Raw genomic sequence first — 57,261 nt, 5'->3', positions numbered from 1 at the left:
CGTATGCGCCGCGACAGCGGGATTCGACGAATCGAACGCGACGGTATCGCGCGTATAGAGTCGTTGATAATTCGCAGCCGCCATGATCCAGGGGGACGCGCGCGTCTGCGTAGCCATCGGTGCGGCCTGCGGTGCGAAGCCACCTCGCGCCGCGCCCGGCGCGAAGCGCAGTATGGCGCCGAAGCAGAACGCACCCGCGACGAAGGCCACGGCGAGCCAAGGCGCCATCATGCCAAACCGCGAGCGTATCGGCGCGGCGAACGCCTCACGTACCTCGGGTTGCGGCACAGGTGCATCGACGGAACGACTGACGTCACGCGCGACGACGTCCGAAGACGCGACGTACGCCTGCGCGATTTCGGCGACCTTGTGCACCAGGCTCTGCGGAACCGACGGCCATTCCTGCTGCTCGAATGCACGCTGGTACGGCAACACCGATGCTTCGAGCCATGCAACGCGTGTGGCGATATCGGGCGACGTTCCGATCGCCCTCTCGACTTCCTCGCGCTGGTGTGACGTGAGCTCTCCATCCACGTATGCCATGAGCAGGATGTCGTCTATTTTCATGCCCCCTGATCCTCACTATTCGCGTTGCTTTTCACACGTCGGTCTTGTCGATCGATGAACAGGGAACCGATCGTCTGGCGGGCTCGCGAAAGCCGGCTCATGATCGTGCCGATGGGTACGCCGAGCGCGTCGGCCGCTTCGCTATAGCTGAGCCCCTCTACACCGACCAGCAGCATGACCACGCGCTGGGCTTCGGGCAACTGCTGCACTGCCCTGACGATCTGTTCATCCAGGGCCTGTTGCTCCAGCGTCGGTGCAGCGGGATCGGAGACGGTTTCGAGGAAGTCGTCGTCCCAGTCCATGCCCGAGCGCCTGCGCACGCTGCGTGCGCGGAGTTCGTTGAGCCAGGTGGACTGGACGATCGAGAACATCCAGCTCAGCGGCGCGGTGCCCGGTCGCAATTGATGCGCGCGCTCGAGCGCGCGAAGGCACGCGCACTGCACGAGATCTTCAGCGTCGTGGCGATCACCCGAGATCCGTAGCGCGAATGCCCACAGACGCGGGAGCATCGAAGGCAGCATGGCGGACAGTTCGGCTGCGGTCATCTACGTCGATCCTCCTGCGGTGCGACCAAGGCGACGTTGAGAAACTGCAGCATCTGACATGTGTCCATGGGTTTAGGCGAAATTGAGCGGGCGATACCCCCTGGTAAACAGTTGGTCGGCGAAGTTATTCCATCGCCGTCGTGTGTTGAACGAACAGCCCGATCCCGGCTCGTTGCGGCCGGGGAGCGCGTTCAGGAAAAGCCGGCGTGCTCGGCGCTCCGCGTCATTCCTGCATGCGGACCGGAACACCCGAATGCCGGCTTTATTCCGACGACGCGATGCGGGACGACTGTCACCGCTGCCGCCCGCCAATAACGAATTTGGCCGAAACCCCTGCGAAATCAGGGCGATTCGGAAACCGTGGGAATGGATTCGCTTTGCGGCGCCGACGCGGGCCGAAGCAGCGGCACCATCAGCGTGATGCCGGTGGCAACCAGAAACAGCATGAAATAGGAAGCGAAGTAACCGTCCGTCCGGTCGCGGAGATAGCCGAAGGCGAGCGGCCCCAATGCGGCCACCAGATAGCCGATGAAGAGCATGAACACGCTCCACGCGTTGGTCTCGGCGGGCGAATGGGTATGGTCAAGCGGCAAGGTCATCGCGAGCGTGAAGCACATGCCTTGTCCGATCGCGATCAGGACGATGCACGACGCCGGATAGGCGGTCGGCGCAAATGCCAGCCCGCCGATGCCTGCCGCCGTGATGGCCGACGCGAGGCCGAGCCAGCCGCGCCGATCGGTGGAGCGGCCGGCCTTCATGCCCATTCCGAAGCTGCTGAGCGCGAACACGCAGGTGAAGAGGCCCAATACCAGACCGGGCGACAGCGTCTCGATATGCAGTTCGACACTCGACGACGCGAGCCATGCAAAGCATGCGTACACGATGAACTGGCTCGCGCCGAAGTAAGCCGCGACCCGCCACGCCCGGATGTTGCCCCACGGAAGACCGACCGCCGCCGGCACTTGCGCAGGCTGCCGAGGTTGCGCTTCGGCGGCCTTCGCCTCCTGGAAGCGCCGGGCCAGCCGGCGCCAGCTCAGGATCGCGGTGATGCAAAGCACGCTCCACAATGCGACGGCCACGCGCCAGCCGCCGAAACTCAGCGCGATGTAACCCGACGCGCTCGCCGCGACCGTCGCGCCGACGCTGAGTCCCGCGCTGTAGATCCCCATGAAGAACGTCGCGTCGCGCGCGAAGTGCTTCTTCACCCAGCCGCCGATCAGCGAACCCGAAATCGCGATGCCGATTCCGGCAAAGACGGTGCACAGAAGCAGTACGCCGGCGGAGCCGGCCAGCGCGCGGGCGACCATCGCGACACACAGCAGGGCCAGCGCGGCCACGACCGCGTTGTCCGTACCCAATCTGCGCGCGACACCCGGCGCGGCGAGCGCGAAGACACCCATGCAGACGTCCGGAATCGCGGTCAGCAGGGACGCCTGCGTGTAGCTCAGGCCGAAGCTCTGCTGGATCGATTCGAGCACCGGCCCGATCGAAACGATGGGCGGGCGCAATGCAATCGAGAGTATCAACAGCGCGATGGCCGCGGCTGCCTTTCGGGTATCGGTGGAATCGGTGGAATCGGTGGAATCGGTGGAATCGGTGGATCGAGACATGACTGTTCCTGGCTTCACGGTGCGCGCGTTGCGGCGACATCGGAACGCGACGGCGATCGCGGCAGGCGATCGCCGTCGAAACCTGCTTGCTCAGCGCAGCGTGCGGAATGCGGCGCGCACTTCGCTTGCGAGCAGTTGCGGCTCTTCCCACGCGGCGAAATGACCGCCCTTGTCGACCTCGTTGAAGTAGATGAGGTTGTGGTAAGCCCGCTCGGTCCAGCTGCGCGGCGCCTGATAGATCTCGCCGGGGAAGATCGTCACGGCAGCCGGCATCGAAATGTCCACCGCGTTGAAGTTGTTGGAATGATCTTCCCAGTAGATCTGCGCGGCGGAGGTCGCGCTGTTCGTCAGCCAGTAGAGGGAGATATCGTCGAGGATTTCGTCGCGGGTGAGCGAACGTTCCGGCACGCCGCCGCTATAGGTCCATTGCGAGATCTTGTCGTACATCCACGCAGCCTGGCCGGCGGGCGAATCGGCCAACGCATAACCCACGGTTTGCGGACGCGTGACCATCATCGCGGAATAGCCGCAATTGTCCTTGTAGAAGACGTTGAGCGAATCGTATGCGGCCTTTTCCTTCGGCGACAGCCTGCCCGGCGCGGGTTCGCCGAGCGCGAGCAAGGTCGCGATGTCCGGCGGCACGGTGGCCGGCATGTTGACATGGATGCCGATCAGCCCTTTCACCTTCTGCATCGCCATGCGGTGCGAAATCACCGAACCGCAATCGCCGCCTTGCGATACGAAGCGCGTGTAGCCGAGTCGGGCCATCAGTTCGCCCCATGCACGGGCGATGTGATCCGAGCCCCAGCCGGTCGTTTTCGGCTGCCCGGAGAAGCCGAAGCCGGGCAGCGACGGAATCACGATGTCGAACGCGTCGTTCGCACTGGCGCCGTACGCGGTCGGATCGGTCAGCGGGCCGATGACCTTGATCAGCTCGAAAATCGAACCCGGCCATCCATGCGTCATGATCAACGGTAGCGCGTTCTGGTGGCGGGAACGCACGTGAATGAACTGGATGTCGAGGCCGTCGATCTCGGTCATGTACATCGGCAACGCGTTCAGCTTTGCCTCGCCTTTGCGCCAGTCGTAGTCGGAACCCCAATACTGGAGAAGCGCCTGCATTCTCGCGAGCCGCACGCCTTGCGATTCGTCGTTGACGGTCTCCTTGCCGGGCCAGCGCGTCGCCGCGATGCGGCGCCGCAGATCGACGAGGGCGGCCTCGGGCACGCTGGCCTTGAACGGACGAATGGCCGTGTTGCCGGTTGCGGCGAACACCGACCCGGGAATCAGCCCCATGGCACCGACGGCGGCGGTAGCGGCGGTAGCGGCAAGCACGTGGCGTCGACGGGGAGAAAACGGTGTGGATGACATGATGGGTATCCTGGCGCGAGAAGAAGGCCGCATGTCGCGATCGATACGCGACACGCGGGAGTGCCTGCCGGAAGCGCGCACCACGCCGGGCGTGCCGATCACGCAAACGGCGTCGTGCGCGGGTCCGGCAGCAGGCGAGTCAAACGACGGTGACGACGACGTCGATGTTGTTGCGCGTGGCCTTCGAATACGGGCAGGTCTGGTGCGCCGCGTCGACCAGCGCTTGCGCGACGGCGGTGTCGACGCCCGGCACGCTGACGTTCAGTCGTGCCTGCAGGAAGTAGGCACCGTCGTTCATGGCCAGATCGATCTCCGCATCGACATGCGTGTCGCGCGGCAGCGCAATCTTCAGCCGTTGCGCGGCCAGGCCCATCGCGCCGATGAAGCATGCCGACCAGCCTGCGGCCAGCAACTGCTCTGGATTCGTGCCGGGCGCGGCCGAACCGGGACCGGACAGCTTGACGTCCAGGCGGCCGTCCGAGCTGTGGGCCGCGCCATCGCGACCGCCGGTGGTGCGGGTCTTGCCGGTGTACAGGACTTTCGTTTCTTGGCTCATGATCGGTGTCGTATTGAACTGGGTGGGTGACAGTGGTGGTGAATGGCGATGCTTGAAACCGGCGTTGCGTCGGTAGCCGGGATTCAGCCGCCTCGATAGAGCTTGTCGAGCGCCGCGAGCTGGCCGTCTTTCTGTGCCCGCACCAGTTCCTCGCGCACTTCGGCACGCGTCTTCGTCTTCGGCGCGACCGACGCCCACTGGCGCGCTTGCTGTGCGCCCTGGACATTGGCGCTCGTGTCGACGGGGATGCCTGCGTAAGCAGAAGCAGCGGTTGCAACTGCGGCACAAGCCGCAAAAGCCAAAGCGATCGTCTTTGCTTGCATGTCGTTCTCCTGGAGCAATTCAAGGGTCGAGAATCCGTCCGGGCGCTCGGTGGCGGCTTCATCCTGCGATGTCTGCCCGAGTGCCTCGATCGGATCCAGTCGTTGAGATGCATTAAATCCAGGCCACGTATCCGGCATGTGTCTTGATAACGGGGCTATTGCAATGCCATGTATCTATTCCGGTCTCGTACACATTAAGAAACAAATCTGCCGTTCCGTTTTCGCTAACGCTCCAAAATGAAGATCGCTTTTCCGACAGAATGGCGCTCCAATGAAATGACGCTGCAATGGCGAGCCCGCTCATTTGCCTCGTTGCCACAGGAAGACCCAAGGAGAAATCACCGATGACCAGATACGCAATCGGAACGCTGGTGTTGATCGGCGTCATGGCCTCGGCCGGCGCGCGCGCTGAAACGATCAAGCCGATCAAGGCGTCGAAGTCCGAGCTGGCCGGTGCGATATTCGCTCGCGCCGATGTCGTGAAAAAAGACGAAAGTGGCGACCGGAGCGCCGACGTCGTGACGTTCACGTCGACCGATACGGCTTACCAGACCGGCGTCTATCGATCCGGGCCTTCGCGTGAAGAAATCAAGGGGCCGCAAGGATTGCCGTACAACGAGTTCCTGTACTTTCTGTCGGGCAGCGTAAAGCTGACGTCGTCGGACGGTTCGGTGATGGTCGTGAAGACCGGCGAAGCCGTCACGCTTCCCAAGGGATGGACGGGGCATTTCGACACGCCGGGCTATACCAAGCTCTACGTGACCTACAGCCCCGACGACGCCAAAAAGCAGTCCGACATATCGGGTCATCCGAAAATGGCGGAATAGCGATCCGTTCTCGCGTGTTCTGTGATGCAGACACCTCTTCCGCAGGAGCGAGACGATGCAGAACCAGCAACAGGAAATCGACAACGATCAATCGACCGTGCCGGCATTCGTCCGCGGGCTCGGCGGTACGGAACACCTGTTCTGGTTGCTCGATCAGAATCGGCCGACGCATTTCGCCATGGTCGCGGAGATCGATCGCCGTTTTCCGCCGACAGCATGGCATGCGGCTTTTCGCGCGCTCCAGCGGAGGCATCCGCTGTTGTCGACCTATATCGCCGCGGACGCGCAGATGAATTCCGGCTTCCATGGCACACCTGATGCCGTGGTGCCATTGCGCGTGATCGAGCAGAGCGGAACTTCGTGGCACGCGGAAGCGGCCCGCGAAATCGCGACGCGCTTCGACTGGTCGACAGCGCCGCTGTTGCGCGCGACCGTGCTGCAAGGCGACGGCGACTCGGCGCTGATCCTGGTCGCGCATCATTCCGTAGTCGACGGCATGGGCAGCGCGTATCTGATCGAAGATCTGCTGCGATTGCTGTCGGGCGAGTCGCTGGCGCCGTTGCCGCTGGTGCCGTCGCTGGAGGCCGTGCTCGACGCCGACCTGAACCGGACCGCCGTCTTGCCCGACGCACTGCCGGCGCCCGCGCCCAAGCCGTTTCGCCCGGACGCCGCGGACGTGCCGCGTGTCGACGCCGTCGAGCTTTCGGCTGAATCGACGCGCCGGCTCATCGCCCGCGCGCGTGTCGAGCAAACCACCGTGCACGGCGCCGTTGCCGCGGCCGTTCACGAAGCAGGCCGGCGTCTGTCGAGCGAATGGGCCGAGCGCGCGTTGCGCACCGTCACGCCGATCGACGTGCGCCATCTTGCCGATGAAATCGGCATCGCCAACGGCGCGTACATCACGCAGACCATCACGGTCGACGACTACCCGCGCGGTACCGATCTATGGACCGTCGCCCGCAAGATCAAACAGGATCTCGCACCTTTTCAAACGCGCGCGAGCGTCGCGGCGGAACTAAAAACGCTCGATGCCGCGATGTCCGCGCGGCCGAACGTTCAACACGCGGCCGGATTCCTGTCGGCCGTGCTGGCCTTCGACGTTCTGCTGTCGAATCTGGGCAATCAGCCCATTGCCGCCGCTTACGACAGCTTGTCGCTCAAAGCGCTATGGGGCCCGCTGGTGACTTCGGGCTTCGCCGACGACCAGGTCATCGGCGTGTGCACGATCGACGGCATACTGCGGCTCACGCACACGAGCCATGGCGCGATCCCCGGGCTGCTCGGCGAAGTCCGGGCGATTCTCGACGAAGCCGTGACGGCACCGTCACGCTGAAGACGAGGCCAAATGAAGATTTTTTCGCGTGAAAAGATCTTCACCCGTTGATCCGCACGGTTTGTCCGGCGAGTGGGGGGTGACTTTTCCCGTGCCTTCAGACGGCCACGAGCGAGGCTCTCTTCCGGTGTTCGACGATCGACAGCAGCAGCGCGGCCAGGCCACACGCGGCGATGAGCAGCAGCAGCGTCGTCTTGCCCATGCTGACCAGCACCAGTCCGCCGACAGCGGGGAATCCGAACACGCCGACGAAATAGGACGCCACGAACCAGGTCAGCACCGCGTGCCGGTGCCGCGCATCGGTACTGTTGACGGCTTGCGCCTGAACGATCGGATAGATGAGGCCATACCCGGTCCCGAGCAGCACGGCGCTGACCGAATGAAGCATCGTGTTGTGCGGCACGGCGAAGGTCACGGCGACGCTCAGTATCATGAAGCCGAGGAGGATCTGCGTGGTCGCGCTGACACGTAGCTGAATCACGATCGCACCGAGCAGCCAGCGCGTGACGACAACCGTTGCCGAATAGAGGCCGAAGAACGTGCCCGCCTTCACCCCCGTTTCCTGCGCCATCGACATCTGGAACGTCATCAGCCCCGAGAAGACGCTGGAGCCGAGCGCGATGATCGCGATCGGGTAGATCGCATGCGTACGGGCAATCGCACGCATCTCGCGCAACCACCGTTCCCGTGCCGGCGGCACGACGGGGAGCGGCGCAGGCGACAGGCGCCCGAAGCATTCCAGCATCAACGCAGCCATCGCGCACAATCCGCCGACGGTGCAGAACACCGCGCCCGTCGTCCAGTGCCAATTGCGAATCGCGAGCGCGGCGACTGCCGGCCCGCCCCCGACTCCGGCCATCTGAAACGAGCCGAACCGCAGGAACCAGCGCTCGCGCTCGGTATCGGTGGTCCGCTCCGCCAGCATCATCGGCGCCGCAAGGTAGAACCCGCCCCAACCGACGCCGACCAGCAATCCCGGCACGACGCTCAACGAGCCGGTGCGCCCGATCACGGCAAAGCCGGCGACGCCCGCACCGACGACCAGCGCAGCCAGCGCGGTCGTCCGCGCCGCCCCGATTCCGTGCGCAAGCCACGCGACCAGCGGCAGGCCGATCAGCGTACCGACCATGGCTTCGGCCAGTGCCGCCCCCGTATCGACGTCGTTGCCTCCTGCCGAACGAAAATGCATCGACAGAAGAAATGTCGCGCCGTATCCGCATGCAGTCAGCAGCGCGCCGAGTAGCCCGAACGACGCGACGCGCGGGGACATCGTGCGTGGATAGGCCATCATGGCTCCTCTTGTTCAAAAATCCGGCCCATTCGAGCTGCCAGCGCCGCAGCGACGCGTCGGCGTGGCGTTACGCGCGGCCGCGCGCGTCGAGTTCGACTGGCCGCCCGCATGAGCACATACCCATCGATTCGTGCCCATCGCGACAAGGTCGGCGGCCGGTCGCAATATGATCCACACAATCTGCCGCCGGGGAAACGAACCGTTCCGATGATGCACCGCATACGTTCGTATGTTCAATCCCGCACGGCAACCACTGCGCGATGGCGACCACACGGCTCCGTCGCTTGGCATCGCTCGTCAGAAAGCGGCGATTCCGTAGCCGGGCACATCGACATCGTGCGCACGGTCGTCATGCGCGCTTCGTCGGCGAAGTCCCGGCCGGCGCCACGAAGAAAGACCTCGCTGATGGCGAGGAACGCCTGGATCCGTTCACTTATCGACATTTGCCTTCATCCTCGAGCGGTATGGGGTTTCCCGGGCAACGCGCCGGAGCGCCGCCGCGAAACGGAACTGCGAGCGCACGCCGCGTCGCAGTGAAGACACGGTATCGAAATCGAATGCGCAAGACTACTCGTACGAAGGGATGATCGGGACCATCGATGGTTTGGCCCCCGGACCATATCGAGGGTGACGCAGTGAGCCAAGCAGTGGCGGCAAGACTGATACGGCACCCCCCGATTTTGTATCGCACCGTATCAAGAGCCGCTCCCGAAACATCAGCATGCACGAATCCCGGGTAGCGGAAACATGGCGGATACGTTGGCGAGTTCTACTGCCGACATGCGGAAGACATGCGACATACGACGCTGATTCGGATGTCCGACGGTCGATCCGATCACTTGACTTCAGGAGCGCTCACATGAAAGCCACTCGAATCCTTGCTGCCGCGGTGCTTGCCGTCGTTCCCCTCGTGTCTTTCGCCGATGCCGGGCCCAGCCTCACGCGCGCCGCCGTGCGCGCCGATCTCGTGCGACTCGAACAGGCCGGCTACAACCCGGCTCGCAGCGAACCGCGCTATCCGGACGACATCGCCACCGCGCTGCAGATCGCACGCTCGGACCAGAACAGCCCGTCGAAATCCCAAGGCGACAATACCGCCGATGCGACTTCGCCCGACCGGCATCGCGACACGACGCACGCGCGCACGGCATGACGGCCCGGCGCCTCCAGCGAGGCTATTGCACGCCTGCTGGATTCCTTTCCGCTGTCGCCGCTTGCACGCGGCGCAGTGGCAAGCGCGGGACTTCACGTCGGCCCGGGCATTAGGCGATGAACATACGAATGTATGTGGATCGTGATTCGCACGAGTCTTCGGCGTAACTTGACGGTTACTGCGAGCCGATGCAGGAAGCGCCTCTTTTTGCAAGCCACTGGATCGACCATGAAAATATTCGTCACCTTCGACAGCGCCGGGGTGAAACTCGCCGGCCACCTCTATCTTCAGCCTGCCGAAGCCGGGATTTTGCGTCCCGCAATCGTCGTCGGCCATCCTGGCGCCGGCGTCAAGGAACAGGCTGCAGGCTTGTACGCGCGGCGTCTGGCCCAGCAAGGGTTTATCGCGCTTGCTTTCGACGCCGCACACCAGGGCGAGAGCGGGGGCGAGCCGCGCGGACTCGAAGATCCCGCCCACCGCGTCGAGGACTTCAAGGCCGCCGTCTCATTCCTCACGACACGCGACGACGTCGATCCGAGCCGCATCGGTGCGCTGGGCATCTGCGCATCTGGCGGCTATGTCGTTCCCGCCGCCGCCACCGACCATCGCATCAAGGCCGTGGCGACGGTCAGCGCCGCGGACATCAATCTGCAGTTTCGCTTCGGCGCGGATGGTCGGCAGGATCCCGCGATCTTCCAGCGCATGCTCGATGCCGCCGCAGCGGCGCGCACTGCCGAGGTCAACGGCGAAGGCGTGGGTGGGTTTCCGATTTTCCCGGCTGAAGAGCCGGCACGTACGGGCAACCTGCATCTGTTCGAAGGCTGGGAGTACTACTGCTCGCCGCGCGCGCATCACCCGCGCTCGGCCAGGTTCTTCACCTGGAACAGTGTGGATCGCATCGCACACTTCGACGCATTCCGGTTCATCGACCTGATCGCACCGCGTCCGTTGCTGATGATCGTCGGCACCGAGGCCGTGACGTCGTGGATGTCGACGGACGCCTTCGCCAATGCGCAGGAACCCAAGGAACTGTTCTGGGTTGAAGGCGCCACCCATGTCGCCCTGTACGACAAGGCGCCGTACGTCGATGCCGCCGTATCGAAGCTCGGCGATTTCTTCGGTGCGAAGCTGGGTGCGCCAGCAACGGCCTCTGCCTAGGGCCCGTTCACGCTGATAACAGGCTTGCGCACGGGGCGCAACGCGAGACCTGCCAGCGCCCCAACGATACACAGCACGCCTACATAAATTTCCGGCGCCTGCGGATTCGATTTCAGCATCACCGAGACGAACACCGGCGTAAGACCGCCGAACACGGCATACGCGACGTTGTACGAAAACGAGATGCCCGAAAAACGCACGATCGGCGGAAACGCGTTGACCATCGCAACCGGAATCGCCGCAACCGCACCGACGAAGAAGCCGGATACCGCGTAGAGCGGCAGCAGCGACGACGGATTCGTGGAGAGTTGCGTGACCATCAGAAAATACGATGCGCCGAGCAGCAGGCAGCCAAAGAAGATCGTGCGACCGGCGCCGATCCGCCCCGCCACCGAACCGGCGATCACGCATCCGATCGTCAGGCAGAGCGTGGCCGCCGAATTCGCCTGTAGCGCGAGCGCGGGCGCGATATGAAAGCGTTTTGCCACGAGCGTCGGCGTCATCAGGATCACGACGACAATCGCCGCGGTCAGCGTCCACGTCAGTATCATCGAGACGAGCACTGCCCGGCGGTGATCGCGCAGCACGGCTTTCAACGGCACTTCGCCGGCCAGCAAACGGCTCTGCTTCATTTCGATGAAGACGGGCGTTTCATTGAGCCAGCGCCGCAGAAACGCGGACAAGATCCCGAACAGGCCACCGATGACAAAAGGCATCCGCCACGCATAGGCACTGATTGCAGCGGGCGAATAATGATGGTTGATCGCCGATGCGATCAGCGAGCCGAGCAGGATGCCGAACGTAAGACCGCCCGTCAGCAGACCGCAGGCATAGCCGACATGACGCGACGGCACATGTTCGGAGACGAATACCCAGGCCCCGGGCACCTCGCCGCCCACCGCGGCGCCTTGCAACACCCGGCACAGCAGGAGCAGGACGGGTGCCGCCACCCCAAGTGACTCATAGGTCGGCAACAGCCCCATCATCAGCGTGGGCAAGGCCATCAGCATCACGCTCATCGTGAACATGCGCTTGCGGCCGACGAGATCGCCGAAGTGCGCCATGACCACGCCTCCGAGCGGCCGCGCGAGATAGCCTGCCGCGAACACGCCGAATGTCTGCACCTGGCGCAGCCAGTCCGGAATCGACTGCGGGAAGAACAGATGACCGATCACCGCCGCAAAAAACACATAAATCACGAAATCGTAAAACTCCAGTGCCCCGCCTAGCGCGGCGAGTACCAGCGTTCGGTGATCACTGCCTGCCAGCGGACGATGCGGTACAACCGGAATCCGAGGCGAGTCCATGGAATTCATCTGGAAGAGGTCTGGTTCAGTGGCGGCGCGCCAACCCGATGACGTGCTACTTGTTCACAACACCTGACCGGTTCATGTCATTCCATGGCGCGCCGATTTATCGACGCGGCCGACGTTGCGCATCGATGAAGACGGGCCTCTTCGGCCGCCATCATCTCCCCATGCCGTCATGCGACGGCGAGCGGCAACGTCACTCTCGCTTCGAGGCCTCCGGTACTGCGATTGTTCAACTGCAATTCCCCTTGCATCGCCTGCGTCAGACGGCGCGCGATCGCCAGCCCCAACCCCGATCCCGACGCGCGCGCCGCTGTCTGCGGCGCACGATACCAGGGCGCGAACACCGCCTCCAGCTCCGCCGGCAAAATGCCGGGCCCCGAATCCACCACGCTGAGCATCACACGTCTTGCCTCGACCCGGACACACAGGCGGACGTCGCCGCCGTAACGCAGCGCATTGTCGATCAGATTGACGAGCACGCGACGCAGCGCGTGCGGGCAAGTGACCAGCGGACGGCCCACCCGCCCGTCGAGGCCGACGGTCAGGCCCGCGTCGCGATAGTTGCCGACCAGCGCGCCGAGCAACTCGTCCGCGTCGACGCGCCGCGGCGGCTCCGCCACGCTGCATTGAAGTCGTGCGCAGGCAAGGCTCGCTTCGACCAGTTCCCCCATCTCGGCAAGGTCGCGCTCCATCGCGTCACGCAACGCGCCATCGTCCAGCATCCCGCTACGCAGCATCATCCGCGTCAATGGCGTGCGCAGATCATGCGCGTACGCGGCCAGCACATGCAGCAATTCCGTCACGCGTTCCGCTTGCTGGCGATGCGCGTCGTTGATCGCGCGCGTCAGCCTTGCGATCGAGGGGCCGCCGCGCTCGACCAGTGCATCGGGCAGCGCCTCGACGCCATGATTCTCGATTGCCGCGGCGAGCTGCCGGATTCTCGTGTCCAGCCTCCGCGTGCGCAGCCACAGCACCGCTGCCAGCGCAAACAGGATACCGGCCGCACTTGCAAGCAGCAGACTGCCGCCGGCCACGGGAGGCAACGCGTTCGGCAGCATGGCACGAGCGTCATGCATGCGCTCCGCGACGAGCAGCACGCCGGCCGCGACGACAAGACGGACGGGCCACACGATGAACTCGCGCACATACGGGAACCCTACGCGGGCGACGTTGCGGATGCGACGCGCAATGCGGAACTCGGACAAGGCCCCGCACGATAAGGTAGGAAGGTTCGCCATCTTCGTTCTCCTGTCGCCGCCACGGCGGACGGTACAGGAACGATGAGAACACGCAGGTGGGGGCTCGCACCATCAAACAAGCGGCCATCCACCCCCTACGAAGGTTTAGGTCGGCGCGGCGGCAAACCGCGGCGGGTCAGCCGTAGCCGAGCGCGCGGGCGAGCCACGTCTGAAGCTCCTGCGCGTCGATCGGCTTCTCGAGCAGACACAGCGCGGCGCTGGCCCGCACGCGCTCGCGCTCGCGGGCAGTGGCGAATGCCGTGACGAACACGGTCGGAATGGTCAGGCCGCGGGCTTCGATCCGGGCCAGCACCTCGAGGCCGTCCATCTCCGGCATCTGGATGTCGCAGATCAGGCAGCCTGTTCGCGACGCCACGTCCGAAGCCAGGAACGCCGGGCCGGACGCAAACTCGTGCGCCTCCCCGCCGAGCGAACGCACGAAGCTTCTCGCGGCGGCGCGCACGAACGGGTCGTCGTCGACAATCGATACGAGATCGGTGGCTGAGAGTGAAAAAGGCATCCCTGCTTATGGCGAGTGAGCTGACCGGACCGTCCCGACTACGGCTGCCCGAGTTGCCAGCATACCGCCACGCCGCCGCACCGTCACCATATCTACGTATGGGGTAGGTTTTCCCTCGATAACGGTGCCGCCGCTAACATGAGGGCTGCCCGATGCCGAGCGCACTCATCTTGCGCACCAGTTCCGCGACCGAGCGACACTTCATCTTGCGCATCGCCTGACCGCGATGGATCTTGGCCGTGATCTCGGCAATGCCCATGTTCGCCGCGACCTGCTTGTTCATCAAGCCCGCCGCGACGTGTTGCAGCACCTCGCATTCTCGCGGCGTCAGCGATTCCCAACATGCGCGCAGATCGAGCAGCGAGTGATCGGCCTCCAGTCGTTTCGCATCGCGATCGAGCGCTGCGATCACCGCATCGATCATTTCCTGATCGTGAAACGGCTTCGTCAGGAAATCCATCGCACCGGCTTTCATTGCTTTCACCGTCATCGCGATATCACCGTGCGCCGAGATGAAGATGATCGGCATCTGCGGACCGCCGTTCTCGACCAGCGACTTCTGGAATGCAATCCCGCTCTGCCCGCGCAGCCTGACGTCGAGCACGAGGCACGACGGTCCGGCGCCCTTCGGCGCCGCGAGAAATGCTTCGGTCGACGCAAATGCGCGAACGTCCAGGTCAATCGATCGCAGCAGGCTGATCAGCGCGGCACGAATGAACTCGTCGTCGTCGACGACGTAGACGACACGACCGTTCCGATCCGCAGATGAAGGATCCGAATAAGGCATTCTGGTTTCGGGCATCGAAGTATTCACTGGTGAATTTGCAGGGATGGCCGCGTGGCGGCTCAAAGACATCTCGAAGAACCGGTCGGTCCGCCGCGCCGCGCGCCGGCGGACGACCCGGTCATGGATCGGCCCGCGGCAGCATGATGATTGCGCGCGTACCGGTGCCGTCGCGGGTCGACAACGTCAACGTCCCGCCGTGTGCATCGACGATGGAATGCGAGATGGCGAGGCCCATGCCCATCCCGTTCTCCTTGGTCGTAAAGAGCGGTTCGAGCAGCCGGTCTGCAATATCCGGCGCAATACCGCTGCCGAGATCCTCTACAGTCACGCGTGCGCTGTCAACGCCGTCCGCTTCGCAAGCAAGCGACAGGCAACGCACCGTCGCGAGCCCCGCCATCGCTTCAGCACCGTTCGTGAGCAGATTGATCACGACCTGCTGGAGCTGGATCCGGTCGCCATGAACATAGACGGGGCTGTCCTGGACGCGCAGATCCAACACGACATCGAGCGCGTCGAGTTGCCGCGCGACGAGCACCGCTGCCTCTTGGACGGCCTCGTTGAGATCGACCGTCGCGAACTGCGGCTCGGCCTTGCACGCCTTTGCGCGCAAGGCCTGGATGATGCTCTTGGCTCGCGCCGCCCCCCGGTTGATATGCACGAGCATTTCCCGCGCCTCGCCCACGTCCGGCGGCTCCCGGCTCAGCCAACGCAATGCCGCGCTCGCCGACGTATCGACGGCGGCAATCGGCTGCGAGACTTCATGAACGATCGACGCGACGAGCTCGCCCATCGCTTCCAGGCGGCTGGCGCGCTCGAGGCTGGCAAGTGCGGCCCGCAGCTGTTCCTCGGCATGTGCGCGCTGACGGTTCTGCTCGACCAGTTCCTCGTAGAGCCGTGCATTCTCGAGCGCGAACGCGGCCTGCGACGCGATCACTTCCACCAGGGCTGCGTTGGCCGCGGTAAACATTCGCGCCGCCAGATTGTTTTCCAGGTACAGAACACCGACGAGCGTCGCATAACGCATCAGCGGCACGCACATCACCGACCGGGGGCGCTTGCGCCGAACGTACGCATCCTGTGCGTGGGCCGGCGATTCGGACGCATCGTCGAGCACCGCGCCCTCCTGCGTACGCGCCACCGCCTGCACGAGAGACACGGGCAGCACGTCCGCCGTGAAAGGCTCGGCCGCCTGCGTCACGACGATCGTACCGTCGACCACGTCCGCGCGCGCCGGCACATGCCATGCACCCTCGCGCAGCACCGCGAGCGCGCCGTATTCGGCCCCGGCACTTTCGAGCGTCGTGCGCAACAGCGTCTCCACGAGGCGCGCCGGGACGATGTCGCTCGCCAGCGCATTCGAGATGCGCAGCACCGCCCGGACGTCCAGTTCGTGCAAACGATTCCCGGTGAGAATGCCCGCCCCATCGAAACCCCCGGCATGCGCGGCCTGCCGTTGCCGCACCTCGGCCAGCGCCTCCGAGCGCTGCCCGGCGCCCCGCACATCGGGTAAACGGGCTTGAGCAGCAGTCTCATCGCGGCGACGGCGCCGTTCGCATCGCCGCAGATCGGCGACGAGCGCCGCGGCGGTGCCGTAGCGTTGCTCCGGGGCTTTTTCGAGCAGCTTCATGACGATCCGCGAGATCTGCTCGGGTACGTGCCCGGCACGCTCGTGAGGCGCCCGCGCCGAATGCATGGCGTGCGCATGCACGAGTGCGGCGGCATCGATCGCGTCAAACGGCGGCACCCCGACCAGTCGCTCGTAGAGAATGCACCCGAGCGAGTAGAGGTCGGCCCGAGCGTCGACACTTGTGTTCATGCCTGCGCCGAGTTCGGGCGCCATGTAGACGAAATTCGCGACGTTCCAATCGAGCTCGGCGTCGCGCAACGGGTAGATCGCACCGGGGCAGACGGCATGGCCGAAGCCCGTCAGGAACGCACGGCCGTCGTCATCCACCAGGAAGCGATGCGGCGCAAGTGCGCGATGCACGACCCCGGCCGCATGCATTGCGCCCACCGTCGTCGCAAGCGCAATCGCGAGCCGCAGGAACGCGGCCGGCCCTTCCTGCGGTGCACCGGCAACGGACAGCGGCTCCCCACCCGGATCGGCCAGGACGAGCACGGCTCCGCCGCCGTGCGACACGATTGCTTGCGGAACCGCGGACCAGCCATCGCGCAGCACCGCGCGCAACGCATATTCGCGTTGCATCGCCGCGGCGACCGACGGTGCCGCCGCACCGTGTCCGGTGATCAGGACGGACGGCGCATTGTCGTCGATCGCACGTTGCAGCCGTGGCGGCCCTGGGCAAAGCTCAATCAAGCGTCGTGTCGAAAGTTCGATCATGCGGATGCAGTAAGGAAACGGTGGCAGGCATGAACCCGGACGCCGCTGGCACGGCGGCGCGGTACGCGACATGTCGGTACCTGTGCGCCGGCTCGGAGCGGGATACCCGGCCGCATCCGTTCGGCCGGACACGCAGCCGCGGCGCATGCCATGGCCGGTTCCCCAACGTCGACTCCACTCGGTCGTTGCCGCCCCCCACCGATCGCAACGACCTTCTGCCGGCACCACTGAAAACACGTGAGCCGCCCGATTATTCCAGCCCGAATTCGCCAACGCAACAACGGGCCCCGGTTCGGCACGACCCGGGGTCACGCGCCTCCGGCGCCGGCCCCGACAGTCGAGCCCACCCGTTCGAATCGGTCCGCTTCCGGCGGTGCATCGTCCGAATCGACTGTCGTCCCCGTTTCGTCGCTTCGACGACACGTACAGCCGTTGTTGTCAGATCGGAACCGGCGTGAAAGCGGACCGAGATTTCACCGACGGAGACGTTCCCTCTCCCGGGCTCAGCACCTGTCGCGCCAAACGCAAAAACGAGCGCGGCGCCCAATTCCTCCCGAACGGCCGGCAGCACACGCGAGCAGCACGACCGACCGGTGGCGCGCCGGCCGTCGAAGCCGGCTCGCGCCCCGCGACGACGGGCGATTTCGTATCCGAATGTATCCCGCCGATGGACGGATACACGGCATTGCAAAATGCCGCGCCCCGGACACATGCGAGATACCTTCCCGGCGCCCAATACACACACGACGGAATCTGGCGACGAACCATCACGCGGCTGGCTCATGCGTGCTCCCGACTTCATCAGATGCCGTGCGTAATTTCCGATCGATCTATTTTAAGGATTCCGACATGAATACATTCAAGATCACCTTCGCGTTCGCCGCGCTCGCGATGACGGCCTCGGTCTATGCGGCAACCCCCGCGGATTCGATCACGGGAAATCACGATGCCCAGGCCACCAATCAGTGGGCACCGGTCGCCATGGCGCCGATGGCGAAGACGCGTACGGAAGTACGCCAGGAACTCGAGCGGGCGCGGCAGAGCGGCGAGCTCGACGCACTGAGGAAGCTGTATTCCGGCCATTGAACACCGGCCTCTTTATCAGGTCTGGCCCTGGCGGTGCAATGTCGGCACGCCCGCAGCGCCCTGACCGCCCCTGCATACGGTCCCGTTCCAATGTTCATTTGTTTCGATCCGCACGGCCGCCCGACGGACGAGTGATTCGAGTGCAGCGCGGCCGGCCGCCCGGCGAATCGTCTGGCCTGGATTCCATCCAGACGTTCGCCGTGTCGCGCCCGCGCGCCGATTCCACGCATCCTGCACGACAGGTGCAACCTGCTGCCCGAATCATTGGCCGCCAGCCCTGCATCGAGGCAACCGGTCACCCGATGGCGACCCGCCCCGTCGATATTCGAGCATGCCGCGCAGTTGCGCCGCCGTCGGCGATCCATCCCGCCACGCGAACTCCGCCGTCCCGCAATCGTGCCCGTCGATGACGGGAACCGCTGTCGAGTCACGACGCTGCGCTTGCAAGCCGTCGTCCATATCGAGCCTTCGATTGTCTCTCCATGTATCCGGACGCGTCGCAGGTACATGACGTTGCATTCACCCCGTCCGACGAAATAAGCCCGATACGTTGCGACGTTCCAATACGTCGGTACAGAAATCGCACGGTTGCCCGGATCGTAACGACCCACGTCGTCGGTCCAACCGCCGCATCTGAACATTCTTTTCCCAAGGGATCCATTCCGCGCGTGCCGCAGGTCGACGCGTCGCGTGATGCGCAGCCGGGATCCCGTGCCGGACTCGAGTAGCCCATGAAGCAAACCGAACTTTCAATGATGCTTCCCGACATGCTGCCACGCCTTCGGTCGTTCGCCATGCGCATAACCGGGAATCGGTACGATGCAGAAGAACTCGTTCAGCGTGCCTGCGTTCGCGCGCTCGAGCGGGCTCATCAACTGCGCTCCGATACGTCGCCATTGAGTTGGGTCTTCTCGATCATCCATTCGATATGGCTCAATGAATTGCGCCAACGCAATCATCGCGACCGCCTGCTGCTCGACTGGAACGACGCCTTGATGGAAACGGTCGCCGATCCGCGCTCCACGTCCGAAACCGGCCTGGCCGTCCGGCAGATCATCGATGCCGTGGCACGGTTACCGGAACCCCAACGCATCGCGTTGCTGCTGGTCAGCATCGACGGGTTCAGCTATCAGGAAGCAGCCGATACGCTCGATATACCCGTCGGCACGATCATGAGCCGAATATCCCGCGCGCGCAAAGCGATCCGCGTGGCGTTCGACGAGCCCCGCGAATCGCGCATGCCGACGGAAAATTGCGTCGACACCGAAACCTGCGGCTGACATTCGAACGACGCTGGAATAAACGGGATGCCTTGCGTGTTCAGTGTAGACAACCGCGTCCGCTGCGGCGGAAGTATCCGGGCACGCGCCACGCATGCCGGTGCTCGCCACGGACGCGTTCATTCCCACAACCCACGCGAAACACATGTCATCGCTTTCCAGAATGCTGCTCGTCTATGACGGGACCGATGAGGCAAAGGCCGCACTCGTGCGGTGTGCGGCGCTGTCGCGCGCATTGTCGGCGGAGGTCGACGTCGTGGCCGTTGTCGACCCCGTGACCGCGAATGCGCAGGCGGCCGGAATGCTCGGCGATCTCGCCCACCACCGCATCGAGGAATTCGCGCGTCACGAGCTTCAACGGGCGATCGGCGCACTGGCGGACGATGGTATCGCCGCGCGCGGCTACGTGCGGTTCGGACGCCCGGCCGACGCCATCGCGGCACATGCGGTGACGACCCGTCCGGACCTGGTCGTCGTCGGGCATTGCGCCCGCAGCGGATTCGCGCGCTGGTGGCGCGAGCGTCCCGTTCACTTCGATCTGGCCGAACGTCTTCACGGTGCGGCACTGATCGTCGTGACGGTCCCGTCGCCTTAGGCCCGGCTCGCACCACACCCGCGAATGCATGACCGATTCGCGCGTACCGCTAGATCGTATCGGGTGCAGACCCGCCGTCGCATGGTTGAACGGTCGCGGCGAGAATCATCCGCTGACGGTTGGAGGGCAGGCAGATATCGCTCGCACGCGGACGGAACACGGGATCGCCGCGCCGTATTGCACGTCCGGTCAGTACGCAGACCGACGGGACGCGCGCGCGGCTCCTGCACCAGATTTGCTCGGTATACCGCCCCGAACACGAGTCGCTCCATGACACGCTGATCATGGATAGCGAAAGGCATTCCGTCACCGCTATGCTGGAAAGCGGTTCGGTCCGCGCGAGCACCTCGGGTTCGTCGCATTGACGCACACCGAAGCGTCGCGACTTGTATCGCGCGCGCTGCGCTCGCAAGCAGACATCGCGTTGTTCCAGCGAAGGATCGAGGACATTGATCAAAGTGCGAACCACGATGTCCGCTTCAGGCACTGTCGCCATCGCCACTTCTCCCAGCCAATCGGATCGGTCATGTGAAAGCGAGCGCACGCAGGTCACCGATACCATGCCATCCGGCCCGGCAGTGCGCCCGCCCGGCGCTCAGGCTCCGCCTTGCGGTCGCAGCGTGATCCGGCTGTTCACCGACGTAACGCCGCGAGCCTTTCTGGCCGCCTCGACCGCCAGATGGTCCTGGTCTTCGCTTTCCACCTGGCCTGCCAGCGTCACCCGCCCCGTCGAAGCGTTACCGAATACCGTGATCGGCTTCCCTTCCAGTCCTTTGGTGTGAGCCAGCACTTTCTGAACCGAGCGCGAGAATGTGCGATTGGCTGCACGCACGGCCTTTTTCGTCGTGCCGGCGGACTGGGCCGACGTAGTCGCCGTGGTCGAGGTCGCCGCGACATCAGCGCCCGCCGTATCGGGCCGTTCATCGGCAAATGCCTGCAGATGCAAGCAGGCAGTCAGGACGACGGCCAGGCCGCCGCTTGCAACGATTCGTCGGAGTTTCATGATGGGTTCCTTGGATTTCGGGTATCGAGAAGCACGCACGTTCCGGTCGTCTGCATCGTCACGACGCACACGCATCACATATCCGCCACATCGCGATCCGACTCGACGACCTGCCGCTCGAGCCGTCGTCAATGCGATTCGTGTACCGGTGGGACGAGCATAAGTCGCGGTGCCGACCCGATCCATTGAATCTGCAGCTAGCCGGATGACGCGTCGGGATAAGTCGCCCCATACGTTCGTATAGGCACCCGATCCGTTACCGAATGCGCACGCCATCCCGCCACGCCCGTTGATCGCCCGCTCGCGATGGAACCCGTGTGCGTCACATCGAAAAGAGCGGCAACGTCACCGTTGCCCGAGTACCGCCTTCCGAGCGCGGCGTCAGCTCCAGTTGACCGTGGTGCGCATCCACGATGGACTTGCAGATGAAAAGGCCCATGCCCATGCCATGCGGCTTGGTCGTGAACAGCGGTTCGAAGATGCGCTCCGCCAACTGCGGATCGAGGCCGTCGCCGCAATCGTCGACGCGGATGCGCAGGAGGTTGGAGGCCGATTCGCATGTCAGCACGAGCACTCGTTCATCCTCTGGAATGCCAAGCATGGCTTCCGCGCCGTTCATCAGCAAGCTGATGACGGTCTGCTGCAATTGCACGCGTTCGCCGCGCATCGGCATCGGGGACGAGAACCCTTCGACGCGCAGGCTCACCTTCATCGCGTCCAGCGTGCTTTCCACGAATTCGGCCGCCTCGCGGAGCGCATCGGCGAGATCGAACACGGTGAAGACGGGCGCTGCGTGCCGCGCCCTCGCGCGCAGCGCGCTGATGATGGTTCGCGCACGCACGGCGCATGCACAGATGTGGGCGAGCATCTCGCGGGCGGCATCGATATTCGGGGCACTGCGGTCGAGCCACTTCAGCCCGGCGCGCGCCGATGTGTCTATTGCCGTGACGGGTTGGGCGACTTCATGCACGATCGACGCCGCCAGCTCCCCATAGGCTTTCAGCCGATCGACGCGATCCATCTGGGACAGCGTGTCGTGCATCCGTGCTTCGGTGCTGCCCAGGCGGGCGTGCAGCGCGGCCAGCTCGTCGCGAAGACGAATGTTCTCCAGCGCGAACCCGGCATGCAGTGCAATGATCTCGACCAACGCGGCGTTCGCCGGCGTGAAGACGCCTGGCGCGTCACCGTGTTCCAGATACAACGCGCCGGTCAATGCGCCGTTGCACCGGATCGGCACGCAGATCACGGCGCGCGGCTTGCGACGGCGCACATAGTCGTCCATGCGCCATTGATCGGCGGCACGGGCGTCGTGCAGCACCAGTCCATTGCGCAGATGGACGGCAGCCGCCAGGATGGAGGCCGGAAGCCGATCGATCGGCAGCCGTTCCACGTCGACGTTCGGCGCACCCGATGCCGTCGCCTCGGCGGCACCCTCCCAGCCGCCGTCGCGCATGACCGCAATCAGTCCCCAGGTCGCCGCCGCGCCCTGCATCGCGGCCTCGAGCAATTTTCCAATGCGCGCCGCCGGTGCGACCTCGTTCGCCGTCGCACGGGAAACATGTCGCAACGCGTGCATGTCCAGATCGAGCAGCGATTGAGACGCACCTCCGCCGAAGACCGGGATCATTTCAGGATTGCTCGCGTCGGAAGGCGATTTCCAGATACTCCGCGCAGCGAAAGCGCTGCAGGGATCGTCGAGTTCGTTGTTCATTCGTCTATCTCCTGCTTACCGGACAGCGGCCCAAGACAACCTGGAATCGGCGTTTCATGTAGTGAGTACTCCACAAACGAATGGTAGCAGCACTTTCCGGAAATAAAAACTGCAAGCGGTGAAAGACTGGCTCGCCCGAGTGACCGGACGGTAGACAACATCAAAAGTAAGTCTTTGAATTTATGGCGATTTTATGTTTTGTTGCAGTCACGAAGAGAGTTCCGTAGAATCCATAGTTCATGTAGCGTTCCCTGTACGAAAGTCGAGGAAGCCTGCTATTGGAAGTTTTTTGAGGCGGCAAAGGCCAGGTTGTCGGCCGCCATAGGAGCAGTATGGCCCAGGCAGCAAAAAGCAAGCCGGTGCGTGGAACCGGCGTCCGGGAAGCAGCGGCGCAGGAAACCCGCGACAAGATCCTTCGTGCAGCGACGAAGGTCTTCGCGCGCTACGGCTACGAAGGTGGCAGCGTGGAAAGGATTTCCAGGCTGGCGAAGTCCTATGACCGGATGATCTACTACTACTACGGGAGCAAGGAGGGCCTGTTCGTCGCGGTGCTCGAAGGCATCTATCGGCGGATGGACGAGTCGGAACTCAAGCTGACGCCCGATCCTGCGGATCCCGTGGAAGCGCTCAAATCCGTGATTCGTTTCAAGCTGGACTATTATTGGCGCAATCCCGATTTCATCACGCTGCTCAACACGGAGAACCTGCACAAGGGCAAGCACGTGTCCAAGCTGGAGCGTCGGGGCGAATACTCGTCGCATGCGGTGCAGACCATCGCGAAGATTCTCGCCAGCGGCGTCGAACAAGGCCTGTTTCGTGACGACCTGAATGCGCGCGACGTGTTCCTGCTGATCATCTCGACGGCGTATTTTTATACGTCGAACCGTTACACGTTGTCCGTGTTCCTCGGGGAGGAACTGGATGCGCCGCATGCCGTGCGTCATTGGGAGTCGTTCGTGATCGACAGCGTGCTGCGGGTTGTCCGCAAGGATGCGTCGGCGGGCGGCTGAGCGCGCGCCGGTGCCAATATCGACCATCGTGACCATGAAGATGCACGCACCCTTGCGATGAACTATCTTCGCGCCAACACCATCGACGAAGTGCTCGGCCGGCTCGCGGAGCACCCGCGGCCGCGCATCGTCTGCGGAGCAACCGATGCCTTTGCGGATATCGGGCTGGTGCCCGCCAGATCGGCATGGGTGGATATCAGCCGCATCGACGCATTGCGCGGCATCGAGCAGCGCGACGGCATTGCCCGTATCGGCGCGGCGAGCACCTGGGAGGCCATCGCCCGGACAGCCTGGTTGCCCGCGGCGCTCACGGAAGCTGCCGCTTCCGTCGGGCCCCGGCAAATTCGCGTCCAGGGCAGCATCGGCGGGAACGTGTGCCATGCCTCCGCGGTGGCGGACGGCATCCCGCCGCTGCTGGCACTCGACGCACGCGTCGAACTGGCGAGCACGCGGGGCGTGCGCCGTTTGCCATTGGCCGAGTTCTTGGCCGGCAGCCGCAGGACCGCGCTGCACGCGGACGAACTGCTGGTTGCCGTGCTGTTTGCGCTGCCGCGCGCGCCGGATCGGACGTCGTTCGTCAAATGCACGAATCGCGACGGCGCAGCGATCGCCGTCGTGTCGGCCGCCGCGCATCTGCGCGTGTCCGCGGGCGGCACGGTAGAAGCGGCGGCCATTGCCGTGGGCGGCGCATCCGACGTTGCACGGCGGATGCCGATGCTCGAGGCGGCGCTGTCGGGCCGGCGGCGCGAAGAGCTGGCCGGCGTGATCGAAGCGGCGCCGCTTGCGGAGCTGTCCCCGCTCGACGACTGCCGTGCGACGGCATTGCATCGCATTCATCTCGCGCGGCTGGCCGTGGCGCGCGCTTTCAGAAGCTGCATCGAGGAGAACGCACGTGGCGCATCCCTTGCTTGACGAGCTCGCCGACGTTCGCGAAATCACCGCAAGCGACAGCGCGCCGGTTTCGCCGCCACTCGACTGGTTCGAACTCAACGGCACGCGGCTGCGCCTGCCGCCGGACCAGTCGCAGCGGCTGGTCGACTACCTGCGCGCGGACTTGCGGCAGTTCGGGACCAAGGAAGGCTGCCGCCAGGGCGATTGCGGAAGCTGCACCGTGATCGTCGATGGCGACGCACGTTATGCCTGCCTGATTCCGTTGGGGCAGGTCGCGGGGCGCCGCGTCGTCACCGTCGAAGGGCTGGCCGACGGCACCCGATGCGGCAGCCGCCTGCAGCAGACCTTTCTCGCGCATCAGGCGGTGCAATGCGGATTTTGCACGCCGGGCATGCTGACGGCCGCGGCGGCGGCCATCGACGCCGGCCGCGTGACCGACCGCGCCAGTGCGCGGGCCGCCATCGATGGCGTGCTGTGCCGATGCACGGGCTACCGGAAGATCGTCGACGCCGTGACGGAGGTCGGGTGCGGTGCTGCCACGCGGCGCTGTACGGTTGCCCCGTCCGAAGGGCCGTCCGTCGGCGTACCGCTGACGCGCCTCGACGGGCCCGAAAAGGTCGATGGAAGCCAGCGTTTCGGCGCTGACGACTATCCGGCCGACAGCCTGTTCCTGCGCGCGGTCCGTTGCCCTCATCACCGCGCTCGTTTCGCGTTCGGCGACCTCGACGCATTTGTCGCAGCCCATCCGGGCGTGCGGCGCGTGCTGACCCACGCCGACGTGCCCGGCATGAATCTGCACGGTGTCGCCACGCCGTACGCGGACCAGCCCGTCCTTCCGGAAACGGAGACGCGACACCATCTCGAGGCGGTTGCACTGGTGGTCGGCGAGCGCGATGCCATCGCGGCGCTCGACCTGAGCCGCTTCCCCGTCACATGGGAACCGCTGAGCCCGGTGCTCGCGATCGTCGACGCCGTGCTGGACGACAGCCCGCAACTGCACGCCGATCGTCCCGGCAATGTGCTGATCGAGGGGCTCGTGCGCCGCGGCGACGCGGAACGTGCGATGCAGGGCGCCCCGTACGTCGTCAGCGCAACGTTCGAATCCAGTTTCGTCGAGCATGCGTACCTCGAGCCCGAGGCCGGCTGGGCACGACGCGTGGGCGACACCATTGAAATCCATTCGTCCACGCAGGCACCCCATCCGCATCGCGGCGATCTCGCCCGCATTCTCGCCGTCCCGCCGGAGCAGGTGCGCGTCGTGGCAACCGCGGTCGGCGGCGGCTTCGGCGGCAAGCTCGACATGACGGTCCAGCCGTTGCTCGCGATCGCGGCCTGGCATCTCGACAGGCCGGTTGCGATGGTGTTCTCGCGCGAGGAATCGATGGCCACGTCGACCAAGCGCCATCCCGGTCGAATGACGTCCAGCATGGCTGCCGATGCCGATGGCCGACTGTGTGCCGTGACGTTCGACGGCGACTTCAATACCGGCGCGTACGCTTCGTGGGGCACCGCCGTCGCCAATCGCGTGCCGGTGCATGCTGGCGGCCCGTACGTCATTCCCCACTACACGGCGCACTCGCGTGCGATTCATACGCACGTCACGCCCGCGGGCGCGTTCCGCGGCTTTGGCGTCCCGCAAACGACGATGTCGCAGGAACAACTCGTCGACGAGCTGGCGCTCAAGACGGGCATCGATCCGCTCGAGTTTCGTGCAATGAACGCGCTGCGGCCCGGGGACCTGCTGCCGACGGGGCAAATCCTGGACGATAGCGTGGGCCTCGTCGCGTGCCTCGATGCGCTGCGGCCGGCCTGGCGTGAAGCGCAAGCCCGTGTCGCCGCGCTGAATGGCGCATCGCCGGGCCCCCTTCGCCACGGCGTCGGCCTGGCCGCGTTCTTCTATGGTTGCGGCAACACCGCGTTGCCGAATCCGTCGACCGTCCGCTTCGGTATTCGTCCCGACGGCACGATCGTGTTGCATCAGGGTGCGGTGGATGCCGGTCAGGGTTCGAACACGGTCATTCCGCAAATCGCGGCCGATGCGCTAGGCGTGCCGGTCGATCGCCTGCGGATCGTCGGTCCGGACACCGCGCTGACGCCGGATTGCGGCCGTACTTCGGCGTCACGCCAGACCATGGTCACCGGTCGGGCTGCCTTTCTCGCCGGCACGACGCTGCGCCACCGGCTGCTCGCGCTGGCAGCCGCGGCGCCCGATGCACGGATTTCGTCCGATACGCGCGGGATCGCCGTCGACGGCGTCGCACTGGATCTCCGGACCCTGCCCGTCGATGCGCACGGCTACGTCGTCGCGGCAGAGGAAAGCTTCGATCCGCCGACGACATCGCTCGATGCGGCGGGGCAAGGCATCGCCTACGCGGCCTACGCGTTCGGCGCGCAAATTGCGGAAGTCGTGGTGGACTGCGAGAGCGGGCGCGTTCGGGTACTCAAGGTCGTGGCGGCACACGACGTCGGCAGGATGGTCAATCCGACGCTGCTCGAAGGGCAGATCGAAGGCGCGGTGGCACAAGGCGTCGGCATGGCGCTGATGGAGAAATATCACCCCGGGCAATACAACAATCTGCACGACTACATGATTCCGACGGTGCACGACATGCCGGAGGTGCAGTCGATTTTCGTCGAAGCACCGACGACCGTCGGCCCCTACGGAGCAAAAGGCATCGGCGAGCCGGCGCTGGTCCCGACGGCCGCGGCCATCCTGAATGCGATCCATGACGCGATCGGCGTGCGCATCCGCGAAGCCCCCGCGTCACCGGACGTCGTCCGTCGGGCGCTGGCGGCCCGACGCTCGCCCGCGCGGCTTTGACAAGGCCGTTTCTACTCCCGGACAGCACGATGACGTCAACGAGAAATGTCGAGCAGGTGTCGCAACCCGCGGTATCCGGCCCGTCCTGGTATGCGGAACTCGGTCCTGCGGGCAGGCGCACGTTCAACGCGTCGTTCGCCGGGTGGGTAACCGATGCATTCGATTTCATGGTGTTCAGCTTCGTGCTGGCTTCGCTGATCGACCTCTGGGGGCTCGATCGCGGCAAGGCAGGCCTGCTGGGCACCGTGACGCTGATTTTCTCGTCGATCGGCGGATGGATCGCCGGCATCCTGGCGGATCGATACGGGCGGGTCAAGGTCCTGCAAGGGACCATCCTGTGGTTCTCGGTCTGTACGCTCGCGATTGGCTTCGCAGGGAATTTCGAGCAGATCTTCGTCCTGCGCGCGTTGCAAGGGCTCGGCTTCGGCGGCGAATGGGCCGTCGGCGCCGTGCTGATCGGCGAGATCGTCTCGCCCGCCCATCGCGGCAAGGTGGTCGGCCTGGTGCAGAGCGGCTGGGCCGTCGGGTGGGGTATCGCGGCGATTCTCTACAGCATCGCGTTTTCCGTGCTGCCCGAGACGCTCGCCTGGCGCAGCCTTTTCTGGGTGGGGATCCTGCCCGCGTTGCTCGTCCTGTACATCCGCAGGAATGTGCCGGAACCCGACGTGTTCGCGCACGCGGCCGCCACCCGGCAACAAGGCGCCGGCCGGCCCTCGGCATGGGTCATCTTCTCCCGTTCGCAGTTGCGGCGCACGGTACTGGCCGCACTGCTCTGCACCGGCATCCAGGGCGGCTTCTATGCGATGTCCATCTGGCTGCCGACCTTCCTCAAGATCGAGCGGCATCTTTCCGTGCTCAACACGGGCGCTTATCTGTTCGTGATCATCGTGGGGTCGTTTTGCGGCTACGTCGTCGGCGCGTACCTTTCCGACTATTGGGGGCGGCGCCGCAACTTCATGTTGTTTTCGGCGCTGTCGCTCGTATCGGTATGCCTGTACCTGACGCTTCCGCTGTCCAACGCGCAGATGCTCTGGCTCGGGTTTCCCCTGGGATTTTCCTCGTGCGGCATCTTCAGCGGGGTCGGTGCGTACCTGACGGAATTGTTTCCGTCGGGCTTCCGCGCGAATGCCCAGAGCTTCACCTATAACTTCGGCCGCGGAATCGGCGCCTTGTTTCCGAGTCTGGTCGGGATGTTGAGCCACTCGATCGGGCTGGCGATGGCCATCGCGATCTTTTCAGGGGCGGCCTATGGCGTGGTGCTGCTGGCGGTTCTCCTGTTACCGGAGACCAAAGCCCGATCGCTTTGAATGTTCTTCGTCGAATATTCGCCCCCCGCTGTCACTAGCCGACGTACACCTGCCACGCCTCGCCGGCGGCAAAGCCCATCGACTCGTACACGTGGTGCCCCGCCGGCGTGCAATGCAGAAACGCGGTATGCGCGCCTTTGGCGACCGCGGCGTTCAATACCGCCTGGGTCGCCGCTCGCGCGTAGCCTCGTCGCCGATACGCGGGAACGGTCGACACATTGAATACCCCAACCTGATCGTTGCGCAGGACACCGAATGATGTCGCAACCGGAATGCCGGCCCATTCCACCAGAAAGCCCATCATCCCGTCCGACTCCAGAACCGCCGGTGCGCTCAGCCGTCGAAACACCGGGCCCGGCGCCTCGTAGCCCGCGGCAAGCGTGCTGTTGTACCGTTCGCTGTCCGCTGCCTCCACCTGACGCACGACCACACGGCCATCGCCGGCTGCCGGTGCAGCGGCGCCATCCAGCCGCTTCGTCATGAACGGCAGCGCGACGCATTGCGTCAGACCGTATTCGCCCGCGATTCGTCGAATTGCCGCGGCTTGCGTGCCGACGGCGCGTGTCTGGATACTCCACGGCAATTCGCAATCCCTGAACGATTCGGCAAAGCGCCTGATCTCCTCGACGTCGGGCTCGCGCGTCATGCCGATCACCGCATTGAGTACGGGCACGGGCGCGCCACTGTAGATCGACTTCGTTCCGTGCACGCCCGTCGTCACGGAACCCACGTCCTGCAAGCGGCAAAACGCATCGATCGATTCGTGCCACGCGGCGACGGAAGCATCCAGCGTATCGGTGTATGAGCGCATTTCGTTCCTGGAACAGTGTCGATGGCAGATCTATCGACAACACGCGAATCACGGATTTATTCCGCGTCCGCATCGCAGGGCGGGTCGCCGCTTCGGAGATTCCGCGATTCGCTTCCATCGCGAAGGGAGCCGGTTATGGGAACCGCCGATGGGAGCCAGCCATGGGAACCGTCTTCGAAACGACGACGGCACGCGCCGCGCGCTACGCGCGCCGCCGATACGTCCCCGGCGTACTCCCCGTCCAGTGCCGGAACGCGCGATGAAACGCGCTCGGATCGTCGAAGCCGATGTCGGCGCCGATCGCCGCGATCGTGTCGGGCGTATCGGTCAGCCGCTGGATCGCGATGTCGCGCCGCAGTTCGTCCTTGAGCACCTGGAACGTCGTCCCTTCGGCCGCGAGATGGCGGCTCAGCGTGCGCACCGAACAATGCAGGTGCTCGGCCGCCTGGTCGATCACGGGCAGGTCGGGCAGCGCCGCCGACAGGTACTGCCGCACGCGATGGCACACGAGCTGTTCGCTGAACGATTCGAAGATCCAGTCGCCGGGCGCGCGAGAGAGAAACTTGCCCAGGTTGCGCTTGCTCTGCCGGATCGGCGCGCCGAGGTAATCCGCGCTGAAGCGCATCAGCGTGCGCTCGCGGTCGAACTGCACGGAGCCGGTGAAGAAGTACAGGTGATCGACCGCGTGGCGCGGCCGCGGGCACGCGAACTCGATCTGCAGCAGCGGAATTTTCTGCCCGATCAGCCACGAGCACACGCCGTGCACCAGCTTGAGCATCAGCTCCTGGCCGAGCGCACCGATCGGCCCGATGGCGTCGTTCGGGCGCAGCAGCACCTGCGCGACGAGATCGTCGCGCTTCGATTCGACGAAGAAGTCGTCGAGCAGAATATGGAAGAATTGGCCGAAACGATGCAGCGCCGTTTCGAGGTTGCGCGCATCGAGCAGGCTCAGGCACAGATACTTCAGCGTGCCGCCGCGCAGCGGACGCGAGAAAATGCCGGGCATCTCGTCGTCGAGATCGATCGCGAGCGTGCGGTACAGCGTCGAGAACTGCTCCTCCGTCACGCGCGCGTGCGGCTCGCCGAGCAGCTCGATCGGAATGCCGGCGCCGCGCAGGTAGCGCTCGACCACGTCGCGCTGCACGCCCGCGCTCGCGAGAAAGCCGTTGACGAGCGAGATCGGCACCGTCGCGCTCGGCGACGGCAGCGCACGCCCGGGCCGGGCGGAAAGTGAATCTGAGCCGGTCATCACGTCCCCGTCGATCGAACCGACCGCATTGTACTTGAGCGGGCCGCGCGCCACCTTCCGGGTCTTCGGTGCACCGGGCCGCGCAGCCGCGACCGCGCGACGCGTCGCCCTCATCAGTCGGCGCGGCTGAGTTCCCGGCGCAGGATCTTGCCGACCGTCGACTTCGGCAACCGGTCGACGAAGCGAACCAGCTTCGGCACCTTGTACGCGGCCAGGCTCGCGCGGCAATGCGCGACGAGCGGCGCTTCCGTCACGTCGGCGTCCGGCGCCAGCACCACGAACAGCTTGACGGCCTCGCCCGTGCGCGGGTCCGGCACGCCGATGCACGCGCATTCGGCAACACCCGGCAGCGCGGTCGCCACCGCTTCCACCTCGTTCGGATACACGTTGAAGCCCGACACGATGATCATGTCCTTCTTGCGGTCGACGATCCGCAGGAAGCCGGCCGCGTCGAACGTGCCGACGTCGCCGGTGCGGAAATAGCCGTCCGCCGTGAACGCGGCCGCGTTGGCGTCCGGTTTGCGCCAGTAGCCGCTCATCACCTGCGGCCCCTTCACGCAGATCTCGCCCGCTTCGCCGATCGCCACCTCGCGATCCTGCTCGTCGAGCAGCTTCACGTCGGTCGACGGCAGCGGCAGGCCCGTGGTGCCCGTGAACCTGTCGATCGACTGCGGGTTGAACGACACGACCGGCGACGTTTCCGACAGCCCGTAGCCCTCGCGGATGAAATTGCCCGTCACCGCCTTCCAGCGTGCCGAGATCACGTCGATTACCGCCGCCCCGCCGCCGGCCGACAACTTCAGCCGCGACCAGTCGACCTCCTTCAGGCGCGGATGGCCGGCCAGCCCCGCGTACAGCGTGTTCACGCCGACGAACACCGTGGGCCGCGCGGCCTTCAGCACGTCGACGAACCCGTCCATGTCGCGCGGATTCGCGACGAGCCAGTTCTGCGCGCCGATCGCGAAGTAGGACAGGAAGTTCACCGTCAGCGCGAAGATGTGATACAGCGGGATCGCCGTGACGACGACCTCTTCGCCCGGCTGGCGCGCATCCGGCACGATCGCCGCGAACTGCGCGACGTTCGCGACGAGGTTGCGATGCGACAGCGCCGCGCCCTTCGACAAGCCGGTCGTGCCACCGGTGTATTGCAGCAGCAGCAGGTCCGCGCCGCGCAGCGCAACCGGCTCGCACGCGAGCGATTCGCCGGCGGCGATGGCGTGCGCGAGCGCGGTCGAACCGGGCGGCAGTGCGTCGCACGTGCCCGCCGGCGCATCGACGGCGCCGAGATCCTCGCGCCCCACGCTCAGCACGGTGCGCACGCGCGTGCCGCCGACCACCTCCGCGAACGTGCCCATCGACCCGCCGCAGACGATCGCCGCCTCGACTTCCGCGTCGTTGAGCTGATGCTCGAGCTCGCGCGCGGTGTAGTGCGGATTCACGTTGACCTGGATCGCGCCGATCTTCGCGACGGCGACGAACACGACCGGAAACGCCAGCACGTTGGGCAGCATCACGGCCACGCGATCGCCCTTACGCACGCCGACGACCTGCTGCAGATACGCGGCCAGCGCGGTCGACAGGCGCTCGACGTCGGCATAGGTGAGCGTGCGGCCGAACGCATGGAACGCCGGACGGTCGGCGAAGCGGCGCATCGCGTCGTCCAGCAGCGCGCTGACGGAAGGATGGCGATCGGCGTCGATCTCGGCGGGGATCGAGCCGTACGACCCGGTCCAGTGTCTCTTCGTCATGTCTCACTCCTTGGGGGCGGCACGCCAGCCTGCGCGCCGTTCGCACGGAGGCCTGCACGCCGGAAGGACGCGGGCCGCCGCCTGAGCGGCGACTATCGCCCGCGCGACGCGCTTTGCAAATGATCCGGGCGGCCGAAAACATGATCGAAACGGACACGCGGATGCGCCCGTCCACGTAGCTTCACGCGGCGAACGCCCGCCCGATCGGGCCGTACCGTCAGCCCATCAGGGTGAACCCTGTGGCGGACGGGATCGTTCCCGCGCAGAATTGCAGGCCGTCAACGATATCGATTCGGACGCAGGATCCCGCCATGTCGCGCAGTGCGCTGTTGAAACCGACGGACGCCCGTCCCCCCCGGCTGCCCGACGCCGAAGCCGCCCACGCGTTGCGCGCGCAGCGCTTCACGCCGGCCAAGCTGGCCGTGCTGGTCGACGTGGCCGCGCAAGCCGGCCTCGACCCGGCGACGGTGCTCGCCGGCACCGGCCTCGCGCCGGCCGACGTCGCGGATCCGTTCACGCTCACGTCGCCGTTGCAGTTCCTGACGGCCGCGCGCAACGCGGTCGGCCGGTACGACGGACCCGACCTCGGCGTGCGCGTCGGCCGCCTGCTGCGCGCGTCGAGCTACGGCATGTACGGCTACGCGATGCTGTGCTCGGAATCGCTCGCGCGCGCGTTCGATTCGGCCGTCAAATATCACCGGCTCGCGAACGGCATGCTGCCGATCCGCTGGGTCGAACAGGGCGACACCGCGTCGTGGCTGTTTCCGGACCGCCACGAAGTCGCGCTACCCGATCTCGACGAGCCGCTGTACCGTTTCCTGATCGACATGCAGTTCGCGCTGCACGTGACGATCATCAAGGACGTGATGGGCGGATGGTGTGTGCCCGCGCGCGCGCAGTTCGCGCAGCCGCGGCCGCCGCACGGGGCGCTGCTGGCCGACGCGCTCGAATGCCCGATCGCGTTCGACCAGCCGCATCACGTGCTCAGCTATCCGGCGGCATGGCTCACGCGCGCGCCGCAGCTCGCGAATCCGATCACGGCCGCGCAGGTGTCGTCGCACTGCGCGCGGTTGCTCGACGAATTGCGCAGCCAGTCGGGCATCACGCGACGCGTCTACGAGGAGCTCACCCGCACGCCGGGACAATTTCCGGACATCGACGCGATCGCCGGGATCCTGTGCATGACCTCGCGCACGCTGCGCCGCAAGCTCGAAGCCGAAGGCACGTCGTACAGCGAACTGCTGACGAGCGTGCGCAAGGCGCTCGCGATCGACTACCTCGGCACGACCACGCTCAGCACCGAGGACATCGCGCTGACGCTCGGCTTCAGCGATGCCGTGGGATTCCGCCACGCGTTCAAGCGCTGGACCGGCACGACGCCGAGCGACGTGCGGCGCAAGCGCGGCGGCTGACGCCGCCGACCGCGCTCAGCGTGCGTCGCCCGCCGCCGGCGACGCAACCGTCAGCGCAAACTCGAACACCGCGCCGCGCCCGGGCCGGTCGACGAGCCGGATGCCGCTGCCGTTGAGCACCAGCATCCGGTGCACGATCAACAGGCCGAGCCCGCCGCTCGTCGCCGTGCCGCCGCTCATCGGCCGCTGCGGCCGTTGGAACAGCCCTTCGCGCCGCGCCGGCGGAATCCCTTCGCCGGTATCCGACACGGTCACGACCACGCGGTCGCCCTGCGGCTCCAGCGCGATCTCGACCTCGCCGTGCGAAGGCGTGTGCCGCAGCGCGTTGTCGAGCAGGTTGGTCAGCACCCGCTCGATCATCCCGAGATCGGCCGACACGGCCGGCACGCGCGGCGGCATCCGCGCATGCAGCGCGACGCCGCGCGACTGCGCGGCCAGCTCGAATTTCTGGAACACGTCCTGCACGAGATCGACGAGCGAGAACGGCTCGCGCTCGGCCTGCACGCCGCCCGATTCGAGCCGCGCGAGCTCGAACAGCGCCTGCGCGAGCCGCCCGACCTTCGCGCTCTGCGCGAGCGCGATCGACAGGTAGCGCCGCCGTTCGGGCTCGGCCAGCGTGTCGGCCTTCAGTGACAGCGTCTCCAGATAACCGTGCAGCGACGTGAGCGGCGTGCGCAGGTCGTGCGAGATGTTCGTGATCAGTTCGCGCCGCTGCTGGTCCTGGCGCGTCAATGCGCGCCACTGGTCGCCGATCCGGTCGGCCATCTGCGCGAACGCGGATTCGAGCACCGCGATGTCGTCGCCGCGACGGCTCGGCGGCAAGCGCAGCACCGGCGGCGGCGTGTCGGGCGCGCCGGGTGCACCGTTCGCGTCGAAGCCGCGCATCGCGGCCGTCAGCCGGCGCAGCGGGCGCGTGATGAAGCTGAATGCGACGAGGCCCGCGAGCAGGCCGAGCAGCGCGACGATCGCCATCGACCACAGCGTCGTGCGCAGCACGTTGCCGGCGTCGACGCGCGCGGCGAGCCGGTCGTGCGCCTCGCCGAGCAACACCACGTAGATGTAGCCCGATGGCGGTTGCCCGGCGCGCTGCAGCGGCGCGGCGCTGAACACCTTGCGCGCGTCCGGGCTGCGCGGGTCATCGCCGAGGATCGGCAGCGGCTGGCCCGCGATGAAGCGCTGTACGGGCGCGAGATCGACGCGGTCGCGCTTGACGTGGCCCGGCGGCGCGTCGTCGCCCTTGATGCGCCCCGCGTTGTCGAGCAGATACACCTCGACGCTCGGGTTCACGCCCATCAACTGCCCGAACAGCGTGCGCACGGCGTCGGGGCGCAACCCGTTCGCGTCCATCAGCGGCGCGCTGCCGGCGATGTTGGCGGCCAGGTCGCGCGACAGCGCCTGCACGACTTCCTTCTCGCGCATGTCGTTCGCGCGGATCTGCAGCCACGCCGACGCGCCCGAGCACGCGAGCAGCAGGATCGAGAATACGAGCGACAGCCGCTGGGGGAGCGTGAGCTTCATCATGCGTCCGGCGCGGCGAGCTTGTAGCCGCGCCCCCACACGGTGAGGATCCGCACGGGCTCGGCCGGATCGGCCTCGATCTTCGCGCGCAGCCGGTTGATATGGGTATTGACCGTGTGTTCGTAGCCTTCATGCTGATAGCCCCACACGGCGTTCAGCAGGTCCATCCGCGAGAACACCTTGCCCGGATGCCGCGCGAAGAAATACAGCAGGTCGAATTCGCGCGGCGTGAGGTCGATGCGTGCGCCGTCGACGCTCGCCTCGCGCGCGATCGGGTCGATCGCCAGCCCCGCGACGTCGAGCGTGCCCGCGTCGATCCGCGAATCGCGCGCGAGCGCATCGACGCGCCGCAGCAGCGCCTTCACGCGCGCGACGAGTTCGAGCATCGAGAACGGCTTCGCGAGGTAGTCGTCGGCACCGAGTTCGAGGCCGAGGATCCGGTGCACCTCGCTCGACCGCGCGCTCGTGATGATGATCGGCGTGTAGCGCGTCATCGCCCGCGCACGCCGGCAGATTTCGAGGCCGTCGACGCCCGGCAGCATCAGGTCGAGGATCAGCGCATCCCAGCCGCCCTGTTCGAGCAGGCGCAACCCGTCGGCGCCGTCCGCGGTGTGCACGACCTCGTAACGCTCGTCGCGCAGGTGCAGGCTCAGCACGTCGGCAATGTCGGCGTCGTCCTCGACGATCAGGATACGTTTCGGTTGGTCCATGGCGGTGGGCGGCGGCACGTCGGAGCGGGGATGGGGCACGGTTGTCGGGCGGCGATCGAAGCCGGCGCGAAGCGCGGCGGAAGGCCGCGCTGCCGCCATTGTGCAAAATTTTGCGGTCGCGAGTGATCACATTTCGTTTATATCTGGATCGTGCCCGTGATGTGCGCCAATATCGGCAAGGCTTCCCGCCGTCAAAAGTGCGGTGGCATTCGACTGTGTGGCCGAGCAGCATCTTGGGCTGCTCGACTCCTACGGCATCGCGAAAGTGCTCGACATGCTGCTCTCCTCACTGAGGCGCGAGGCTGCACGGGGCGGCCGGACCCGGTCGCGACGTTCTGCACGAACCTGCATGCCGCGCGCATGGCCGCGCCGTTCGAGCCGGCGACGGGCATCGCGGCTTACAATCGCTCCGAACCACGATTTTGCGGGTACGTTACGCGGCGACTCTTTGGAATGTATCCGCATTGGTCTGGACGGCATGTGCCCATCCAAACTCCGACGATCGCGAGCCTTGCCGAGGCGCCTTGCTGGTCACGACATGCCATACCGTCTCCAGCTTGCCGTCACGCAGCATGCCGGTGAAAGAACAGATCGCGGTAGCTACGTCATTCGACATGCCGAACGCGAAGTTGATGCAATCGCCAAACCAGACGCCTGAGACAGGCAGATCGTGACCGAAGAAGGCGCTGTCCTGCAACGCGGTGCTGAATACGCCACGGATGGCGCCCTCCTCGTCGTCCGTGATGGAAAGCGTGGAGCCGTATTGATTACGCCACGTACCGATCCAGGTCATGACACACCTCCGGAGTATTTGATCGCGCGCGAACGGGCCGGGCATTCCTGGTGCCAGCGCCTTCTCGCGGCTATCGGGCGCTCAAAGCCAGCGCCGCGCATGGGCGAGCACCGTTGTGATGGCAGAACTGGCGCGAATCCGGCAATAGCGAAGAATCGCCAGCGCCCACGGCGCCGACATGACGATCAAAAAGTATAGACGCTCGTCGGACGATATGAGGCGCTGCATATAGCGATCCGGCAAGTGAAGACGCTTTTGTTCGTCACCTGATTGATCACGATACGCAGTCCGGAGCGAAGACCCGCCTGCGTCGACATGTGTCGATCAGGGGGCCCGCACGTGTTCCAATTGCGCCTGCGCTCGCCGCGACGGCGTCGAGGAGATGTCGAGCAACTTTCTCGCCTGAACCGCTCGGCCGGCGGCCCCCGCCGGCCCCACGACGTCAGTTGACCTGGAGCTGACCGCCGCGGCCAAGGCCGCCCTTGACGTCCTGCGCCTTGTAGCTGCGCAGCGCGACGACCATCTTGTTGTATGCATCGATGAACGCGACGACCGTCGCCTTGCCTTCCGGCGTCGACGAAAAGCCTGCGAGCGCACCGCCCACGCCGCCGCCGAAGCCACCCAGCGCCGCGCCGTAGTTGGTCGCCGTCGAGCTGCCTTCCGACGCCGCGATCTGCACCGCCGAGCGCACGTCGAACAGCGTCAGCGTCACGACCGACGCCTTCGTCTGCAGGTGGCCCGCCACCGCCGCGATCGCGCTGTTGCCGATCAGCCCGCCGATCATGCTGCCGATCCCGGCGATCGGCGAGTCGTTGATCACGATCTGCGGCTCCATGTAGTAGTCGGCCGCGACCCGCTGCCCCTTCTGCTGCTTCGAGCCCGCGCGGTATTCGCCCGAGCTGCGCTGCAACTGCGTGATGCGCGACAGGCGCGCGTCGCTCTTCTGGTTGCCGATCGACGTGATCACGAAGCAGTTCGACTGCTGCACCGCCAGGCGCAGCAGCGGGTCGATCGTCGTCATCTTGGTCGCGCTGCCGAACGGGCCCCACCAGTCGGCGTTGCGGCCGTCGTCGACCGCGATCGTGCCGAGCGGCGACGTGCAGCGCTGCAGCCCCGAATCGGCGCCGGCGCTCGCGCCGCCTGCTGCCGCGCCCGTCACGCCGGCGTTCTGCCCGCCGGGCGTCACCACGCCGCCGCACCCCGCGACGGACGCGCCAAGCGCTGCAACCAGCGCACCTTGAATGAGACGTTGGGAAAGGTTGGTCTTCATGTCGTTGTCGATCGATTAGAGTCGTTGTTCGGCTTATGTGTCCGTGCGAACTTCGATAAGCCCCCCGGCGTGGCGCGCGATGGTGGTCTCCCCGCGGCTGCCCCCGTTGCTTCAGGCTCGGTCAGTAGTACCAGGACGTCTGATTCCAGACGCCGTAGTACGGATAGCCCGAATACCAGTAGCCGTAATAGACATCACGCCATTGCGTGCGCCATTTCCAGTCGTCTTCGTCTCCCTTCTTCGCCTTGCGCGCGAGCTCGAGCAGCTTTTTCGATTCCTTGTCGCCGCGAGCCGCCGCGATCGACAGCCACTTCTCCGCTTCGCGCGCATCCGAGCCCATTTCCTCGAGGCCGAACAGGTAGAAACTGCCGAGGGCCTTCTGCGCGTTCAGGTCGCCGTGTTCGGCGGCCTCGCGCATCCACTTGAGGGCCTGGTAGCTGTCCTGGCGCACGCCGTCGCCGCGGAAGTAGCGCAGGCCGAGGTCGTAGGCGGCCTTCGGCTGGGCTTTCGCGGTTTGCTTGAGCGCGGCGATGCGCGGATCGTCGCGGTCGTCCGAATCGTCCTTTTTTTGATAGGAGACCTGATCTTTAGGGCGATCGGAACAACCGGTGTCGTCGCAGATCCGCACGGTCCTGCTCGTGATGGACGGATCCTGCGCGCACGCGGCCAACAGCAACAGCAGCCCCGGTGCGAGTAAACGGCGAATCATTTGTGCTTTCCCCACGTTTTATTTGCGCCGGATTGCTTCGCGCGCTCGCCCGCGAGCCTGCCCCCGGCTGGTGCGGGACGCAGCGAAGATCGTGCGCGGGCCCGCATGCCAAGGCTCTCTCAGGTTCTCTTGTCGACTTGAAACATCGTTGCAGCATCCGATGCGGCGAAAAACGGCAAGCGGGACCCCGCCCTGTTCCGTCTCTTTAATCCGCACAATACCTACCGCTGCTTACGGTTTCCAAATGATACATATCGGTCTATCTAATAGTCAAGATAACTTGATGACCGGCTCGGCAAGCATGGTTGCCATGGCGGCAATGCCGTCGGACAGCGCCGGGAAGCCGATTCCGTTGCGCGGCACGATGCTAGAATAATCGGTCTATGCTGCTGAAATATCGAGGAGGAAGCTGTTCGTGCGAGCCAACAAACGCCAGCTGGTGGTAGACAAAGCGACCGAACTGTTCTCCAGGCACGGATTCCACCCGGTGGGCGTCGACTGGATCATCGACGATTCCGGTGTCGCCCGAATGACGCTGTACCGGCATTTCGCGAGCAAGGACGAACTGATCCGCGAAGTGCTGGTCCAGCGCTACGACCTGATCGTCGACAGCATCGACGCGCAGTTGCAGCACGTCGTCGATCCGGTCGAGCGCGTCAAGACCATCTTCGACTGGTACGCGGCATGGTTCAGGACGCCCGAATTTGCCGGCTGCCTGTTCGAGCGTGCGCTGGCCGAATTCGGCACCGCTTATGCGCCGATCTCGGATGTCGCGATCCGCTATCGTCGCAAAATGGTCGAATGGATCGCCGAACTGATCGAAGCCCTCGTGCCGGCGGAAACCGCAAACCGGCTGGCGATCGTCTTCATGATGCTGCTGGACGGCGCCACGGTCGAAGCGCGGGCGTTCAACGACTCCGCGGCTGCCGCGCGCGCGTGGCAAGCCGCGCATGTCCTTCTCGAACAGGCGATGCACGCGACGGTCTCGCCCGCCGGCGGTGCGGGTAGCTCGACGTAACGCCCGTCGCGCGCCGTCGTATCGCGGGCAAACCGGGACCGCAGGGCGTCCGCCTGGGCCGCCCCGCGCGAGGCGCCCGTCGAGCGGGCACGGCGATTGCGCCTGCTGCACTCCTCGGGAGGCGCGCCATCATGAACGACAACGATTTGCTTCAGCCCGAGCCGACGGAACCGGACCCGAACGCCGTCACGTGGGTCCGTCGCCTGGGCCCCGGCCTGATCACCGGCGCCGCCGACGACGATCCTTCCGGTATCGGCACGTACTCGCAGGCGGGCGCGCAATTCGGCTTCGAACTGCTGTGGGCGCTGCTGCTGACGTACCCGCTGATGACGGCCATCCAGCTGGTCAGCGCGCGAATCGGCCGCGTGACGGGCAAGGGCCTCGCGTCCAACATGCGCAGGCACTACCCGGGATGGCTGCTGTACGGGACCGTCGTGCTGCTGATCACGGCCAACGTGATCAACATCGCGGCCGACTTGTCGGCCATGGGTGCCGCCGTCAATTTGTTGCTGCCCGGCCCGCAACAGCTCTACATCGTGTGCCTCGGCGGCGTGTCGGTCGTACTGCAGGTTTTCGTCCCGTACGATCGCTACTCGCGATTGCTCAAATGGACGGCGCTGACGCTGCTGGCCTACGTCGCGGTCGCCCTGATCGTGCCCGTCAGCTGGGCCGAGGTCGGTCGCGCGATCGTGCGGCCGCATGCGCAGCTGAGCGCCGCTTATCTGACCACGGTCGTCGCCGTACTCGGCACGACCATCAGCCCGTATCTGTTTTTCTGGCAGGCGTCCCAGGAAGTCGAGGAATTGCGCGCCGTGCCGAATCAGAGGCCGCTGCGGCGCATGCCGGGCCAGGCGCCCGCGCAGTTGCGCCGGATCAGCTTCGATACGTGGTTCGGCATGGGCGTATCGAACGTAATTGGATTCTTCATCGTGCTGACGGCGGCAGCCACGCTCAACGCGCATCACATCGACGTCAAAACGTCGGCGGACGCCGCGCGGGCGCTCGAGCCGCTTGCCGGCCACTTCGCGTACGTGCTGTTCGCGCTCGGCATCGTCGGCACCGGCCTGCTGGCGCTGCCGGTGCTCGCGGGATCGGCCGCCTATGCGGCGGCCGGCACGTTTCGCTGGCGCAACAGTCTCGCGCTAGAACTGGGCGTCGCACCCGAATTCTATGCGGTGATCGCCCTGTCGACCGTCGGCGGAATCGCGTTCACGTTCATGCATTTCGACCCGATCCGCGCGCTTTACTGGAGTGCGGTCATCAATGGGGTGAGCGCCGTCCCGATCATGGTCGTGATGATGCTGATGGCGAGAAGCAAGCGGGTCATGGGCGAATTTGCCGTCAAAGGCCCCCTGGCATGGGGAGGATGGCTCGCGACGCTCGCGATGGCGGTCGCGGCGATGGGCGTGTTCGTGCCGGGATAAATCGCACCATATCGACCGCCGTCGGTGCCAGAAAACCCGGAATCGACGATGCCCACGGCGCGTCACCGGAACGTCATCCGTGCCGACATACCATCGACTCCGGCGCGCGAAAAACGCCGCTTCGGCCCTCCCCGGAGCGGGAACGAATCCTGCTCGTTCGACCGCGAGGTGGAGCCAATTTATTTTCTTTGACGGATTTCGTATTACCGGCGAACATTCGCGTCGATCAATCGTTAGTACCGCTCAGAAAAGAACGAAACGATGCTCGCTCATTCAATCGGGGATATTCCGCTGCTTCGCCACTTGATACCTGATCGAAGGGGAAGAAATGACACCGTTGTCCCAGAATGTGAGCATCAAACAGACAGCCGCCCTATCCAAATCGTCGCCGCTGTCGCCCGTTTTCTGGAAGCCGGATCCGCTCGTCGAAGCCGCGCCACCGGAGGCGAAATCCGTTACGCCGGATCTTCGCGATTTCTTCGCCGCCGCCGCACTGCAAGGTTTACTGTCGCGTGACGCCGGTCGCAACGTGTCCACGATCGCGGACTACGAATCGAAGCGCGCGGTCAGCGCCTATCGGCTCGCCGACGAAATGCTGAAAGCGCGATGAGCCGGCAGGCGCGCGGGGGCCGCTCGGCCCGCGCGCCTGCCGTCGTCCGACTCACCGGCAATGCGGAGGCACCGCGTTTCCGTCGCGCGTCGTCATCTGTACTCCTTTGTGAATCCGGCATCACGCGTCACCGAGACGCTCGGTCCCGCGCACCGTCGACATGCCGCACGGCGCGCATTCAGGCCGGCGTGGCGCTGCCCGGCAGGCTGTTGAAATGACAACCGCTTGAAAATCCGGCGACCAGGGTTGCGGGTCACGCGACGCGCGCCCGAGTCGCCGCCGTCTCTGCCGTATTCGCATGCGGTGTCCTTGCATCGGCGGCGGGCAGCTTCGCCCGCGAGACGCTGCCCGTCGCGCGCCGACCGCACGATTGCTGCTTCGTCGCCCGGCGCCGATCCATGCCCGGCCCGGCCACCGCCCGTCGGCACGATGCACGCGTGCCGCACGAGGAACCGCACCCGCATCCACGAGAAGCCGGGCCTGCCGCAGCCCGCACCGGTCGGCATCGCGCATGCGCTGGATCGGGCGGCCGACCATGGGATCGATTCGTGCTGTCTCGATCCGGCGAATGTCGCGCAACCCTTTCCACGGAGATGCCATGTTCATCCACAACACACGGCTTCAGTACACAGTGCGCGTGGGCGCGCCGAATCCAGGACTCGCCAATCTGCTGCTCGAGCAGTTCGGCGGCCCGCAAGGCGAGCTTGCCGCCGCGATGCGCTATTTCACGCAGGCGATCACCGAAGAGGATCCCGGCCGCAAGGACATGCTGCTCGACATCGCCACCGAGGAGCTGAGCCACCTCGAAGTGATCGGCTCGATGGCCGCGATGCTCAATCGCGGCGCCAAGGGCGAACTGGCCGAAGCGGTCGACGAACAGGCCGAGCTGTACCGCAAGCTGCACGGCGCGGGCAACGACAGCCACGTGACGCAGGTGCTGTACGGCGCGGGCGCACCGTTGACCAATTCGGGCGGCGTGCCGTGGTCGGCCGCGTACATCGACACGATCGGCGAACCGACGGCAGACCTACGCTCGAACATCGCGGCCGAAGCACGTGCGAAGATCATCTACGAGCGGCTCATCAACGTGACCGACGATCCGGATATTCGCGACGCGCTCGGCTTCCTGATGACGCGCGAGGTGTCGCACCAGATGTCGTTCGAGAAGGCGCTGTATGCGATCACCGCGAACTTCCCGCCGGGCAAGCTGCCGCCGAAGGCGCCGTACGATCACGTGTACTTCCGGATGCAGCCGGACGCCGCACCGCTGGTCGGGCCATGGAACCACGGAGGCGAACTCGAAATCCGCCCCGCCGAACCCGCGGTCGACGGCGGCAGCGGTATTCCGGAAGGCATGCTCGAGCCGCAGCAGGCGGACGCCGTCGAAGCGATGGCGCGGCGACTCGCCTCCGACCCGAACAGCGACCCGGTGACGGGTGCCGAACTCGGCACGGGCCAGCCGGCCCCCCAAGGCCGCAAGCCGGGCAAGCCGGACGGCGCCTGACTCGAAGCTCCCGGGCGCGCGCCCAGGATCCCGGCGCGCCGGCGAAGCGACAGGAAGCGCTCGATGCGTCGTCGAACGGACGGACGCGCGTTCGGCGCGCATCAGGCGCCTGCTTCGCCGGGGCCGGTCTGGTCGGTCTGGTCGGCCATCAGGTACTGGATGACCAGCGTCGGATCGGCGATGTCGAGAATCAGGCGGCGCATCACGCGCTTGCGCATATGGTCGTCATCCAGCGTCCACGGCCCCGCCGCGTCGCCGAGGTAGCGGCCGATCGCACCGCGATGGTCGCCCTCCGGCGGCAGGCCGAGCCGCGCGGCGAGCAGGCCGGCGATGACGTCGTCGAGTTCGACGTGCAGCGGCCTGGAGTCGATCGAAAGTTCGAGCTTCATGGTTGGTCTCGCAAACATGAAAAAAGCGGCGCGACGCTCCCCGCTGTCGCGCGCGCCGGGTAAAGCCGCTCCGGCCAGCGGCTGTTCGACGATCGCAGGCGGGCCTGCGATGCAGCTCAGTAGCCGAGTTCGGGCGCGGGAGCCGGCTCGGCGCTGCTCTCTTTCGGCGCTTGCGCGACAGTCGCATCGGTCGTCAGCACCAGGCTCGCGATCGACGCGGCGTTCTGCAGCGCGGTACGCGTGACCTTGGTCGGGTCGACCACGCCGGCTTCCACCAGATCGCCGTACTCGCCGGTCGCCGCGTTGTAGCCGAAGTTCCCTTTGCCTTCGAGCACCTTCGAGACCACGACCGACGGTTCGTCGCCCGCGTTGGCCGCGATGACGCGCAGCGGCGCCTCCAGCGCGCGCAGCACGATCCGGATGCCGGCGTCCTGGTCCGCATTCGCGCCCCGGATGTCCGACAGCGCCGCGCGCGCACGCAGCAGCGCGACGCCGCCGCCCGGCACGATGCCCTCCTCGACCGCCGCGCGCGTCGCATGCAGCGCATCGTCGACGCGGTCCTTCTTCTCCTTCATTTCGACTTCGGTCACTGCGCCGACCTTGATCACCGCCACGCCGCCCGCGAGCTTCGCGACACGCTCCTGCAGCTTCTCGCGATCGTAGTCGCTCGTCGCTTCGTCGATCTGCACGCGAATCGATTTCACGCGCGCATCGATGCGCGCCGCATCGCCCGCGCCGTCGATGATGATCGTATCGTCCTTGCGCACCTCGATACGCTTCGCACTGCCAAGATCCTCGAGCGTGGCCTTGTCGAGCTGCTTGCCGGTTTCCTCCGAGATGACCGTCGCACCGGTCAGGATCGCGAGATCCTCCAGCATGGCCTTGCGCCGGTCGCCGAAACCCGGCGCCTTGACGGCGGCGACCTTCAGGATGCCGCGCATCGAATTCACGACGAGTGTCGCGAGCGCTTCGGCCTCGACGTCCTCGGCGACGATCAGCAGCGGCTTGCCGGCCTTGGACGCCGCTTCGAGGATCGGCAGGAGGTCGCGGATACTGGAGATCTTCTTGTCGTGCAGCAGAATCAGCGCATCGTCGAGATACGCCGCCTGCTTCGCGGGATCGTTGATGAAATACGGGCTCACGTAACCGCGGTCGAACTGCATGCCTTCGACCACGTCGAGTTCGTTCTCCAGCGACTTGCCGTCCTCGACGGTGATCACGCCGTCCTTGCCGACCTTCTCCATCGCATCGGCAATGATCTTGCCGATCGCGTCGTCCGAGTTCGCGGAAATCGCGCCGACCTGCGCGATTTCCTTGTGGGTCGAAATCGGTCGGGACAGCTTGCGCAGCTCGTCGAGCACCGCGCCGACGGCCTTGTCGATGCCGCGCTTCAGATCCATCGGATTCATGCCGGCCGCGACGTGCTTCATGCCCTCCTGCACGATCGCCTGCGCGAGCACGGTGGCGGTGGTCGTCCCGTCGCCGGCCACGTCCGCCGTCTTCGACGCGACCTGCTTGACGATCTGCGCGCCCATGTTCTCGAAACGGTCCTGCAGCTCGATTTCCTTCGCGACCGACACGCCGTCCTTCGTGATCACGGGCGCGCCGAAACCGCGCTCGATCACGACGTTGCGGCCTTTCGGGCCGAGCGTCACCTTCACCGCGTCGGCCAGCACGTTCACGCCCTTGACGATCTGCTGGCGGGCGCCATCGCGGAATTTCACGTCTTTTACGGTCATTTTCTTGCTCCGGATACAGTCGTTGAACGGGATGCCGCGCGCATCGGGCACTCACCCGTGCGACGCGGCCGAATCGGCATTCAGGCCGCTTTCCTGGCAGCCGGCGATTCGGGTTCGAGTACGCCCATGACGTCCTCTTCGCGCATCACGAGCAGTTCCTCGCCGTTCACCTTCACGGTCTGGCCTGCATATTTGCCGAAGAGAACCTGGTCGCCGACCTGGAGCTGCAGCGGGCGCTGCGAGCCGTCCTGGAGCAGCCGGCCGCTGCCGACCGCGATCACTTCACCCTGCTCGGGCCGTTCGGCGGCCGAATCGGGAATCACGATGCCGGAGGCTGTCGTCCGCTGCTGTTCGATTCGCTTGACGATAACCCGGTCGTAGAGGGGACGAATCTGCATTTTCATCTCCTGAGCGATGAGATCACCTGGAAAAGGGAATCCGCCGGCGCCTGCACGCATAAAGACAGCGACGCACCGGCGTGCCATCGATTGGCGAAAAGCGAAATAGTGGCGCGGTAAGCGCGCTTCAAGAGGGCCAGGAAAGCGCATGTGTAACAAAATGTTTCCAACCAGAAACCGCGTTCGTCCGACCGTCGCTCGTCTCGCGATGCCCTGCGACGCGCGACGGTACGACGTCGACGGTGGCCGCGCCGGGCCGCGCGAATCATCGCAAAACGGCGCTTGAAATCCGCGCTTGCCGTCCTATTTTGGTATCGCTCAGGCAGTCGCGGCTTACGCGCTGCGTGTTTCGATTTGTTTGTCAGCGAGCCCTCTCGCGGATCGACGAACTGGAGCGCGTGGTCCGGTTCGCCCTCCGTGCGAGGTCCAACCGGGAGCGAATCATGAACGATCCTTTCTTTACCTCCGATCGGCCGACGGAAGCCGGCCGCCGGCCACGACGCGTCGCCCGCATCGTCAAGGGCCTGCCAGCCGGCCTGCGGGTCGCGCGCAACGGCAACGGTCGCTTCGCGCCGATCGGTGCTCGGGCACGCGCCGCGCGCAAGCCATTCGCGTTGCGTCGCGCGGCCCAACCCGCCGCGGTCGGCCGACCGAAGCTGCCGCGCCGTCGCGTCGTCACCGCTGGACACGTGCCGCACCCTGTTTCGTTTTTCCGCGTCACGCCTGCTGGCGGCGGTTCCGTGCGCGACGGGAGGCGGCCATGCTGAGCCCGCACGAATTCGCGACGCTGATGCTGGTGTGCCAGGCGCCCGATCAGCTCGACATGAATCGCGCCGAACTCGATGCGTTGCTCGAACGACAACTCGTCATGCTCGAACATGGCGCTCCCGGCCGCCGGCGCGCGTATCTGACGAAGAAGGGCCGATCGCTCCTCCACGCGCTCGGGGCCGATATCGCTTACCGCCGGAGCGAGGGGTCGACAGCGGAGCGAGGCGGTGGCGGTCAACACGCGGCGTCTGTCGCACTATCGGACGAGGCCGGGTAACGCGGTGTTCGGGGCAGCGGCGCGGTGGCCGGTGCATGACGGCACCGGTTGCCGTCGCTACGTCGGCCGTGGACCCATCCCTTCGCTTCGTGGAAGGGGAGCGACGATGCGGCCACGCCGCCGCGTTGCGCGACCTCGCCGGCCAATCGTCGCGAACTCTAGCAGTTCATCAGGATGTCGCTAAGACTGTCCGACGTGAGGCATCAGAAATAGTCGCTCGTCCCACACGACCGGTTGTGGGTCGGTCACGACAATCCGTGCGGCATCGTCGCCCACCCACGCGCGACACGGCAGTGGTCTATTCGCTGGCGACTACCGATATGTTTGGGTCGTCGGTCATGTCCGATCGCCGGCGTCTTTCGGTAGTCGGGCCTCCAGTTGCGCCTTTCGCTGTGCGAGCTTGCGACCAAGTCCGGCAATGTCGAGTCCCGATGAGTGTAGTTCTGGAAAGAGCTCCGTCTCCTCTTCCTTGATGTGATGCCGGACGTTTTCCATCAGTACCCTGAAAGTGGCGTCAAACCCTTCCATACCGGGCTTGAGGGTTTCGAATTTCTCGATGAGCGTCTTCACGAGGAAGTGCTCCACGTAGGCTTCGTCGACCTTCTTTTGCGGGTCGCCGGATAGCACATCGTGCGCAGCTGGGTAAAGAAATTGTTCCTCAATCATCGCGTGGACGGTCAACTCTTCGCAGGCTCTTCTAACGAGCGCGTGCTTAGCATCGAGGTCCTCGTCGGCGGTTCTTTCAAAAATAGTGAACAGCTTTTCGACCGCTCGATGGTCAGACTCAAGTAGGGCGATGGCGCCGGTCGCTGACGAACTATCAGCTTCGTCGCGGTCAGGATTGATGCGCTGCGTCTGGTTCGCGTTTGCCATGGCTGGCCCTCTGTCTAAAGGTGAATGACGGCCAGCCATTTGAGCAAAACTTGCACCTGCTCCGAAAAAGCAGCACGGACGCCGCTCTAGTCAGGCACGGTTTGCTCGCTGCTCAACGGTAACGGTGCCACTGGGCGGGTGGCAGCATGGCAAGAGTCGGAAAAGTCGGGCAGTTTCCGGGCCACGAGCAAAGACGTTCCGCCACGATCGTCAGCCACAAAATCGCGCGCCCGGCGCATCCCTATATGCGTGTTCACGTGTTGAAGTTCGTAGATACTGCTAATGGTGTCCGTTCGTGCGCTAATCGTGTCCAGTGATTTCGCTAATACGGGGCGGCGAACGTCAAGCTGAGGAAGCGAACGGCGATAAGGTCGCTGGCGAGGTATTTCATCGACATGCGTAAAATTCCCAGCGATGGTGTTGAAACGCGACATAGCCGCGCATCACGGCTCAATGTCGACAGACTCCCCTGCCTTGGAAAATAGGCATTAAAGTTGCGCCCCCTGTCTTCTGGACGCGAGGTATATTGTTGCGCACGCACCCACATTGTTGATCATCGGTTACGTGCACACCATGCTCTTGTCAGGAGCAACTTTCCTCATTACGCCGCTCATGAGCCACATCCGACATTGCAAGCTCTTGAAGGCGCATTAGCAAAATCTTCGCACATACATCCTCCCTTTGTTGCATTCTCGCAATGCGTGCGGACACGAAAGGAACATCGCTCTCAGCCTTTGCCGACGGCGCTACCACGGGCTTACCCGTTAGCAGTATCTGTGGTCACCGTTAGCAGAAACTTCGAACGGCAACAGCGGCCGCGTCGTGGCGCGCGAGCGCGAACTCGTGCTCGGCGTCGCCGACGCGTTGCTGCAGTTCACACCGAGCGTCGTCGACGCTGACGAAGCCGTGGTGCTGCTCGACGTGACGGCCAGCCTGCGCCTCTTTCACGGCATCCGCGCGCTGCGCCGGCGCGTGCGCGACGTCGTCGCGTCATTCGGCGTCTCCGCGGCGATTTCCGTCGCGTCCACCGGCCCGGCCGCATGGATAGTCGCCCGCGGCCTGCGCGGCGGCCTCGCGCTGTCCGCACGATCGTTGCGCCGCGCGCTCGCGCGCGTGCCGCTCGGCGTGGCGCCCGACGCGCGCCGGTACGCGACGTGGTTCGATGAACTCGGCTGCGAAACGCTCGCGGACCTACAGCGCCTGCTGCGCGCTGGCCTCAAGAAGCGGTGCGGCACGCAACTGCTCGACTGGCTCGACCAGGTCTCCGGCACCGCGCCGGCCGCGTATGACTGGCTCGACATGCCGCCGTCGTTCGACACGCGGGTCGAACTGATGGATCGCGTCGAGCACGCCGAGGCGCTGTTGTTCGTCGCGCGCCGGCTGATCCTGCAGCTGACGGGCTGGCTCACCGCGAAGCAGCTGGACGTCGCTGCGTTCGCGCTGCTGCTCGAGCACGAGCGCGGCCGCGACGCGATCGCGCCGACCAGCTGCGACGTGCGATGGCGGCCTGGAAACGCAAGGGAAGCTTGGAGCCGTATCACGAGCGCTTGGTGACCGGCATGCTCGCGCGCGGTTACGATCACGAATTCGCCGAGGCGATCTTCGCGCAGATCAAAGGCTTCGGCGACTACGGCTTCCCGAAGAGCCACGCGGCCAGCTTCGCCCTGCTCGTCTACTCGAGCGTGTGGTTGCGCCGGCACGAGCCGGCCGTATTCCTCGCCGCGCTGCTGAACAGCCAGCCGATGGGCTTCTACACGCCGTCGCAACTGCTGCAGGACGCGCGCCGGCGTGGTGTCGAGGTACTGCCCGTCGACGTGAATGTGAGCACGTGGGATTCTGCGATCGAAGGGCCGACTACATCGGCGCCCGTGCGGCTTGGCTTCTCGCTGCTGCGCGGCATGCGCGAAGACGTGGCCGGCCGCATCGAACTCGCGCGCGCGGTGCGACCGTTTGTTGACGTCGCGGATCTCGCGCGCCGAGCGCAGCTCGATCGGCAAGACCTGCAGGTGCTCGCGCGCGCGAACGCGCTGCGCACACTCGCCGGCGACAACCGGCGTGCCGCGCTCTGGCTGGCCGCCGCCGCCGTGCCCGAGCGGGATCTGCTGCGCGGCACCGAGCGCGACGACGCGGCGCCGGCGCTGCCGCAGGCCTCCGAAGGCATGGAGATCGTGACCGACTACAACGCGATGGGTTTCACGCTCGGCCGGCATCCGCTGGCGCTGCTGCGCGATCGCCTGGCGCTCGATCGTCTCCAGTCGGCCGAGCAGCTCGCGACACTGCGCAGCGGGCAGCTCGCGCGCGCATGTGGATTGGTCACGGTGCGCCAACGGCCGGGCACGGCCAACGGTGTGCTCTTCATGACGCTCGAGGACGAGACGGGCCAGGTGAACGTGATCCTGTGGCCCGGCCTGCTGGAGAAGTTTCGGAAGGAAGCGCTCGGCGCCGCGCTGCTCGCGGTCTACGGCGTATGGCAGGCGGAAGGCAAGGTGCGGCACCTGATCGCGAGCAAGCTCGTCGATCGGACCGAGTTGCTCGGCGCGTTACCGACGACGGCAAGGGAGTTTTGCTGATCTATCGCGTATTGTATTGAGTTGCTCCCGCTCAAATAGCGGATTGAAAACCGGAAAGATCGCTAGGACGCGGTTTACGTTGAACCGGCTTCGAATCAGGCCGAAGAAATTCCAGTTCTTTGATTTCTCCGTCAGTGATCCAAAGCATGACATTTACCACCGCACCGTCGGAGTCGATCCCCGACGCCTCAATAAATCCATTCAGATTTGGACGGATAACTTGTTTTCTAATTGCATGGTAACTCTGGCCAAACCCAATCTTCAGAATGGTGTCGTCGCCATTGAATGACACCACCCTCTCCATCTGCTCGATTTGAGCTGAAAATAAGGTATCCCCAGGGAATGCATGATCAAGCAGAACTCTTATTAGTTCGATTTCGTTATCGCGGATAGCCCATTCATCATTCAACATATAATCACCCTAAAAAATATGACCCTCATCTTCCAATATTACGGCCATCGTCAGGATGAATCGTCCCTAAATTAATGTTTCCATTTGGAAGAACAAAGCTTCGAACGTTGTAGTTTATGCCGTCCACGGTCATGCCAAAGCTAGTGCCCCCCACGAAGCCGGGCGACAAAGCAATCCCAATCGCCGCCCCAGAAACCGCGTTAACTCTATCCGCCCCTACACGATCGATATAATGACTCTGATTAGTAATAACCCCCGCAACTAGTTCCCCTTCCCCGAAAGTGGTCCCAGTCATACCGGTCGGATCCGCACGATTTGCGGGATTGTTCCCTACATATGCATACAGATTCTGGTCATCTTGATAGCCTACCGGATCGATCTGAAAAAAACGTCCCGCCCCCGGCGAATAAAACCTCGCTTTATAGTAGTACAGGGCTAGCGAACCAATGAACTGCTGCCCCGTGTACCGGAAACGAATACCACTCGTCGCGTTCGGCTCGCCAAACGGGCCGTACGTATAGGCCGCCGTCTTGGCTCCCGCTGCATTGGCCGTCGCGACAATGCTACCAAGATGATCCGTGTACAACCAACTCTTGTTCGAAGTCCCCGAACCCTCGTACCAGACGAGCGGGTTGTCAACGTCCAAGCCATGAAGGTAGCGCCTCAGGATATTGCCTGACGAATCGTATTCGGCAACGAGTCGTGTCCCGTCGTAGAGCATATTGGTAGTAATACTTCCGAAAAGCCCGTTCGGCTCGACGGTCTGCCTCAGGCGCCCGTCCGCATCGTAGGATAGACCGACCGTCGAAAACAAACCGGTGCTTCCGGAGACGAGGCGATTGTCGAGATCGTAGCTGTAGGTCCAGCCGCCATAGCTCGTCACGTTCCCGTTGTTGTCGTACCCGACAGAGCCTCCAGCAGCAGTCGTGTAACGATTCAGGCCATCCGCGGTAAAGCTCTGACTGCCGGTCGTTCCACCACTCCACTGATATGCGAGGTTACTCGGTGTGACGCTACTCACGTCCAGAACTTGATTTCGTGCATATGTGAACTGCACCTGATCGCTAGGCGCAGTCAGTAGGTTGGTCAGCGTCGCGAGGCCGCCTTGATTGTCGTACCCGCGTTGAACCGACGTTCCGTTTCCGAAAGAGAGCGTAACTGCCCGGCTCAGGTCGTCGTAGGTGTACGTCGCTAGTGCGGTGCTTCCGTTCTCCTTGATCACGCTCGGCCGATTCAGCGCATCGTAGCTAGTAGTCGTGTTGAACCCATCTGGCCATGTCGTCTGTGTCCGGTTTCCTGCGGCATCGTACTGGAAACTGAGTGTCCTTCCACCCGCGGTCGTGTTGAGCAACCGACCCGCATTGTCCCAGGCATAGGACACTGCGTAGCTGCCATTCGCGTACTGCGACGCGGTGCGTAGTCCGCGCAGGTCATAACCGAACTGAACATTGTTTGCACTGTTCGGATAGCTACGTGCGGTCAAGCGATTCAGGTTGTCCCAAGTCTGGGTGATCGTGTCTCCGCTACGTTTGCGGATGGTGACCACGTTGCCGTTCGGATCGTAGGTGTACCCGTCGTAATCATTGCTGTTCGCCGAGCCCGGTGAGTTGGGCATTGGGTAGTACCGGTTCGTCAGGCGATCGAATCCGTTGTATGCATAGACGGTCAGATTATTCTTCGCGTCAGCACTCAAATTGAGCTTACCGTTCGGCGTATAGGTGTACTGCACATAGTTTTGCTGTTGCGCCGTGCCAGTCGCCTTCTGGATCGTGTTGATGGAGTCGTCAACGTTGTACACCGTCGTCGTGACTCTGTTCCCGCCATCTGCAGCCGCGAGATACTGGGTTTGCTGATATGGCCGATCGAGATCGTCATACGCGGTGTCCGTGATCGGCACCGGAGCAGCCTCGGATGGGCAGGTTGTCGCCGATGCAGTCAACGAAGGCCCCCATGCCCGGATAACCTTTCCGGTCGCGCTGTACCGCGAACAATTTGTTAACCATTGAGCGCCGATCTGCCGGGCGACAGCAATCGGCCGGCCGTCTGCGTCATAGGTGGTTTGAGATTGCTTCCCAAGCGCATCCGTGACGACGCTCGGGCGTCGTTCACTATCATAGCTCGTCGTAATCGTATCGATCACGTCAGTGCGCGGTCCGTCAACCACTGTCAGGTTGCCGATGTCGTCGTAGGTGTAGGTTGTTGTGAGATTCAGCGTCCCAGTGCCGGCGTCGACTGTCGTGGTCGCGGGTACTTCATGGTGCGCCCAATCATAGGTCCTCGTTGTCGCGGTGGTATTGGATGCGCTCGTCTTTACCGTTGTCTTCGCCAGCAGATACATCGTGGGAAAGCCCGTAGGTGTCCACGAGTAATAATCGTAGGCGGTCCACGGCGCTACCCCGCTCGCGTCAACTGGCGAGGTTACGGTCGCGATGTCGCCCCAGGGGGCGTAGGTGTACGTCGTGGTATTGCTTCGCGCATCGGTTTCTGTTGCAACTTTGTTGTATGCACTCTCGTAGGTGAAGCTTCGAACAAGTGGTGCGAGACCAGAACCGGGCGGTGCGAACTGCGTGATCGACTTCACATTTTGCGTACAACGCTTTTCGGTGCTCGCGCACGTTGCATCGTCGTAGGTGTACGAAAACCCATTGCCCTGTGGCAGCGTCTTGGTGATCAACCGTCCCTGCCCGTCATAGGCGAATTGGGTGACGTTGAATAGGGGGTCCGCTTGCTGTAACACATTCCCAAGCACATCAAGATAGCTGAGCCTCGTGATACCACCCGGTGCTAATTCAACAGCTCGCGATCCGGCGAAGTAGTAGCTGTACGTTTTGCCACGCGCATTCGTCTGGGTCTGGACTCGTCCCAGGCTGTCATAGACATTTGTGACGCCCGCGGCGGACGGGAAGCTTGGGTAAAAGATTTGCGTCATCTGACCTGGCAACCCATAGCCGTAGGTCGTACTCTTCGACATCGTGTCGGTGAAGGTCGTCAGATTGCCATTCGTGTCGTAGCCATATTGGACGGTTCGAGCACCGTCGGAGACCTGGCTGATCCGTCCGTTCGTGTAGCTGAAATTTAGCGTGCGCCAGAAGCCGTTGCTCACGCTGGTCAGGTTGTTTCCGGAATAGCTGTAGTTGACCTGCGTACCGTTCCCGTCCTTGTAGGTATCGATGTTCCCCGACGAGTTGAAGTGAATCGCATTGTGGTGAACAGTATCGTAGCTGTACGTCCCATCCCCGTTCAGTATCAGTTTCGACGAATTTCCAGGGGGCGGGTTGTAGCTGCCGTCCGGCAACTTCACGAACACCTCGCCATTCAGACCTTGTGTAACGATCACGGTATTGTTGATCAGCTGATCACCGAACCACCGCTGCCCCAGAGTCGCAATGACCATCTTCTCAATAGGATGTGACGAATCCGCAAGCAAATCCACCGACGCCTTCATCTCGACCAACGCAGCTACTGCATCGAGTGCAGAATCTTCGCCCATCCCCTGATAACCGTCCGAATTTACTTTCGCGGTCACATTGAAATTGTGTGCCCAGCCCTTCCCCAGAACACTGTCCTGATTCTTGGCGCTCGAACTGTACATGCGTCTGAAGGTGAGGCGTTGCGGAAAGGCCCCCACCCCTGACGAAAGGTCATCTCGGTTGTACGTAAAATTACCGGCCACTAGACCGATCGGGTCGCCGACGTAATTGAGTGGCTCGCCTTGGAGGGGCGCCCCAATTTGGATGGCGCCATTATTGAGCACAGTGACCGGAAGGTTGTACATCGAGAGCGGAAACGGCGCCGCGAGCAGCGCCAGCGGGGAAAGCGTGGACAGATATTGACCGAGGGTCATGAACCCACCGGCGAGGTTTCCTTTGATCATCGAGCCCAAAATGTTTGGGCCAAGAAAATAGTAACCCGCACCGGTCCAACTATTCTCAGTAATATCGCAGTGTTGCGGCAATATCAGGTTGTATCCGGCAGCGAGGTAGTTACTGAATGTTCCGAAATATGCGCTGCAATTCACGAGATTCGGCTGTACCGCGCTCGCGTAGTTTGCTGAGGTCGCGTTGTAAATTGGCTGCCCAGCAGCTGCCGCCAGATCAATGAGTTTCACTGTCGAAGCGGCCGAGATAGTGCTGACCTGCTGAACTACGGTCGATTCGAGGATGCTTGAATGCATCCCCGATTGATACAACGCAAGCGGCTCCTTCGTCGAGTCTCCGGCAACGTTGGCGAGCCCAACCAACCCGCCCGGCAAATCAACGTAGGAGGACGCGCCGGTATAACCGGCTACGCCGACATCGTGATATAGCAAGATCGAGGTGCCAGAAAGGCGTTCGCTCAAGTAGTAGGCCTGCGAAGTCTGGCCGAGCCACTGAGCGGCAAGCAGGGCCAACGTGGTACCCCCGACCGCGTCCGATGTATCAGGGACGCCGGATGCTCGCAAATTGCCAAGTGACGTTTGGAAGAAGTTCGCGAGGCCGCGACTAGTTGGTCCCCATGCATCGGAAATCGCAAAGACATTCCCCGGTTTCGCGACGATCGTCTGCGTGACGGTCTGGTCAGCGCCTGTTGTTCCGAACGCATTATGGGTAACGACCATCGTGAGGGTCGTGTTCGAGCCAACAGTCGGCGCGATTCCGGGACTGCCAACAGCGTTACCATCCAAACTGAGGATTGGCTGATTCGACGCGTTATACGTAATAGTTAGACGATGCCCATAGATTGCATCGGACGTATATGTTTGGTCTATCCCTTGATACTGGATCCTCAGTGTCACCTTCATTGACGTCGGAACGTCTGTAACATCCCGCAAAGGGTATGCAGTATTCTGCAGAGGGGGCGCCGTATAGTGCGGAATCGCGCCGTAGAGCAGATCGATCGATTTGCCACTCACCACATCATCGATTGTGGCCGTTGGCATGTTCGCGCGCAGATACGCCGCAAGGTTGTTGGCGTATGTTGTGAGGTTATTCCGGATGTTTGTCCGATTGAGATTCTGGACGTAATTGGCGGTGATCGTCGCACCACTCGTGGCGGAACTGAGATACGCGGCCGCGTTGTACCCGGTCGTACTCGCGCTGGCGAGATCGATACCCGTCTTGAACGTGTGAGTCTTGAAGCTGGGATCGAAGTAATAGGACGTACCGTTGATGACCGTTTTCACCCAGACATGGCCAACGGACACATCGACGAGTGCCGACGTGTTGCCTGGGCATTGTCCTGGATTCACCGCTGTCGTCGCATAGACGGGGATTCCACCCACACCCAACAGGTGGATGGCCGCACAGACATTCGACGTGTCAATGCCGTAAAGGGAATTGAGCTGAGCCGCGGTGTACTTGATCACACCTGTCGTGAAACTTGCGGTGTAACCGGATGCTCGCAGGAGGTCGACCATCAGCATGGCTTGATCGTAGACCGTCCCGTAGTTGTCCAATACGGTGCCGAACGAGCCTTTCTGGGTACCGTAGATCGGATAGACCTCGGCATTGTTGTGGACGTACTGATAGATGACGTCCGGGTTGTAATTCAGAGCACGCGCCAGCTCAGCGATCGACGCCGGACCTTGAGGACTCGCGTTTCCACCGGCGCTCAAGGCATGCGTCTTGGTGTCGCGTGTTGAGGGAGAAACGGTCTTCGTTTCTATCGCTGCGCCTTGATTGACTGTGGGTGAAAGTACGACTCGCCTGCGAGATTGCTCCCAATCCTCGCCCGAAATCGGGAACAAGTTAGCGGCATTTCTCCCAGGTCCCTTCATGTTGGCGAGAGCCGAAAGGCGTTCTGCCGAATACGCGATCGCGGGCTTCCCGCTCGAGAAGGTCACCGGTTGCCCCACCCCGGTGGAAGATGGTTCTTTTCCAACGTAGTGCTTTCCGGCCTTCGCAGTTGGTTGCACGCCCAACATCCTCTCGGCTGGCGTCTTTTTGGCGACCGGTGGCAAGGCAGATTGCATTGGGGCAGCGAGGCTATGAGGTCCCGTCACCATTAGACCGCTCAGAAGGACGACACCGACCGAAGTACGGAAAACGACGCGCAGCAACCTGGACATTGCATCCCCTCGACAAAAACCATCACTTCGGATTACGAAATAGATAGATTCGACGCATGCGATTCGTGCGCTGCGCGACGACGCAATAGGACGCTATGGGGATGTGGTGGAGACAGACGTACGGTTACCCGCTGCGTCGTAGTTGTAGATAACTGTTGTGGTACTGGACCCGTTATTGAAAACGGCCTTTGTCAATCGGCCCAGTGGATCATATGTGTAGCTGATGGAACCGGAGGTTGCGACAGCGCTTGACCTGCCCCCGGTTTTAGTCCGAACTGCAGTTAGAGTCCGAGGTTAAAAACTGCTGTTTTGCATCGTGCGCCCGAGCGAACTGCGCAGGCGTCAGATAGCCGAGCGAACTATGAGGCCGCTCGGT

48 protein-coding genes and 2 pseudogenes (1 of these 50 only partly in view) are annotated in these 57,261 nt (G+C 64.3%); 20 read left to right on the top strand and 30 right to left on the bottom strand.

Going from position 1 to position 57,261, the window contains the following annotated elements:
- The 6 genes from C4B30_RS28270 to C4B30_RS28245 form a co-directional block, all read right to left on the bottom strand.
- Nucleotides 1-567: the 5' portion of an anti-sigma factor gene (locus C4B30_RS28270; protein ID WP_027786165.1), read on the bottom strand. The gene continues 372 nt to the left of window position 1, outside the view; only the first 567 of its 939 coding nucleotides appear in the window; the start codon lies at nucleotides 565-567; its stop codon lies beyond the left edge, outside the window.
- Nucleotides 564-1,112, bottom strand: a complete 549-nt coding sequence (locus C4B30_RS28265; protein ID WP_027786166.1) for an RNA polymerase sigma factor — start codon at nucleotides 1,110-1,112, stop codon at nucleotides 564-566. Before C4B30_RS28265 ends, C4B30_RS28270 begins: the two co-directional genes overlap by 4 nt.
- A 341-nt stretch (nucleotides 1,113-1,453) precedes the next feature.
- Entirely contained in the window at nucleotides 1,454-2,722 is a 1,269-nt protein-coding gene (locus C4B30_RS28260) for an MFS transporter (protein WP_105133250.1), read from the bottom strand.
- A gap of 90 nt (nucleotides 2,723-2,812) precedes the next feature.
- The gene (locus C4B30_RS28255; RefSeq protein ID WP_027786167.1) at nucleotides 2,813-4,093 is read right to left on the bottom strand and encodes an epoxide hydrolase family protein; all 1,281 of its coding nucleotides are present in this window, start codon (nucleotides 4,091-4,093) and stop codon (nucleotides 2,813-2,815) included.
- Nucleotides 4,094-4,232: 139 nt separating this feature from the next.
- Entirely contained in the window at nucleotides 4,233-4,649 is a 417-nt protein-coding gene (locus C4B30_RS28250) for an organic hydroperoxide resistance protein (protein ID WP_027786168.1), read from the bottom strand.
- Nucleotides 4,650-4,732: 83 nt separating this feature from the next.
- On the bottom strand, nucleotides 4,733-4,972 hold the full coding sequence (locus C4B30_RS28245) for a DUF4148 domain-containing protein (RefSeq protein WP_027786169.1): 240 nt from the start codon (nucleotides 4,970-4,972) through the stop codon (nucleotides 4,733-4,735).
- A gap of 344 nt (nucleotides 4,973-5,316) precedes the next feature.
- Here C4B30_RS28245 and C4B30_RS28240 point away from each other — a divergent pair, with 344 nt between their 5' ends.
- Together C4B30_RS28240 and C4B30_RS28235 are read left to right on the top strand one after the other, a co-directional pair.
- Nucleotides 5,317-5,799, top strand: a complete 483-nt coding sequence (locus tag C4B30_RS28240; RefSeq protein WP_027786170.1) for a cupin domain-containing protein — start codon at nucleotides 5,317-5,319, stop codon at nucleotides 5,797-5,799.
- A gap of 55 nt (nucleotides 5,800-5,854) precedes the next feature.
- Nucleotides 5,855-7,132 (top strand): phthiocerol/phthiodiolone dimycocerosyl transferase family protein, encoded by a 1,278-nt coding sequence (locus C4B30_RS28235; RefSeq protein WP_027786171.1) that lies wholly within the window; start codon nucleotides 5,855-5,857, stop codon nucleotides 7,130-7,132.
- A gap of 97 nt (nucleotides 7,133-7,229) precedes the next feature.
- On the opposite strand, the gene C4B30_RS28230 is transcribed toward C4B30_RS28235, so the two are convergent.
- A complete protein-coding gene (locus C4B30_RS28230) occupies nucleotides 7,230-8,423 on the bottom strand; it encodes an MFS transporter (protein WP_080681405.1) in 1,194 nt (397 codons plus the stop codon).
- 859 nt (nucleotides 8,424-9,282) lie between these two features.
- On the opposite strand from C4B30_RS28230, the gene C4B30_RS28220 reads away from it, so the two are divergent.
- Both C4B30_RS28220 and C4B30_RS28215 read left to right on the top strand, forming a co-directional pair.
- Complete coding sequence (locus tag C4B30_RS28220; protein WP_027786173.1) at nucleotides 9,283-9,576, top strand: DUF4148 domain-containing protein; 294 nt, start codon at nucleotides 9,283-9,285, stop codon at nucleotides 9,574-9,576.
- Nucleotides 9,577-9,804: 228 nt separating this feature from the next.
- Nucleotides 9,805-10,734, top strand: coding sequence for an alpha/beta hydrolase (locus tag C4B30_RS28215; RefSeq protein ID WP_027786174.1), 930 nt, complete (start codon nucleotides 9,805-9,807; stop codon nucleotides 10,732-10,734).
- Here the strand turns inward: C4B30_RS28215 and C4B30_RS28210 are convergent.
- The 5 genes from C4B30_RS28210 to C4B30_RS28190 all read right to left on the bottom strand — a co-directional run bounded on the left by C4B30_RS28210 (nucleotide 10,731) and on the right by C4B30_RS28190 (nucleotide 16,798).
- Nucleotides 10,731-12,050, bottom strand: a complete 1,320-nt coding sequence (locus C4B30_RS28210; RefSeq protein ID WP_027786175.1) for an MFS transporter — start codon at nucleotides 12,048-12,050, stop codon at nucleotides 10,731-10,733. The two genes, C4B30_RS28215 and C4B30_RS28210, sit on opposite strands and share 4 nt — an antisense overlap.
- A gap of 167 nt (nucleotides 12,051-12,217) precedes the next feature.
- Nucleotides 12,218-13,285, bottom strand: coding sequence for an ATP-binding protein (locus C4B30_RS28205; protein ID WP_051421432.1), 1,068 nt, complete (start codon nucleotides 13,283-13,285; stop codon nucleotides 12,218-12,220).
- Nucleotides 13,286-13,421: 136 nt separating this feature from the next.
- A complete protein-coding gene (locus C4B30_RS28200; protein WP_027786176.1) occupies nucleotides 13,422-13,805 on the bottom strand; it encodes a response regulator transcription factor in 384 nt (127 codons plus the stop codon).
- A gap of 133 nt (nucleotides 13,806-13,938) precedes the next feature.
- The gene (locus C4B30_RS28195; RefSeq protein ID WP_027786177.1) at nucleotides 13,939-14,607 is read right to left on the bottom strand and encodes a response regulator transcription factor; all 669 of its coding nucleotides are present in this window, start codon (nucleotides 14,605-14,607) and stop codon (nucleotides 13,939-13,941) included.
- Nucleotides 14,608-14,710: 103 nt separating this feature from the next.
- Nucleotides 14,711-16,798, bottom strand: coding sequence for an ATP-binding protein (locus tag C4B30_RS28190; RefSeq protein ID WP_415748914.1), 2,088 nt, complete (start codon nucleotides 16,796-16,798; stop codon nucleotides 14,711-14,713).
- A gap of 984 nt (nucleotides 16,799-17,782) precedes the next feature.
- On the opposite strand from C4B30_RS28190, the gene C4B30_RS28185 reads away from it, so the two are divergent.
- The 3 genes from C4B30_RS28185 (at nucleotide 17,783) to C4B30_RS28175 (ending at nucleotide 19,894) form a co-directional block, all read left to right on the top strand.
- A complete protein-coding gene (locus C4B30_RS28185; RefSeq protein WP_027786178.1) occupies nucleotides 17,783-18,019 on the top strand; it encodes a DUF4148 domain-containing protein in 237 nt (78 codons plus the stop codon).
- A gap of 731 nt (nucleotides 18,020-18,750) precedes the next feature.
- Nucleotides 18,751-19,299 (top strand): RNA polymerase sigma factor, encoded by a 549-nt coding sequence (locus tag C4B30_RS28180; RefSeq protein WP_027786179.1) that lies wholly within the window; start codon nucleotides 18,751-18,753, stop codon nucleotides 19,297-19,299.
- Nucleotides 19,300-19,393: 94 nt separating this feature from the next.
- On the top strand, nucleotides 19,394-19,894 hold the full coding sequence (locus C4B30_RS28175; protein WP_373558216.1) for a universal stress protein: 501 nt from the start codon (nucleotides 19,394-19,396) through the stop codon (nucleotides 19,892-19,894).
- A gap of 49 nt (nucleotides 19,895-19,943) precedes the next feature.
- Here the strand turns inward: C4B30_RS28175 and C4B30_RS28170 are convergent, their stop codons facing one another.
- From C4B30_RS28170 to C4B30_RS28160, 3 genes are all read right to left on the bottom strand, one after another.
- Complete coding sequence (locus C4B30_RS28170) at nucleotides 19,944-20,390, bottom strand: DUF3331 domain-containing protein (protein WP_080681406.1); 447 nt, start codon at nucleotides 20,388-20,390, stop codon at nucleotides 19,944-19,946.
- A 99-nt stretch (nucleotides 20,391-20,489) separates the two neighbouring features.
- Nucleotides 20,490-20,897 carry a BON domain-containing protein gene (locus C4B30_RS28165; protein WP_027786181.1) on the bottom strand — a complete coding sequence of 136 codons (408 nt, stop codon included), beginning with the start codon at nucleotides 20,895-20,897 and terminating at the stop codon, nucleotides 20,490-20,492.
- Nucleotides 20,898-21,219: 322 nt separating this feature from the next.
- Entirely contained in the window at nucleotides 21,220-22,608 is a 1,389-nt protein-coding gene (locus tag C4B30_RS28160) for a sensor histidine kinase (protein WP_027786182.1), read from the bottom strand.
- A 332-nt stretch (nucleotides 22,609-22,940) separates the two neighbouring features.
- On the opposite strand from C4B30_RS28160, the gene C4B30_RS28155 reads away from it, so the two are divergent.
- The 4 genes from C4B30_RS28155 to C4B30_RS28140 are packed head-to-tail and all read left to right on the top strand — an operon-like array spanning nucleotide 22,941 to nucleotide 28,637.
- On the top strand, nucleotides 22,941-23,618 hold the full coding sequence (locus C4B30_RS28155; protein ID WP_027786183.1) for a TetR family transcriptional regulator: 678 nt from the start codon (nucleotides 22,941-22,943) through the stop codon (nucleotides 23,616-23,618).
- Between the two features lie 57 nt (nucleotides 23,619-23,675).
- Nucleotides 23,676-24,530, top strand: coding sequence for an FAD binding domain-containing protein (locus C4B30_RS28150; RefSeq protein WP_027786184.1), 855 nt, complete (start codon nucleotides 23,676-23,678; stop codon nucleotides 24,528-24,530).
- Nucleotides 24,511-27,330: a molybdopterin-dependent oxidoreductase gene (locus tag C4B30_RS28145; protein ID WP_027786185.1), complete on the top strand. Its 2,820-nt coding sequence runs from the start codon at nucleotides 24,511-24,513 to the stop codon at nucleotides 27,328-27,330. Before C4B30_RS28150 ends, C4B30_RS28145 begins: the two co-directional genes overlap by 20 nt.
- A 29-nt stretch (nucleotides 27,331-27,359) precedes the next feature.
- Entirely contained in the window at nucleotides 27,360-28,637 is a 1,278-nt protein-coding gene (locus tag C4B30_RS28140; RefSeq protein WP_034185511.1) for an MFS transporter, read from the top strand.
- A 34-nt stretch (nucleotides 28,638-28,671) separates the two neighbouring features.
- Here C4B30_RS28140 and C4B30_RS28135 read toward each other — a convergent pair whose 3' ends face one another.
- The 3 genes from C4B30_RS28135 to C4B30_RS28125 form a co-directional block, all read right to left on the bottom strand.
- On the bottom strand, nucleotides 28,672-29,448 hold the full coding sequence (locus C4B30_RS28135; protein WP_027786187.1) for a GNAT family N-acetyltransferase: 777 nt from the start codon (nucleotides 29,446-29,448) through the stop codon (nucleotides 28,672-28,674).
- Nucleotides 29,449-29,650: 202 nt separating this feature from the next.
- The gene (locus C4B30_RS28130; protein WP_027786188.1) at nucleotides 29,651-30,811 is read right to left on the bottom strand and encodes an AraC family transcriptional regulator; all 1,161 of its coding nucleotides are present in this window, start codon (nucleotides 30,809-30,811) and stop codon (nucleotides 29,651-29,653) included.
- Nucleotides 30,811-32,445 (bottom strand): AMP-binding protein, encoded by a 1,635-nt coding sequence (locus C4B30_RS28125; RefSeq protein ID WP_089502443.1) that lies wholly within the window; start codon nucleotides 32,443-32,445, stop codon nucleotides 30,811-30,813. Before C4B30_RS28125 ends, C4B30_RS28130 begins: the two co-directional genes overlap by 1 nt.
- Before the next feature lie 311 nt (nucleotides 32,446-32,756).
- On the opposite strand from C4B30_RS28125, the gene C4B30_RS28120 reads away from it, so the two are divergent.
- On the top strand, nucleotides 32,757-33,857 hold the full coding sequence (locus C4B30_RS28120; protein WP_027786190.1) for an AraC family transcriptional regulator: 1,101 nt from the start codon (nucleotides 32,757-32,759) through the stop codon (nucleotides 33,855-33,857).
- Nucleotides 33,858-33,872: 15 nt separating this feature from the next.
- Here the strand turns inward: C4B30_RS28120 and C4B30_RS28115 are convergent, their stop codons facing one another.
- The 6 genes from C4B30_RS28115 to C4B30_RS28095 all read right to left on the bottom strand — a co-directional run bounded on the left by C4B30_RS28115 (nucleotide 33,873) and on the right by C4B30_RS28095 (nucleotide 38,857).
- Complete coding sequence (locus C4B30_RS28115) at nucleotides 33,873-35,375, bottom strand: sensor histidine kinase (RefSeq protein ID WP_027786191.1); 1,503 nt, start codon at nucleotides 35,373-35,375, stop codon at nucleotides 33,873-33,875.
- A complete protein-coding gene (locus tag C4B30_RS28110; protein ID WP_027786192.1) occupies nucleotides 35,375-36,085 on the bottom strand; it encodes a response regulator transcription factor in 711 nt (236 codons plus the stop codon). The genes C4B30_RS28115 and C4B30_RS28110 overlap by 1 nt, the downstream gene beginning before the upstream one ends.
- Before the next feature lie 433 nt (nucleotides 36,086-36,518).
- The gene (locus tag C4B30_RS28105) at nucleotides 36,519-36,878 is read right to left on the bottom strand and encodes an avidin/streptavidin family protein (protein ID WP_027786193.1); all 360 of its coding nucleotides are present in this window, start codon (nucleotides 36,876-36,878) and stop codon (nucleotides 36,519-36,521) included.
- Between the two features lie 81 nt (nucleotides 36,879-36,959).
- Nucleotides 36,960-37,106 (bottom strand): hypothetical protein, encoded by a 147-nt coding sequence (locus C4B30_RS35435; RefSeq protein ID WP_155257382.1) that lies wholly within the window; start codon nucleotides 37,104-37,106, stop codon nucleotides 36,960-36,962.
- Nucleotides 37,107-37,320: 214 nt separating this feature from the next.
- Complete coding sequence (locus C4B30_RS28100) at nucleotides 37,321-38,148, bottom strand: hypothetical protein (RefSeq protein WP_027786194.1); 828 nt, start codon at nucleotides 38,146-38,148, stop codon at nucleotides 37,321-37,323.
- Between the two features lie 121 nt (nucleotides 38,149-38,269).
- Nucleotides 38,270-38,857 carry a tetratricopeptide repeat protein gene (locus C4B30_RS28095; protein WP_027786195.1) on the bottom strand — a complete coding sequence of 196 codons (588 nt, stop codon included), beginning with the start codon at nucleotides 38,855-38,857 and terminating at the stop codon, nucleotides 38,270-38,272.
- 415 nt (nucleotides 38,858-39,272) lie between these two features.
- On the opposite strand from C4B30_RS28095, the gene C4B30_RS28090 reads away from it, so the two are divergent.
- From C4B30_RS28090 to C4B30_RS28075, 4 genes are all read left to right on the top strand, one after another.
- On the top strand, nucleotides 39,273-39,875 hold the full coding sequence (locus tag C4B30_RS28090; protein WP_027786196.1) for a TetR/AcrR family transcriptional regulator: 603 nt from the start codon (nucleotides 39,273-39,275) through the stop codon (nucleotides 39,873-39,875).
- Between the two features lie 131 nt (nucleotides 39,876-40,006).
- Nucleotides 40,007-41,299 carry an NRAMP family divalent metal transporter gene (locus tag C4B30_RS28085; protein ID WP_027786197.1) on the top strand — a complete coding sequence of 431 codons (1,293 nt, stop codon included), beginning with the start codon at nucleotides 40,007-40,009 and terminating at the stop codon, nucleotides 41,297-41,299.
- A gap of 328 nt (nucleotides 41,300-41,627) precedes the next feature.
- Entirely contained in the window at nucleotides 41,628-41,909 is a 282-nt protein-coding gene (locus tag C4B30_RS28080) for a hypothetical protein (RefSeq protein ID WP_027786198.1), read from the top strand.
- 598 nt (nucleotides 41,910-42,507) lie between these two features.
- Nucleotides 42,508-43,413 carry a manganese catalase family protein gene (locus C4B30_RS28075; protein ID WP_027786199.1) on the top strand — a complete coding sequence of 302 codons (906 nt, stop codon included), beginning with the start codon at nucleotides 42,508-42,510 and terminating at the stop codon, nucleotides 43,411-43,413.
- 101 nt (nucleotides 43,414-43,514) lie between these two features.
- Here the strand turns inward: C4B30_RS28075 and C4B30_RS28070 are convergent, their stop codons facing one another.
- From C4B30_RS28070 to C4B30_RS28060, 3 genes are all read right to left on the bottom strand, one after another.
- Nucleotides 43,515-43,802, bottom strand: coding sequence for a hypothetical protein (locus C4B30_RS28070; protein ID WP_027786200.1), 288 nt, complete (start codon nucleotides 43,800-43,802; stop codon nucleotides 43,515-43,517).
- A gap of 116 nt (nucleotides 43,803-43,918) precedes the next feature.
- On the bottom strand, nucleotides 43,919-45,541 hold the full coding sequence (groL, locus tag C4B30_RS28065; RefSeq protein WP_027786201.1) for a chaperonin GroEL: 1,623 nt from the start codon (nucleotides 45,539-45,541) through the stop codon (nucleotides 43,919-43,921).
- An 80-nt stretch (nucleotides 45,542-45,621) separates the two neighbouring features.
- The gene (locus C4B30_RS28060) at nucleotides 45,622-45,939 is read right to left on the bottom strand and encodes a co-chaperone GroES (protein WP_006482399.1); all 318 of its coding nucleotides are present in this window, start codon (nucleotides 45,937-45,939) and stop codon (nucleotides 45,622-45,624) included.
- Nucleotides 45,940-46,181: 242 nt separating this feature from the next.
- Here C4B30_RS28060 and C4B30_RS35945 point away from each other — a divergent pair, with 242 nt between their 5' ends.
- Both C4B30_RS35945 and C4B30_RS28050 read left to right on the top strand, forming a co-directional pair.
- Entirely contained in the window at nucleotides 46,182-46,706 is a 525-nt protein-coding gene (locus C4B30_RS35945; protein ID WP_227789563.1) for a hypothetical protein, read from the top strand.
- Nucleotides 46,700-46,984 carry a hypothetical protein gene (locus C4B30_RS28050; RefSeq protein WP_027786202.1) on the top strand — a complete coding sequence of 95 codons (285 nt, stop codon included), beginning with the start codon at nucleotides 46,700-46,702 and terminating at the stop codon, nucleotides 46,982-46,984. Before C4B30_RS35945 ends, C4B30_RS28050 begins: the two co-directional genes overlap by 7 nt.
- Nucleotides 46,985-47,320: 336 nt before the next feature.
- On the opposite strand, the gene C4B30_RS28045 is transcribed toward C4B30_RS28050, so the two are convergent.
- Nucleotides 47,321-47,857 carry a hemerythrin domain-containing protein gene (locus C4B30_RS28045; RefSeq protein ID WP_034185512.1) on the bottom strand — a complete coding sequence of 179 codons (537 nt, stop codon included), beginning with the start codon at nucleotides 47,855-47,857 and terminating at the stop codon, nucleotides 47,321-47,323.
- An 816-nt stretch (nucleotides 47,858-48,673) separates the two neighbouring features.
- On the opposite strand from C4B30_RS28045, the pseudogene C4B30_RS28040 reads away from it, so the two are divergent.
- Together C4B30_RS28040 and C4B30_RS28035 are read left to right on the top strand one after the other, a co-directional pair.
- Nucleotides 48,674-49,354: pseudogene (locus C4B30_RS28040) on the top strand (Y-family DNA polymerase); the annotation flags it as partial.
- A pseudogene (locus tag C4B30_RS28035) lies at nucleotides 49,336-50,427 on the top strand (helix-hairpin-helix domain-containing protein); the annotation flags it as partial. The pseudogenes C4B30_RS28040 and C4B30_RS28035, both read left to right, overlap by 19 nt.
- Nucleotides 50,428-50,458: 31 nt before the next feature.
- Here C4B30_RS28035 and C4B30_RS35430 read toward each other — a convergent pair.
- Both C4B30_RS35430 and C4B30_RS28030 read right to left on the bottom strand, forming a co-directional pair.
- Nucleotides 50,459-50,839: a DUF6984 family protein gene (locus C4B30_RS35430; protein ID WP_143751682.1), complete on the bottom strand. Its 381-nt coding sequence runs from the start codon at nucleotides 50,837-50,839 to the stop codon at nucleotides 50,459-50,461.
- Between the two features lie 25 nt (nucleotides 50,840-50,864).
- The gene (locus C4B30_RS28030; RefSeq protein WP_051421434.1) at nucleotides 50,865-56,885 is read right to left on the bottom strand and encodes an RHS repeat-associated core domain-containing protein; all 6,021 of its coding nucleotides are present in this window, start codon (nucleotides 56,883-56,885) and stop codon (nucleotides 50,865-50,867) included.
- Nucleotides 56,886-57,261: the final 376 nt, after the last annotated feature.

Source organism: Burkholderia sp. BE12, from assembly GCF_002959955.1.
Lineage (GTDB): Bacteria > Pseudomonadota > Gammaproteobacteria > Burkholderiales > Burkholderiaceae > Burkholderia.
The sequence above is the reverse complement of the archived record's forward strand: the minus strand, read 5'-3'. Positions and strand labels throughout refer to the sequence as shown.

Bases quoted from the DNA above. Each gene is read 5' to 3' on its own strand.
- C4B30_RS35435 (WP_155257382.1), bottom strand. From the start codon at position 37,106: ATGCAGCGCCTCATATCGTCCGACGAGCGTCTATACTTTTTGATCGTC.
- C4B30_RS28050 (WP_027786202.1), top strand. From the start codon at position 46,700: ATGCTGAGCCCGCACGAATTCGCGACGCTGATGCTGGTGTGCCAGGCG.
- C4B30_RS35430 (WP_143751682.1), bottom strand. From the start codon at position 50,839: ATGTTGAATGATGAATGGGCTATCCGCGATAACGAAATCGAACTAATA.
- C4B30_RS28180 (WP_027786179.1), top strand. From the start codon at position 18,751: ATGAAGCAAACCGAACTTTCAATGATGCTTCCCGACATGCTGCCACGC.
- C4B30_RS28210 (WP_027786175.1), bottom strand. From the start codon at position 12,050: ATGAATTCCATGGACTCGCCTCGGATTCCGGTTGTACCGCATCGTCCG.
- C4B30_RS28250 (WP_027786168.1), bottom strand. From the start codon at position 4,649: ATGAGCCAAGAAACGAAAGTCCTGTACACCGGCAAGACCCGCACCACC.
- C4B30_RS28110 (WP_027786192.1), bottom strand. From the start codon at position 36,085: ATGGACCAACCGAAACGTATCCTGATCGTCGAGGACGACGCCGACATT.
- C4B30_RS28215 (WP_027786174.1), top strand. From the start codon at position 9,805: ATGAAAATATTCGTCACCTTCGACAGCGCCGGGGTGAAACTCGCCGGC.
- C4B30_RS28160 (WP_027786182.1), bottom strand. From the start codon at position 22,608: ATGAACAACGAACTCGACGATCCCTGCAGCGCTTTCGCTGCGCGGAGT.
- groL (WP_027786201.1), bottom strand. From the start codon at position 45,541: ATGACCGTAAAAGACGTGAAATTCCGCGATGGCGCCCGCCAGCAGATC.
- C4B30_RS28085 (WP_027786197.1), top strand. From the start codon at position 40,007: ATGAACGACAACGATTTGCTTCAGCCCGAGCCGACGGAACCGGACCCG.
- C4B30_RS28235 (WP_027786171.1), top strand. From the start codon at position 5,855: ATGCAGAACCAGCAACAGGAAATCGACAACGATCAATCGACCGTGCCG.
- C4B30_RS28105 (WP_027786193.1), bottom strand. From the start codon at position 36,878: ATGACCTGGATCGGTACGTGGCGTAATCAATACGGCTCCACGCTTTCC.
- C4B30_RS28150 (WP_027786184.1), top strand. From the start codon at position 23,676: ATGAACTATCTTCGCGCCAACACCATCGACGAAGTGCTCGGCCGGCTC.
- C4B30_RS28200 (WP_027786176.1), bottom strand. From the start codon at position 13,805: ATGCCTTTTTCACTCTCAGCCACCGATCTCGTATCGATTGTCGACGAC.
- C4B30_RS28195 (WP_027786177.1), bottom strand. From the start codon at position 14,607: ATGCCCGAAACCAGAATGCCTTATTCGGATCCTTCATCTGCGGATCGG.
- C4B30_RS28165 (WP_027786181.1), bottom strand. From the start codon at position 20,897: ATGAAACTCCGACGAATCGTTGCAAGCGGCGGCCTGGCCGTCGTCCTG.
- C4B30_RS28265 (WP_027786166.1), bottom strand. From the start codon at position 1,112: ATGACCGCAGCCGAACTGTCCGCCATGCTGCCTTCGATGCTCCCGCGT.
- C4B30_RS28260 (WP_105133250.1), bottom strand. From the start codon at position 2,722: ATGTCTCGATCCACCGATTCCACCGATTCCACCGATTCCACCGATTCC.
- C4B30_RS28075 (WP_027786199.1), top strand. From the start codon at position 42,508: ATGTTCATCCACAACACACGGCTTCAGTACACAGTGCGCGTGGGCGCG.
- C4B30_RS28060 (WP_006482399.1), bottom strand. From the start codon at position 45,939: ATGCAGATTCGTCCCCTCTACGACCGGGTTATCGTCAAGCGAATCGAA.
- C4B30_RS28175 (WP_373558216.1), top strand. From the start codon at position 19,394: ATGCCGGTGCTCGCCACGGACGCGTTCATTCCCACAACCCACGCGAAA.
- C4B30_RS28100 (WP_027786194.1), bottom strand. From the start codon at position 38,148: ATGAAGACCAACCTTTCCCAACGTCTCATTCAAGGTGCGCTGGTTGCA.
- C4B30_RS28115 (WP_027786191.1), bottom strand. From the start codon at position 35,375: ATGAAGCTCACGCTCCCCCAGCGGCTGTCGCTCGTATTCTCGATCCTG.
- C4B30_RS28030 (WP_051421434.1), bottom strand. From the start codon at position 56,885: ATGTCCAGGTTGCTGCGCGTCGTTTTCCGTACTTCGGTCGGTGTCGTC.
- C4B30_RS28080 (WP_027786198.1), top strand. From the start codon at position 41,628: ATGACACCGTTGTCCCAGAATGTGAGCATCAAACAGACAGCCGCCCTA.
- C4B30_RS28240 (WP_027786170.1), top strand. From the start codon at position 5,317: ATGACCAGATACGCAATCGGAACGCTGGTGTTGATCGGCGTCATGGCC.
- C4B30_RS28130 (WP_027786188.1), bottom strand. From the start codon at position 30,811: ATGAGGGCGACGCGTCGCGCGGTCGCGGCTGCGCGGCCCGGTGCACCG.
- C4B30_RS28070 (WP_027786200.1), bottom strand. From the start codon at position 43,802: ATGAAGCTCGAACTTTCGATCGACTCCAGGCCGCTGCACGTCGAACTC.
- C4B30_RS28190 (WP_415748914.1), bottom strand. From the start codon at position 16,798: ATGCAACGCGAATATGCGTTGCGCGCGGTGCTGCGCGATGGCTGGTCC.
- C4B30_RS28255 (WP_027786167.1), bottom strand. From the start codon at position 4,093: ATGTCATCCACACCGTTTTCTCCCCGTCGACGCCACGTGCTTGCCGCT.
- C4B30_RS28095 (WP_027786195.1), bottom strand. From the start codon at position 38,857: ATGATTCGCCGTTTACTCGCACCGGGGCTGCTGTTGCTGTTGGCCGCG.
- C4B30_RS28170 (WP_080681406.1), bottom strand. From the start codon at position 20,390: ATGGCGACAGTGCCTGAAGCGGACATCGTGGTTCGCACTTTGATCAAT.
- C4B30_RS28135 (WP_027786187.1), bottom strand. From the start codon at position 29,448: ATGCGCTCATACACCGATACGCTGGATGCTTCCGTCGCCGCGTGGCAC.
- C4B30_RS28140 (WP_034185511.1), top strand. From the start codon at position 27,360: ATGACGTCAACGAGAAATGTCGAGCAGGTGTCGCAACCCGCGGTATCC.
- C4B30_RS28245 (WP_027786169.1), bottom strand. From the start codon at position 4,972: ATGCAAGCAAAGACGATCGCTTTGGCTTTTGCGGCTTGTGCCGCAGTT.
- C4B30_RS28220 (WP_027786173.1), top strand. From the start codon at position 9,283: ATGAAAGCCACTCGAATCCTTGCTGCCGCGGTGCTTGCCGTCGTTCCC.
- C4B30_RS28125 (WP_089502443.1), bottom strand. From the start codon at position 32,445: ATGACGAAGAGACACTGGACCGGGTCGTACGGCTCGATCCCCGCCGAG.
- C4B30_RS28155 (WP_027786183.1), top strand. From the start codon at position 22,941: ATGGCCCAGGCAGCAAAAAGCAAGCCGGTGCGTGGAACCGGCGTCCGG.
- C4B30_RS28045 (WP_034185512.1), bottom strand. From the start codon at position 47,857: ATGGCAAACGCGAACCAGACGCAGCGCATCAATCCTGACCGCGACGAA.
- C4B30_RS28205 (WP_051421432.1), bottom strand. From the start codon at position 13,285: ATGGCGAACCTTCCTACCTTATCGTGCGGGGCCTTGTCCGAGTTCCGC.
- C4B30_RS28230 (WP_080681405.1), bottom strand. From the start codon at position 8,423: ATGATGGCCTATCCACGCACGATGTCCCCGCGCGTCGCGTCGTTCGGG.
- C4B30_RS28120 (WP_027786190.1), top strand. From the start codon at position 32,757: ATGTCGCGCAGTGCGCTGTTGAAACCGACGGACGCCCGTCCCCCCCGG.
- C4B30_RS28185 (WP_027786178.1), top strand. From the start codon at position 17,783: ATGAATACATTCAAGATCACCTTCGCGTTCGCCGCGCTCGCGATGACG.